Below are 57,414 nucleotides of genomic sequence, written 5' to 3'. Positions count from 1 at the left end.
ACGGAGAACGATTGCAATTTCAAACCAATGTACTCATAAATGGGTTGCTTGAATCCGGCCATGCGTGTAGCCATCACGGTTTCTTTGAGGCCTTGTTTCTGATTGAACTGCATTTCAGATACTTTTTCAGTCTGATACAAATGCTGTTTCTGAATGATTTTTTTGAGTTTGAAATCGGAAGAATCCAATTTTTGAAACCGGGCACCCAATTTTTCATAAATGAAAACCGAATCAATTTTTCCGCTGATGGAATCCGGGTTGGCCGTGATAATCAGTTTGTTGTAGACTTTAAACTGAAAACTGTTAAGCTTCTTTTGCGGATTGTTTCTGCTCTTAGAGGCAATCGTTTTTTGAATTACTTCAAGTGCCGGATTCTGACCGATAACAAGTTCGTCGAGTTGCTGAGGCTTCTCCTTTAGTTTTACGGGGTAGTATTTCTGATGGGATTTCAGGGTAACGGTTTCCGGTACAAATCCGGTATAGGAAACGGTGAAGCTGTCAACCTCAGAAGTGTTTTCAATGATGAATTTCCCGTCAACATCAACAATAATGGTTTTTCCGTTGCTTAAATGTATCGTGGCAAAGGGCAATGGCTTATTGCTACTGTTGCGGACAATTCCGGAAACAGGGTGCTGGGCATTACCCGAAATGCTGAAAAGGAGAAACAAAAAGAGAAAAAATCGCATCAAAGTGTAAACGAACTTTCGGAATTAATGTTGCAAAAGCGGGTAAAGGTATGAAATAAAAAATCCCGATTAAAAATCGGGACTCAAATTATACTTTCATGATTTCGGCTTCTTTAATTGCCAAATGCTCTTCAATTTTTTTGATATAAGCGTCAGTTAGTTTCTGAACATCGTCTTCTGCGGTTTTGCAGATGTCTTCGGAAGTTCCTTCTTTTTCCAATTTTTTAATATCGGTATTGGCATCTTTACGCGCATTTCGGATACTCACTTTGGCATCTTCCGCTTCGGCTTTTGCCTGTTTTACCAAGTCTTTACGACGTTCTTCCGTTAACGGCGGCACACTGATGATGATGTTTTCCCCGTTGTTCATCGGATTAAAACCTAAATTGGCAATCATGATGGCTTTTTCAATAGGGTGCAACATCGCTTTCTCCCACGGTGTAACGGTAATTGTTCTTGCATCGGGTGTATTAACGTTGGCTACCTGTGAAAGCGGTGTTTGCGAACCGTAGTAATCCACAAATACGCTTCCCAACATCTGCGGAGACGCTTTTCCGGCACGAATGTTCAAAAAAGATTTTTCAAGGTGCGCGATAGAACCGGTCATCGATTCTTTAGTGCTATCTAAAATAAAAATAATTTCTTCAGTCATTTTTTAGATTTTTAGACTTTTTAGATTTTCAGACTTTTCAGATTCTTAATGTTAACTAGGAATTCTTGTCGGACAATCTAAGTGGTTTGTTATATATTTACTGTTGTTCCAACGGATGCGCCTTCACAAACTTTCAATAAATTGCCTTGTTTGTTCATATCGAAAACGATAATCGGTAATTTATTTTCCTGACTTAACGTGAAAGCAGTCGTGTCCATAATGTTTAATCCTTTGCTCAATACGTCATCAAAAGTGATGTTTTCGTATTTAACGGCATCGGCATTTTTTTCCGGATCCGAATCATAAACGCCGTCCACACGGGTTCCTTTTAAAATTACGTCGCAATCTACTTCGATTCCTCTCAAAACGGCCGCGGTATCTGTCGTAAAATATGGATTTCCGGTTCCGGCACCAAAAATTACAATTCGGTTTTTCTCCAGATGACGTACGGCTCTTCTTTTAATATACGGCTCGGCAATGGCTTCGATTTTTAAAGCGGTCTGTAAACGCGTCTGCATTCCGGCATCTTCCAAAGCACCCTGTAAGGCCATTCCGTTGATAACCGTTGCCATCATTCCCATGTAATCGCCTTGTACACGATCCATTCCGTTACTTGCTCCGGCAACTCCTCTGAAAATATTTCCTCCACCGATCACAATGGCGATTTGTACACCTTTGTCGTGGATTTGTTTAATTTCAGCTGCATATTCCGCCAGGCGTTTTGGGTCGATTCCGTACTGACGGTCACCCATAAGCGCTTCGCCACTCAGTTTCAGAAGAATTCTGTTGTATTTCATTGCGATGTTTCGTTTAGTGATGCAAATATAGTTATAATCTGTTTTTTTGAAATAGGTTAACGGAAATTTATACGACAAGTTCTTCATAGGATTTTTTAGCGGCTTCATAACCAATGTTGAAAATCGCATCCATTTTGGTTTTACTGGTTTCAAACGTACTGAAAACGGCCAGTTCTTCGGGTTCGATAACCCAGTCGCAAATGTTGAATTTATGTGTATTGGAATTCGCCGAAAGTAGGTTGAAAGCCCTTGTGGTGACCGCTTTTATCGAAGACAAATCCTTTGCCTCAATTTTCTGGATCGGGCTTACATACACACCTATCAGTGTTTCGCATCTTCCCTGCAAAATATCGGAAGGGAAGTGATTTAAAATCCCCCCGTCACTGTACATGCTTCCGTTGATATGATAAGGGGAAAGTACGCCGGGAAAAGAGGAGGATGCCAGTACCGCATCGATTACTTTAGTTTCCGGTCCGAAAATTTTCAGTTTGCCTTTTACCAGATCAGTGGCTGTAATGTGGGTGTGAATTTTTAAATCTCCAATTCGTGTATCTCCGAAAATAGCATGGAAATACAGTTTGAAAGCATCGGAATCGATGATGCCCGCTTTCTTAAAAGTGAAATGTTTCCAGTTAAAGAAATAAATCGATTTGAAGAATTCCAGAATCTCATCAGGTGATTTTCCGTTGGCATACAAAGCGCCCACAATGGATCCCGCACTTGTTCCCGCGATGTGCGTGGGCAATATGTTTTTTTCCGCAAGAAATTTAAGCGCACCGGCATGCGCAAGTCCTTTGCTGCCACCGCCGGAAAGTATTAGTCCTAATGATTTTGTTTTTAAATCCATTTTAAATCTTTGCTATAAATTTACGCTTTTTGATCTTCAAAAGGTGACTTTTATCACATCTCAAGTGCGATTTTTGAATTAATTTTGTAGTTATAAATAAGAAAAATGAAAACAATCATAGCAAACAGCCTCAAAAACAGTTATAATTATGCTGAATACAGAACGAAAGTTACTGAATTGCTGGCGGAAGGGAAGTCGTCCGGAAACGAACAATCCGAAGATTTACTGCATTACAGCCAGCTCAATGAAGTTCGCATGAACCGTTTGGACAAAACTCTTGTGGTTCCGGAAGAGGTGAAAATACTGTTCGGTCAGCTGAAAACAAAATACATTTGGCTGGTTTTGGCCGAAGGCTGGTGTGGCGATGCGGCACAGTTACTGCCGATCATGCATAAAATGGACGAAGTTGCGGCCAATATCGATTTGCGCATAGTTTTCCGTGATGAAAACGAGTCTTTAATGCAGGAATTTTTAACCAACGGAGCACGGGCGGTTCCGAAATTAATCATCCTCAATGCGGATAATCACGAAGTACTTGCAGCCTGGGGACCAAGACCGGAAGGAGCCACGCGACTAATCAAGGAGTTCAAAGCGAAATTTGGTGTCGTAAACGAGGTGGCTAAAACCGAATTACAGAAATGGTACCTGCACGATAAAGGGTTGTCGACGATGGATGAAATTACGAAAATTATGCTTGCTTTGGAATAGCCGTATCTTCGAAATCGGTAACCAAAATGGCGTTTTTCACATCGAATTCACCAATTTTTGTACGGCGTAAAGCGGTTAAATGGGAGCCTGAACCTAATGCCTGGCCAAAATCAAAAGCCAAAGAACGGATATAAGTTCCCTTACTGCATACGACTCTGAAATCAATTTCTGGCAAAGCAATCCGGGTTAGTTCAAATTCGTGGATCGTGGTTTTTCGGTGTGCGATTTCCACTTCTTCTCCCGCTCTGGCGTGTTCATACAACCGTTTTCCGTCTTTTTTAATGGCCGAAAATACCGGTGGTTTCTGGTCGATTTCACCAATGAAACTTAAACGTGCCTGTTCAATCAATTCTGCGGTAATGTGTTCCGTAGGGAAAGTGGCATCGATTTCGGTTTCCAGATCATACGAAGGCGTTGTGGCTCCGATATGGAATGTTCCGGTGTATTCCTTCGGCATTCCCATCAGTTCCGTAATTCTTTTAGTGAATTTTCCGGTACAGACAATCAGCAGGCCGGAAGCCAACGGATCTAAAGTCCCCGCGTGTCCAATTTTGAATTTCTTCGGAAGTCCCAATTTGTTGATTAACGTGTATTTCAGCTTGTTAACCGCCTGAAAGGAGCTCCATTTCAAGGGTTTGTCAATCAGCAGGATTTGTCCGTTTATGTAATCTTCGGGAGTCAGCAAGGTAAATTATTTTAAATAGGTGAAGTAAACCAAAAGTCCGATTCCGGCAACAATGCGGTACCAGCCCCAGGGTTTGAAACCGTATTGTTTGATGATGCCGATGAAAAATTTGATAGCCAAAACCGCCACGATAAACGCGACTACATTTCCAATAAGGAACAGTTTTATGTTTTCGTCGGATTTTAAAATCAGTTCGTAGCCTTTCATCTGCGAATGCTCATACGTTTTAAGGAAAACCGAATAACATGTTACCGCCAACATGGTGGGAACCGCTAAGAAAAACGAAAACTCCGCAGCGGCGTGCCGGGTCAATCCCTGTTGCATTCCGCCAATAATCGAAGCCGCCGAACGACTAGTCCCCGGCATCATCGCCAGGCACTGCCAAAAGCCAATGGCCACGGCTTTCTTTATGGTGATGTCTTCCTCGCTGGCGACGGTTGGTGTCTGAAAACGGCTGTCAATGAAAAGGAGGATGATTCCGCCCACTATCAGTACAATCGCAATGGGAATCGGGTTGCCTAACACCGCTTCAATTTTATCGTCGAATAATTTTCCCAATACCAAGGCGGGAATAACGGCACAGGCTAATTTTATGAAGAAATTCAGCTTGGAGAAATCGAAAAATTTCTTCCAGTACAAAGCCACTACGGCCAAGATGGCACCAAATTGGATTGAAACCTGAAACAGTTTTACGAAATCGTCTTCCTGTATGCCGAAATAAGAACTTGCAAATACCATGTGCCCTGTTGAAGAAACCGGAAGGTATTCGGTTAAACCTTCAATAATGGCGATAATTAACGCTTGAAAAAAATCCATTGGAGAGCTGCTGAGTTGCTGAGTTACTGAGTTACTAAGTTTTTCTGAGGACTAAGTGACTAAGCTACTCAGTAACTATTATTTACTTTTTTTGAAAATCGAATAAATCGTGATCCCGAAACCGATCAGAACCACGGTCGGAGCCAATCGGATTCTGCGGAAATCAAAAATGGCATCGCTGAAAACTTTTGGGTCATCGCTGCCGCCTCCCGACATCAGGATAAAACCTAAGGCGATTACACCCAATCCGATTAAAAGAATTTTATAGTTGATGCTTTCAAAAAGAAAGTCCGGTTTTTGTTTGTTTTCCATATTGTTGTTGTTTTAAACGAGTCGCCAACCACTGACCACTGTTTACTAATAAAGATCGTCGGTTCTCAAATTCAAAAAGCGTTGCGTCGCAAAGAACGTGCTTATCCATGTGATTACGATACCTACAGCCAAAACACCTCCCAAAATTATGAACATGGACAGGTAATCTTTTGCGATGCCCAGATTCGGGAACAATCCGTCAACGTAAAACGTTAAAGCGATAAGCGCAATGATGGCCAAGCCCGAGCCGATTAATCCCAAACGAATGCTTCTCCAGATAAACGGTTTTCTGATGAACGACTTTGTGGCGCCCACCATCTGCATGGTTTTGATGATGAATCGGTTGGAGTATACCGAAAGGCGTAGTGAACTGTTGATTAACAACATCGAAATCAATGCAAAAACACTGCTGATTACCAAAATCCAGAAACTGATTTTCTTGATGTTCTCATTCGCCAGTTCCACTAATTTTTTATCGTAGATAACTTCGGAAACCATTTCGTTGGTTTTGATGTCACTCTCGATCTGTTTGATTTTTGCCGATTCCACATACTCGCTTTTTAAGTGAATATCAAAGGAATTCGGAAGTGGGTTCATTCCTAAAAACTCAAGGAAATCCTCACCAACAATGTCTTTATTGTTTTTAGCCGCATCTTCTTTGGATACGAAAACAAAATCCTTTACGAAAGCTGAACTTTTCAGTTTCGTTTCAAAAGCCTTTAAAATGGTATCATTCGCTTCGTCTTTAAAGTACACCGACATCGGAATGTCTTCCTTAAAACTGTTCGAAATTTTCTCAGAATGGATTACGAATAAACCCAATGCTCCCAAAAGGAACAACACTAAAAAAATACTTAAAACCACAGAAAAATAAGAAGAAATAAGTCGTCTTCTCTGAAAGTTCTCGAAGGATGGTGCCATATGCAATCTGAATTAAGCCGTAAAAATAATAAAGAAAATCGTTTTTAACCTTTATAACGCCCAAAGTTTTAACTTTCTTATAATATAATGTAAATTTGCCACACAATTTTTAGGTCAGGAGCGTCCCGATAGCTATCGGGAGGCTCGGGCTTTATCGGTTGTCCCTATTCCCGCTGTCCGTTGCAATCTGTCATTGCGAGTTTGCGAAGCAATCTCCCAATAACAGGATTTCCACTACCATCGGGGCTATTGGGAAAACTATAGGGATTTTTATAAACATATAACTCAGTAACTTAGTGCCTTAGTGCCTTAGTACCTTAGTAACTAAAAAATGAAATACTTTCACAACGAAATCGAAGCCAAATGGCAACAGTATTGGGCAAAAAATCAAACCTTTGCCGCACAAAACAATTCCGATAAACCAAAATATTATGTTTTGGACATGTTTCCTTATCCTTCGGGAGCAGGATTACACGTAGGGCATCCGCTGGGGTATATCGCTTCTGATATTGTGGCGCGTTACAAAAGACATCAGGGTTTCAATGTGTTACATCCGCAAGGCTATGATTCCTTCGGATTGCCGGCCGAGCAGTACGCAATTCAAACCGGACAACATCCCGATACGACTACCAAAGAAAATATTGCCCGTTACCGTGAGCAGTTGGATAAAATCGGTTTCTCTTTCGATTGGAGCCGTGAAGTGCGTACTTCCAATGCCGATTATTACAAACATACACAGTGGATTTTCATTCAGTTGTTCAATTCCTGGTACAATATAACTTCTGATAAAGCCGAAGACATTACCACTTTGACAGCCCTATTCGAAAAAGAAGGGAATGCCAATGTGAAAGCGGTTTGTGATGACAACATTGCGCCATTTTCCGCAGCGGAATGGAATGCATTCTCATCCGATGAACAACAAAAAATTCTATTACAATACAGATTAACCTATCTGGCGGAAACCGAAGTAAACTGGTGTCCGGCGTTGGGAACCGTTTTGGCGAACGACGAAATCGTGAACGGTGTTTCCGAGCGTGGCGGCCATCCGGTCATCCGTAAAAAAATGATGCAATGGTCGATGCGAATTTCGGCTTATGCAGAACGTTTGTTGCAAGGATTGGAAACCATCGACTGGACGGAATCGTTGAAAGAATCGCAAAGAAACTGGATCGGGAAATCAGTGGGAGCTTCCGTAGAATTCAGATTGCAGAATTCAGAAGGCAGTATAGAGGTTTTCACTACACGACCTGATACCATTTTTGGTGTGACGTTCATGACCTTGGCACCGGAACACGAATTGGTGGCGCAAATCACCACTCCGGAACAAAAAGCAGCAGTGGAAGCCTATGTGGAAGCTACGGCGAAACGTTCGGAAAGAGAAAGAATGGCTGATGTAAAACATATTTCCGGAGTTTTCACCGGAGCCTATGCCGAGCATCCGTTCACCAAAGAACCAATTCCGGTTTGGATAGGTGATTATGTGTTGGCGGGTTACGGAACAGGAGCGGTTATGGCAGTACCTTGCGGCGACGAAAGGGATTACGCGTTTGCGAATTTCTTCAAAGGAACCCACGGGATGCCGGCCATTAAAAATATTTTCAATCAGGATATTTCAGCAGAAGCTTTCGGAGCCAAAGAAGGATTCGAATTGATAAATTCTGATTTCCTAAACGGATTGGATTACATAACCGGAACGAAAAAAGTAATCGAAGAATTAGAGAAAATCGGTGCCGGAAAAGCAAAAGTAAACTACCGTTTGCGCGATGCGGTGTTCTCCCGTCAGCGTTATTGGGGTGAGCCGTTCCCGGTATATTACGTGAACGGAATGCCACAGATGATCGATGCGAAACATTTGCCAATCGCCTTACCGGAAGTGGAAAAATACCTTCCCACCGAAGACGGTCAGCCACCATTAGGGAATGCTACTCATTGGGCCTGGGATACTGTTAACAATGTAGTGGTTGCCAACGAAAAGATAGACAGCCAAACTGTATTTGCGTTGGAATTAAACACCATGCCGGGTTGGGCGGGAAGTTCTTGGTACTGGATGCGTTACATGGACGCGCACAACGAAAATGAATTTGCCGGTCAGGATGCCTTGAAATATTGGGAAAACGTGGATTTATACATCGGCGGAAGCGAGCACGCGACTGGTCACTTATTGTATTCCCGTTTCTGGAACAAATTCCTGAAAGACCGAGGTTTTGCGCCAACGGAAGAGCCGTTCAAAAAACTGATCAATCAGGGAATGATTTTGGGAATGAGTGCGTTTGTATACCGAACGGAAGATTCCAAATCATTAATTTCGAAAGGACTTATTGCCGATAAAAATGTGCATGCAATACACGTTGATTTGTCATTAATCAATGATGTAACGAACGAGTTGGATATCGAAGCCTTCAAAAACCATCCGTTATATTCCGATTATAAAGACGCCGAATTCGTTTTGGAAAACGGCAAATACATCGTAGGCCGCGAAGTAGAAAAAATGTCCAAATCCAAATACAACGTAGTAAATCCGGATGACATCTGCGAACAATATGGGGCCGATACCTTACGTTTATACGAAATGTTCTTAGGGCCATTGGAACAGGCAAAACCTTGGAACACCGCCGGAATTACCGGAGTGTCAGGTTTCCTTAAAAAACTGTGGCGTTTGTATTTCGACGATAACGGTCTGATCGTAACCAACGACGAACCAACGGCCGACATGTACAAATCGCTACACAAAACCATCAAAAAAGTAACCGAAGATATCGAGAATTTCTCGTTCAACACCTCGGTTTCCCAATTTATGATTTGCGTGAACGAGTTGGCACAGCAGAAATGCAACCACCGTGCGATTTTAGAACCGTTAGCGCTTTTAGTTTCACCATACGCACCACACATCGCCGAAGAATTATGGAGTGCTTTAGGTCACGAAGGTTCCATCGCAACCGTAGCCTTCCCGATTTTCGAGGCAAAATATTTAGTGGAATCTGAAAAAGAATATCCGGTTTCCTTTAACGGAAAAATGCGTTTCACGATTAAGCTACCGTTGGATTTATCCGCAGCCCAAATCGAGGAGATCGTAATGGCCGATGAAAGAACACAAACGCAATTGCAAGGCAGAACGCCAAATAAAGTGATTATCGTTCCGGGGAAAATTATCAACCTGGTAGGATAAATAAATTGGATAAATAAATTTAAGCCCTGAGTAATCATATTCAGGGCTTTTTTATAGGGTTGTCAGAAATCATCGCCCATTGTAACAGTTGACACAGATTCCGCAGATTAGCACAGATTTTAAATTGAGTGTAGTAAATCTGTGAAAATTTGTGAAATCTGTGTTGAATTAAAATTAATAAAACTTTAACCTGTCAAAATTGCATTTAACGACTGTCTGAACCTATTTTGGTCTACAATTTGCTGAACTTTCCGTAACTTTAACAGATTAAAAACAAATCAAAATGATAGGATATTATATTTTATTGGGCGGTATCGCTTTAGTGAGTTTTCTGGTAAGCTCAAAATTGAAAAGTAAGTTTGAAGAATATTCGAGGGTGCACCTGCGTAACGGTATGAGCGGTGCCGAAATCGCCGAGAAAATGCTGGCCGACAACGGAATTTACGACGTAAAAGTAATTTCCACACCCGGAAGACTAACCGATCATTACAATCCGGTTGACAAAACGGTAAACCTGAGTGAAGCAGTTTATAACGAGCGAAATGCGGCTTCGGCAGCAGTGGCAGCACACGAATGTGGTCACGCCGTACAACACGCCGCGGCCTACGATATGTTAACGTTGCGTTCCAAATTGGTTCCCATGGTAAACGTTTCGTCTCAATTGTCACAATGGCTGATTTTCGGCGGACTGATTCTTGGTGCCGGTGCTAAAATGGGCTTCGGATTTTATATTGCCATTGCCGGTTTGGTATTGATGGCGATTGCCACGGCATTCAGTTTTATAACCTTACCGGTGGAATACGATGCCAGTAACCGCGCATTGGCTTGGCTAAAAAACAAAAACATGTTAAGTCAGCAGGAATATGCCGGTGCCGAAGATGCCTTAAAATGGGCCGCAAGAACCTACGTGGTGGCAGCCATAGGAGCCTTGGCATCGCTCTTGTACTGGGCCTTTCAGGTTTTTGGCAGAAGGGATTAAGAAAATAGTTTATAAAAGCAAGATCCGTTACAAGTGTAGCGGATTTTTTATTTCCATTCGGGAGAATTGGGAGCGAATGGTTCGGGATTTATCGGGATACCTTATTCCTGTCATCCGTTACAATCTGTTATTGCGAAAAGAATCGCAATAACAGGATTTCCACTTCTGTCAGGGCTGGGAAGGGAACTGATGGTCCATCTGTGATCTAACCGCAAACTGAGACTGCAAACTACAACTGTATCTGTCGGTCAATCTGCTGATCCAGCGAAATAAAGGTTTCTGTTCTGGAAACGCCGTCAATCGCCTGAATTTTTTTGTTGAGCAACTGCATCAGATGTTCGTTATCGCGACAGAGAATTTTAATCAGGATGCTCCAATTTCCGGTGGTATAATGGCATTCCAATACTTCCGGAATTTTTTTCAGTTCTTTTACCGCTTCCGGATTTCGGGCGGCCTTGTCCAGATAAATCCCCACAAAGGCCATGGTGCTGTACCCTAAAACCTTAGTGTTAACCACAAATTTCGATCCCGAAATAACGCCTGCCTGCTCCAGTTTCCGTAAGCGTTGGTGGATCGCGGCACCGGAAATCCCTATTTTGTTGGCAATCTGTAAAATGGGTTTTCGGGCATCTTCCATCAGATCACGCAGGATTTGTTTGTCGATACCGTCGATTTCTGTCTGAAGGTGATTTGGCTTCATGATTAAAAATATGTAAGTTATTTTAAGTTTTTTGTTTCAAAAATAATAAAAAATATGAGTTTTGATTTATTTTTTATAAAATTGTAAAAATTTACGCATCTAAATAAGGAAGTATGTTTCGTTATAAGTGAAACAATTTCCCCAAAATTGTCAATTTACTACTAACCCCCAAATCTAGTAAAATGAAAAAACTAACTTTTAAATCAGGTTTTACAGTGATGGCATCGCTGTTAACCGTCTTTGTGTCAACGGCTCAGGAAATAGAAGCCGTTCCCGAAAAACCAATCACCAAAAAGGTGGTGGAAAGTCAGATGAATCAGATTATGGTGAATTCGTCTGAACAACATGGTGTAAAAATGGTTACGAAATCCGCGTTGGAAGAATTAAACGCCGATATGATGACCCTGCTTTCCAGAAACGAAAGCGATCTGGCGAATTCAAAAGCAATTATTGAAAGCAAGAATTCAGAAATCAAAAAACTGCAGAATGAAGTGGCTAAAGCCAATACCCGGATGTCGACTTCAGATACAGGCAATGAAACCTTTGTGTTTTTTGGAATGCAGCTAAGTAAGAGTCTTTATCATGCCATTATGTGGACGTTGGTCCTGACCTTGTCGATATTCGTTGTTTTTTTGGTTACAAGATTTAAGAGCGCGAATGGTATTACACGCCAGTCCAAAGAAAAACTAACCGAAGTGGAAGACGAATTTGAGTTGTTTAAACGCAATGCTATAGAAAGAGAACAAAAACTGCGACGCCAGTTGCAGGACGAAATTAACAGGCAGAAAAAAATGCTTGTTGATGTTTCATAAAAAAAAAGCCCCTCCATAGCGGGGCTTTTTGCTATTTGTATCCGTTGTATGCTACTTCTTTTTCTTTAAAAATAACACCGTATTCTTCAAGTTCTTTTAAAATCGGCAGGTATACTTCTTTGTTTAAGGGTAATTGAACACCAGGTGTTTTAATATTGCCGTTCAGAATTTGTAATGTTGCCATGGCTACAGGTAAACCAACCGTTTTTGCCATTGCGGTATAGGTTTGGTCGTCGCCAAGGCATACCATGGTAGCATCAATTTGTTTTCTTTGGCCGTTTAATTCATAACCAAATTTGTGATACATGACAATCATGTCTTTGTCGTCGGGCTGCAGTGTCCAGCTGTCTGTTAGAATTTTTTCCAGAATTTGTGCCGGAGTCGCATTTTTGATGCCAACAATTTTATTCGGGTTGAATAAGTCCAATTCCAGTAACTTATCCCACATCACATCATCCTGATCAATTTTTAATTGGTGACGCAATTTAATTTCTATAGAATCGGTTGTATGATAAGGTAAGAATAAATTAACGAATTCACGGTAGCTCATTGTTTCGGAGTTGTCAATGGCATACGAATCGTCTGTCATGCCTAATTGTACAAACATGTCCCAGGCTTTTGAATATCCCACACGACGGATGGTGCCCCTGAAAACGGTAAGGGCATCATTTAATCCGTACACGCTTCGGTATTTTAAAGAATCCCGGTTGGCATAACCTTCAAATTTTCCGTAACCTTCCACTTCCAGAAATTCGGTCCTGCGGAATAATTTGTGATATGGAATGTATTTGTAAGTGCCTTCCTGAATGAATTTTGCGGCACCGCCCTGACCTGCCAGAACAACGTTTCTCGGCGCCCAGGTAAACTTGTAATTCCAAAGATTGTTGTCGGATTCCGGAGCGACCAAGCCGCCACAGAAGGATTCGAACAGGATGGTTTTTCCTCCTTTTTCGCGGATTTCATCCAGAACTTTCATGGCACTCAAATGGTCAATTCCCGGATCCAGGCCGATTTCGTTCATGAAAATCAGGTTGTTTTCTTTTGCAGCTGCATCAAGGCTTTGCATCGCATCGGAAATATAGGAGGCGGTAACCATGTGTTTTTTGTAGGTGATACAGTCTTTGGCTACTTCAATGTGCAGATGGGCCGGAAGCATTGATATTACAATGTCTGCCTTTTGGATTTCTTCCCTGCGTTGGTTTTCGTTGAAGATGTCCAGTGCAATTGCCGAGGCATTTTTATGGTTTTGTGTTTTTTTCTGAGCCAATTCCAAAGACAAATCGCCAATGGTGATATGCAGCTTTTCGCTTTCCGATTTTTCCAAAAGATATTTGATAAGCGACGACGCCGAACGACCCGCTCCTATAATCAGAATGTTTCTCATAAGGAGTTTTGTTTTAAAAAGTCCACGAAAATAAGAATTTGTTATATTCTTTCATACAGAAACGGGATAAGTTTCATTATTTAACTTTTAATTGTGCTAACTTTGGGCACAATTTTAATTTTATGGATAAGAAAGTTATTGCTGTTGCAGCTTTTATGGGTGCTGTGGCTATTGTTTTAGGGGCCTTCGGTGCGCACAGTCTTAAGGCACATTTGGGCGAAACCGAGTTGGCAACCTTTGAGACCGGGGTGCGTTATCAGATGTACCACGCTTTATTTCTTCTTTTTGTCGGAACAACCAATCTTATTTCCGTGAAAACGAAAAAAAATATCTTATGGCTGGTTTCCGCTGGTGTTGTTTTCTTTTCCGGCTCAATCTATTTGTTGTCAACGGCTTCGATAACTTTGATGAATACAAAAATCATTGGTCCGATAACCCCGTTGGGCGGATTGTTAATGATTTCCGGCTGGATTGTGCTTTTTGCTAAAATTCGGGGAGGAAAGGCAGAATAATTGGTTAAAAAAACCTATCTGAAATTAAATTTTTTTATTTTTGCAATCTTAAAAACAAACAAACAACACATTTTAATTATGAATGTTACCAAAACAATTTCATTAGAGAAATACGGAATTAAAAACACTGTTGAGGTTGTCTATAATCCGTCTTATGATTTCTTATATAATGAAGAACTGAATCCTGCATTGGAAGGTTTTGAAAAAGGGCAATTGTCAGAACTTGGTGCGGTTAATGTAATGACAGGTGTATTCACGGGAAGATCTCCAAAAGATAAATATATTGTAAATGATGATGTGACTAAAGATACAATCTGGTGGACATCAGACAAAGCGGTAAACGATAATAAGCCAATCACTCAAGATACCTGGAATGCCTTAAAGGAAACTACGGTTAACCAGCTTTCTTCAAAAAGATTGTTTGTGGTGGATGCTTTTTGCGGTGCCAACGAAGATACACGTCTGAAAGTGCGTTTCATTATGGAAGTGGCATGGCAGGCGCATTTTGTGAAAAACATGTTCATCCGTCCTACGGAAGCGGAATTGGAAAACTTCGGTGAGCCGGATTTCGTTGTAATGAACGGATCGAAAACAAGTTTTAAAGATTATGCTGCTCACGGATTAAATTCTGAAGTATATGTTGCCTTCAATCTTACCGAGAAAATTCAGTTGATCGGAGGAACCTGGTATGGTGGTGAGATGAAAAAAGGGTTGTTCTCTATGATGAACTATTATCTTCCGTTAAGAGGGATTGCGTCAATGCACTGTTCTGCCAATAAAGGAAAAGGCGGTGATGTTGCTGTTTTCTTCGGATTGTCAGGTACAGGAAAAACAACGTTATCAACAGATCCGAAACGTGAATTAATCGGTGACGATGAGCACGGATGGGACAATGACGGTGTTTTCAACTTCGAAGGGGGTTGTTACGCAAAGACAATCGATTTAAGTAAAGAAAACGAACCGGATATTTATGGTGCTATTCGTCGTGATGCCTTGTTGGAAAACGTTACGCTTGATGCGAATGGAGTAATTGATTTTAAAGACGGTTCGGTAACACAAAATACACGTGTTTCGTATCCGATCGATCATATTGAAAATATCGTTAAGCCGGTTTCTAAAGCAGGACACGCTTCAAAAGTAATCTTCTTAACAGCAGATGCTTTCGGTGTAATGCCGCCGGTTTCTAAATTAACTCCGGAGCAAACAAAATACTATTTCCTTTCCGGATTTACGGCTAAATTAGCAGGTACGGAAAGAGGTGTTACGCAGCCGGAGCCAACGTTCTCAGCGTGTTTCGGAAAAGCATTCTTATGTTTACATCCAACAAAATACGGAGAAGAACTGGTTAAGAAAATGGAAGAGCACAACGCAACAGCTTATATGGTAAATACAGGCTGGAATGGAACAGGAAAACGTATTTCCATTAAAGATACGCGTGCTATTATCGATAGAATCCTTGATGGTTCGTTGGAAAAAGCGGATACGCAAATCGTTCCGATCTTCAATTTGGAAGTGCCAACGGCTTTAGAAGGTGTGAATGCCGAAATTCTTGATCCGAGAAATACGTATGCCGATGCTTCTGATTGGGCTGAAAAAGCTACAGATTTGGCGGGAAGATTTGTTAAAAACTTCGTACAGTATACGGATAACGAAGAAGGTAAAAACCTTGTTAAGGCTGGGCCTCAATTGTAATCTGATAAGAGTTTTATATAGAAAAAACCACTTCGTAAGAAGTGGTTTTTTTTTGTTTTTCGTTAATTTAAAGCTTCCGGTTTTTTAAAGGTTGGAAGCTTTATGTTTTTAAAATGGGAATAAAAAAAAGCAGCCAATCGGCTGCTTTAGTATATTGTATAGGTAATGTTATTTTTCCTTAGATTCCTTATTGGCTTTAACAATGTATTTTTCCAGAGCCATCGTCATGGAAGGAGTTTCCGGCGTTGGCGCCATAATATCCACTCTTAAACCGTGATCTAAAGCTTCTTTCTGGGTAGTGCTACCGAATACGGCAATTCGCGTATTGTTCTGCACGAAATCAGGGAAGTTTTTGAATAACGATTTAATTCCTGTCGGGCTAAAGAAAGCCAATACATCATAATAAACGTCTTTTAAGTCTGAAAGATCGCTCATTACGGTTCTGTAGAATGTTCCCGGTACCCAGTTTACTTTTAAACCGTTCAGTGTTTGCGGTACGTCCGCATTCAATTGATCGGATGACGGTAAAAGGAATTTTTCGTCTTTGTATTTTTTGATAAGCGGTGACAAATCGACAAAGTCTTTCTGACCCACATAAATTTTACGTTTGCGATACACCACGTACTTCTGTAAATAGAAAGCTATGGCTTCCGATTGGCAGAAATATTTCAGGTCTTCCGGTACTTTGTAGCGCATCTCTTCGGCAACTCTGAAGAAATGATCCACCGAGTTTTTGCTGGTTAAGATAATCGCTGTAAAGTTGTTTAAGTCGATTTTTTGTGCTCGAACTTCTTTGGCCGGAACGCCCTCTACGTGAATAAAAGGTCTGAAGTCAACTTTGATCTTCAGTTTTTGCTGTAGTTCAAAGTACGGTGAATTCTCCACTTTAGGCTCTGGTTGAGAAACCAAGATAGTTTTCACTTTCATATTTTAAATAAAATCAATTATTCTAACTTTTTGTAAACCAATAGTACATGAAATAATAGGGCGCTATTTCAAGTGCGCAAAGATACAAAATAAAATAAAAGAACTTGCTAAGGATTAAGTTTTGATAATTCTTTAATGAAAAGAAGTATGTTATCATGTTAATTATCAAAATGATTGAAATTATGACAAGAAGCAGTGTTTTTGACAAAAAATCGTTGTAGAAAAGCAGAATGTTAACTGGTAAAATTAAAAGACCGATGTAGGTTCGATAGTTAACTTTCTGTAAATTAAACTGTTCGTTAAACTCTTCAATATTGAAGGTTGTGGCAATAATTTTTTCGATAAGGTACTTGGAAAGTATGAAAACGCCCAATAAGGTAACTATCTGAATATAGCTTATCCAGTTGGTTTTAGTGGTCATTTCGAAGTAACTCAGTGTGATTTGAATTAAAAAGGCAAACGAAATCAACTGTATCAGAAACATGGAGATGGTAAACCAACTGTTCATATTTCCGCTGTCTTTGTATATTTTTAAATATTTGTCCGAAATGGCAATTTTAACAAATTCGGAAAATCGAACTTCAAAAACAGAGCGGTTAATGGCAAGCACGGCAAAACATAGGACAAACAGCACAGTAGCCCAGTCTTTGCTTTCAACAACCCGTTCGGTAAATAGTAAATCCATCATAGCGGATGTAAAAATACTAAATTTTGCTATGAAATACACAGGTTGCAATTTCGGTTTCGGAAATAAAAAGTGCATGCTGCTTGCTTATTAACCTAGGTGCGTAATGGAATCATAACAAAAAGGTAATTTATTATAATTTTATTATGAATACAGCGATAGAAATAATGTATTTTTGCAGGTAAATTTAGATTAAATGAGCACCGGCGTAGTCATTATTCCTACTTATAACGAAATTGAAAACATTGAACCCATCGTTCGCGCGGTGTTTTCTCTTACTACACCTTTTCACGTTTTAATTGTGGATGACAACTCGCCCGACGGCACCGCTGCCAAAGTGGAGGAACTTCAGGAGGAATTTCCGGAGCGTCTTCATATTGAAAAACGCGCCAAAAAAGCAGGTTTGGGTACGGCATACGTTCACGGATTCAAATGGGCGTTGGAAAATGGTTTTGACTATATTTTCGAGATGGATGCCGATTTCTCACATAACCCCAAAGATTTGGAACGATTACATGAAGCTTGTGTCAACGGAGCGGATATGTCCATCGGATCGCGTTATGTGACCGGAGTGAATGTAGTGAACTGGCCGCTTAACCGTGTTTTGATGTCGTATTTCGCATCGGTATATGTTGATTTTATCATGGGGATGCGGATTCACGATGCAACGGCAGGTTTCGTTTGTTATAAAAGAAAGGTGCTTGAAACTATTAATCTAGATAAAATAAAGTTTATTGGGTATGCGTTTCAGATAGAGATGAAGTACCGAACGTTCATCAATAAATTCAAAATTGTCGAAGTCCCCATCATTTTTACGGACCGGACCAAAGGCCACTCCAAAATGAGTAACGCCATTATTAAGGAAGCCATATTCGGAGTTATTTCCTTACGAATCAGAAAAATATTCAACAGATTATAAAAGCATGAATTCTACATTAATTAAAAACGCGAAGATTGTAAATGAAGGAGTAATTTTTGAAGGCGATGTGCTTATTGAAGGCGAATTCATTAAAGAAATCGGAACCGACATCAGTCACAAGTCTTCTTTTTCCCAGGTTATTGACGCGGAAGGAAATTATTTGATTCCGGGCGCTATCGATGATCAGGTGCATTTTCGTGAACCCGGACTGACACACAAAGGTACCATTGCTTCCGAATCCCGTGCTGCGGTTGCCGGAGGGGTGACATCGTTTATTGAACAGCCAAATACGGTTCCAAACGCTGTGACGCAGGAATTACTGGAGCAGAAATACCAAATCGCTTCACAAAGTTCCTATGCCAATTACTCGTTCATGATGGGTGGAACCAATGATAATCTGGAAGAAGTTTTAAAAACCAATCCGCGTAATGTGGCCGGAATTAAACTTTTCTTAGGTTCTTCCACCGGAAACATGTTGGTGGATAACGAAGAAGTGCTGGAGAAGATTTTTTCAAGTACGCCCATGTTAATCGCGGTACATTGCGAAGATGAAGCTACCATAAAAGCCAATTTGGAGCGTTATAAAGCAGAATACGGCGATAATATTCCAATGAAGTTCCATCACTTGATCCGAAGTGAGGAGGCTTGTTACCTGTCGTCTTCCAAAGCGGTTGCATTAGCGCAGAAAACAGGGGCTCGTTTGCATATTTTCCATGTTTCGACGGCAAAAGAAACGGACTTGTTTACCAATAAAATTCCACTGGAAGATAAAAAGATAACGGCAGAAGTTTGTGTGCACCATCTTTGGTTTACCGATGCCGACTACGATACCAAAGGAACCCTGATCAAATGGAATCCTGCCGTAAAAACACAAGCCGATAAGGACGGATTATGGAAAGCGTTACTAGACGACCGGATCGACGTAATCGCAACCGATCATGCTCCTCATACCTGGGAAGAAAAACAGCAACCGTACACCAGCGCGCCTTCGGGTGGTCCATTGGTACAGCATTCGGTGGTGGCTATGTTTGAAGCTCATTTGCAAGGGAAAATTTCGGTAGAGAAAATCGTTGAAAAAATGGCCCACAACCCGGCTAAAATTTTCAAAATCGAAAAAAGAGGCTTTATCCGTGAAGGATATTATGCGGATTTGGCTATTGTTAACACCGCATTGCCTTGGAACGTAAATAAGGATAATGTTCTGTATAAATGCGGTTGGTCTCCTTTTGAAGGGGTTAACTTTAAATCAAGAATTTCGCATACGTTTGTTAACGGGCAATTGGTTTATGCCAACGCAAAAGTTAAAGAAGCTTGTTTCGGACAACGTTTATTATTCGACAGATAAACAGATAATATGAAGAAAATAGCATTGTTTTTTGTTTTGTTTGCTGCTCTGAGTTGCGGTAACGGCGCGATTGAAAAACCGGAAAATCTTTTGAGTGAAGAAATGATGGTTGATATTTTGTATGATCTGACCGTGTTACAGTCGGCAGAAAATTTAAATCCGGTGGAGTTCTCTCAGAATAATGTCAAAGTGAACGAAATGATTTATAAGAAATATAATATCGACAGTATATCGTTTGCGCAAAGTAACCGTTATTATGCAGCTGATCCTCACCATTATCAGAAAATGTTTAAGAAAGTGGTAGAAAAAATAGAAGCAAATAAGAAGGGACTTGACGAACAGACGGTAAAAGAAACCGGTAAAGAATTAGCGCCTACTTATACGCCAGCGATACAGTAGAAACATAGGTTTTCATCGGTTGAAATGTGTAATTCAGATGATTGATTACCTTGGAGTTGTTGTAGATTTCAGTAGAATGTGAGGCTTTTGCTGTAGCTCGTGTAAAACGTCTTTTTCTGCAGAATAGTTTCGAAAACAACCAATCCGCCCGCCAATAAAGAGAAGTCATATAAGGTCTTGCATAAATGTAAGGCCTTTTTTTCTGCATGCTGTCGGCTATGTCGTTTAAGAGATTTTGCAGAATGACATTTTCGGATACAATCGTAAAACGTTCACCGCTAATGTCGCTTTTCATTAACTGCATCATTACATTTACCACATCTTCTACGGCGGTAATTCCGGTGGAACCTTTGGTGTAAAAAGGGAAACCGTTATGAATCTTTTGGAGTAACTCACCACTTCCGGCAGCGCCAAATCCTTTTCCGAAAATCACCCCCGGATTAACAACCACAACGTCAAGACCTTCCTGAGCACCTCTCCAAACCTCAGTTTCGGCTCCGAATTTTGTCAGGGCATAATCGCCGTGATTTTTTTCCGGATTCCATTCGGTTTCTTCGGTTATTATTTTTTCGCCTTCTTTTGCGTCACCCAAAGCGGCAATGGAGCTGACATGGCAAAGTTTTTTCACCTTGAAGTCGATGCAGCAATTCACCACATTGGCGGTTCCTTCGATGTTGATTTTGCGGAGTTGGTCTTCGTCACGGGAATCAAAAGAAATCAGGGCGGCACAATGATAGACCTGACTGATGTTTTCAAAAGCCTTTTCCAAGGCAGGAATATCGGTGATGTCGGCCGGAACCCATTCGATTTTATCAAACAGATACGCCTTGTTTTCGGTTTGAAAAAGACGTTTTGTTTTTTCTGTGGAAGCGGTACTTCGATATATGGCACGAACCGCTTCATTTTCCTGAAGCAAATGCAGTAGGAGATGTGCACCTACCAATCCTGTTCCGCCTGTGACTAATATCATATGGCGAAATTACGAATAATGAATTCATGAAACGTAATTTTTTTTCGGATAACCAAACGCCCAAATATCCGTACAAACGAATATCCAAATCAACAATAAATTTTATCTTTGCGAACACGGAGCCTAAATGGCGGAACTGACGAAAGTAAATTGAATACAGACATGAAGAATTTTATTGAAGAAGTGACTTGGAGAGGAATGCTCCACGACGTAATGCCAGGCACGGAAGAACATTTGTTGGAGCAGATGCGTGTGGCGTATGTGGGCATTGATCCAACTGCCGATTCATTGCATATAGGACACCTGGTAGGCGTGATGCTGCTGAAGCATTTTCAGTTAAGCGGACACAAACCATTGGCGCTTGTTGGCGGAGCAACTGGTATGATTGGGGATCCGTCTGGGAAGTCCAATGAAAGAAATTTATTGGATGAGGCTACCTTGCGTCACAATCAGGACGCCATTAAGGGGCAATTGTCGCGATTTTTGGATTTTACATCCGATGCGTCAAATGCGGCCGAATTGGTGAATAATTACGACTGGATGAAAGAGTTCTCGTTTTTGGACTTCATTCGCGATGTCGGGAAACACATCACCGTGAATTACATGATGGCAAAAGATTCGGTGAAGAAACGATTAACCGGTGAAACGGCTGAAGGAATGTCCTTTACGGAATTTACGTATCAGTTGGTTCAGGGATATGACTTTTTACATTTGTACAGAGCAAAAAAATGTACGTTGCAAATGGGGGGAAGCGATCAGTGGGGAAATATCACCACGGGAACGGAATTGGTGCGTCGTATTGAAAGCGGAAAAGCGTATGCATTAACTTGTCCGTTAATTACAAAAGCGGATGGTACGAAATTCGGAAAGTCGGAAGGCGGAAATATCTGGTTGGATGCCGAAAGAACTTCTCCGTACAAATTTTACCAATATTGGTTAAATACTTCGGATGTTGATGCGGAAAAATACATCAAAATTTTCACGTTTTTAGATAAGGAAACCATTGAAAAATTAATAGCGGAACACAATGAGGCGCCACATTTAAGAGTGTTGCAGAAACGTTTGGCGGAAGAAATCACTGTGATGGTTCATTCTCAGGAAGATTTGAATAATGCCATTGCGGCTTCCCAAGCTTTCTTCAGTCCGTCAATGGATGAGCTAAAGAAATTGGATGAAAAAACATTCTTGGAAGTTTTTGAAGGAGTGCCGCAAGCGGAATTGTCGATGACGGATATTGAAACCGGTTTGGATATGATTGCCGCCCTTGCTGCCAAAACCAATTTTCTGGCTTCCAATAGTGATGCCCGCAGAGAGCTGAAACAAAACGCCATTTCTCTGAATAAGGAAAAAGTGGCGGAAGACTACATGATTTCCTCGAAAGATCTGATCAATAATCAGTTCCTGCTTTTGCAAAAAGGGAAGAAGAATTATTATGTAATTAAAGTGAAATAAATAGTAGAATAATATTATTTTTTTATTCGTGAATTCGTGGTACATAAAATTTTAACGCCACGAATTCACGAATTTTTCTTTTTATGAAATCGGTGCGTTGTTTTGCGAAAAATCAAATCGCCGAATAAACTTTATAATACCATCAGATTGCAACCCCGAATATCGGAATTATCAAAACGTCCCAATACTTCAAAAGAATGGTTGGGATATTTTTTACCCAAATCTTGTGTAGCGATGAATGAACACGAATTCAGATTGGCCAGGTCAATTACGTTGATGCCTCCGGTTTTTCCTTCAGCGACGTAACTTAAAGCGTCTTCGGTATCGCGAATGAGGATTTCCATCCAGGGCGGACATTCGAAAACCCCGTCACCTAGGGAATAGGCCTGCGATAGCAGTTCGGTCATCCCGTATTCGGAATGGATTTTGGAAACACCGAAACCATTGCAGAGAATGTCATGCAGTTCTTCGCGGATAATTTCCTTGCGTTTGCCTTTCATGCCGCCGGTTTCCATGATGATGGTGTTCTTTAGTTGGAAGTTTTGTTTCTCAATCAAATCCAGTAAAGCGTAAGTTACACCAATCAGAATCACATTTTGACCTGATTCATCGAGAGCGATGAGTTTTTCTGTAAGTTCGCTGTAATTGTGCAGGTAAAAACCGCTGTCCGGTTGGTTGGAGCATTCAATCAGGTCTTTTGCCATATAGATTAAAGACGAACCTTCGCGTTCCAGATAAGAAGGGAGCAGGGCCAAAACCACATAATCTTCTATGTTTCCGTAGAATTGCGAAAATCCCAGTCGGAAACTTTCCTCGTAGAAATTCAAATCGGTTACCAAATGACGGCTGGTGGTCATGCCGGTGGTTCCACTACTGGTAAAAGTGATTTGTATGGGTTCGGTGGAACTTACAACATCGTGTGTTTTGAAAAACTGTATCGGTAAAAACGGAATTTCAGCAATGGATTTTACGTTCGTTTTGTTTTTCTTCAGTAAGTCGCAAAATTTTTGATACACCAAATTGTTGTCGTATTGGTAACGAAATACCTTAAGAGTGATTTTTTCAAACTCTTTTTTGGAGGCGATATGAAAGATGTCGGACGTTGATAACATGAGGCAAATGTACAAAAATAAAAAAGCACCAACTTTCGCTGATGCTTTCTTTATGCGGGTAAAAAGAATTATTTTACTACTAATTTTCTTGTAGCAGTTTTTCCTTCTTCAGTGATTTTAACCATGTAAACACCTTTGTTTAAACTTGAAACGTTGATTACTTCGTTTGAAGTGGTAGTGTTTAAAACCTGTTTTCCAACAACATCATAAATAGCAATAGTTTTAACGCTGTTTGCTGTTGTAGCGATGTGTAAGATGTCGTTAGTAGGGTTAGGGTAGATGTTTAGTCCTAAAATGTTGTCAAAGCTTGTTGTCGATAACGTAAAGTTAGGAGTAGTGGCAATTCTCAACTCGTCTATGATAAGGTTTGGCGTAGCGTTCGTTGAATCCTGACGAAGAGCAAAACCACCGATAGATGAAATTGGAGCGGCTAAAGTTGCATAAACAGAAGGAACTGCTGAGCCTCCAATGGTTGGGTTTTCAGTTAAAGTTACGATCTGTGTTGCGAAATCATATCCAAATGATAGGTATACTGGAGTTCCGGGAGTGTGCAAGTTTGGAGACCATATTACTGATGCAGTGGTGTTACTTGTGGATACACCAAATTGAGATTGTGTCCCGTTTCTTCTATGCCATAATCTTGCGTCGGTGAAATTGGAGGTGCTTTGGTCAAATAATGCAAAATAAGTAACGTCTGTTAAGTCGTTTACAACAGTTGAAACGTCTGTTATGTTTACTATAAATGAAGCATAAATGGTTCCAGTAGACACAGTTGTTAAAGGTGTTCTTGCGTCTCTGCCTGTGCCAATAAAAGTTACAGAATTTCCGGATGAAGTGATGCCGGGATATGATAGGTTACCTGAAGTCACTACGATATCGTCACCTGTAGAAAACGGACTCCACATTTGTGTAGAACTTAAAACCGTAGCAGGAGTATAGTTGAAAGACTCGTTGTAAGGTAAAGAATTGGCCGTTATACAGTGTGGTGATGTTATCGGTACTACTATGTTACAAGTCCCGCCTGTAATAGTAACGGTAATGTCGGTGTCTTCCGGAATCCCGTTAATAATTATATTTCCGGCTGCAACAGAGGTTGGGTTGTCTCCTCCAACGGTTCCTGTTGATGTGTTTATGGTATAAGTTGCATTTCCTGCTCCTACGTATGGGATTGTGGCGGTATAAGTGTCTAAAGTCAGGGTGTTGGCATCGCAAACCGCTGTAGGTGTTCCTGGGGCTAAACTACATGATGAGGAAACGTTTGTTAATTTCACATCATCAAGACGCATTTGAGCAGAAGTGGTTGAAGGATTTGTAAATCGTAATGATAATGTTGCTGATGAAGGGATTTGTCCTCCGGTTACCGTAACTAAATTCCATGAAGTAGTAGTGTTCTGGGTGTATGTAATCGGGGTCCAGTTTGTTCCGCCATTCGTACTTTGTTCCACTACAAGGTGTGTGGATGTAGCGTTCGTCAGGTATCCGAAAGACAACTGAATGTCTGCTGCATTGTGGCTGGAAGTGTTTAATCCGTCGATTTGAAAAAAATTACCTACAGAAGAGGTTACGGTTAAGAATATGTTTCCACCACCCGAAGCACCGGTATATGATGAAGATGATGTAGCTCTTGCAGTTCCTGTTCCGGAATATACAATTGGTGTGGAATTTTGGAAAGTAGCAGGCGCTGTTTGAGCTGCATAGGCTGCTATAGCTGTAGTTCCAGTCGGTACTCCCATATTCTCAGAATAGAACGTTTGTCCAAAGGAAAGCGTGCTAACTACTAAAGTTAACAATAAAGTGTAAATTTGTTTCATTTTTGATTGAAATTAAAAATTGGACGACAAATATAACAAGTATTTACAGATTGTAAAACTTTTCTATATGAAATAAAGATTAAAATAAAGATTAAAATAAAGATTAATTGCGTTGCAATTATTTAACAATCAGCTTTCTTGTTGCTGAAGCATCACCCTCTTTTATTTTGATGATGTAAACACCGGCGTTGAGGTTGCCGATATTAAGTTCTTTAGAACTGATTGTAGTCTGAAGGATTCGTTTACCAAGTACATCAAAAATTTCAACTTCCTTATCGAGAGATAATTTGGAAACAATGTAAATCTTATCCCCGCTGGTTGGGTTGGGGTAGATGCTTAAACCTTCAATGGTGTTTTCTTGGGTTTTGTTCACAGACGATGCCGTCTTGCCTTCCTGAGCAGCAACGCTCATGGAGAACAGGAAAACGGCGATAAGAATAATATTAAAGTAATTTTTCTTCATGTGAACTAATATTGCGTAAAGATATAAAAATATTTTCAAAATATGTGCCAAAAATAGTTGTAAAAAAAGCGTCCTCAAATTAAGGACGCTTTTCTTGTTTTTTTAGAGTATTTTCAGATTAGAAACCTACTGTCCATTGTGCTGTCCATGAAGGAGCAGCTGCACCGTTTCCTGCACCTGTAGCTGTGTCTGAAAGGGTAGCAATACCACTAACGTCTGATGATGACGCATCGGTTTTCTTTCCTTTAGTGTTTGTTGCGATACCGTCAAATTTAGCGGCTGTTGCTTTTAATGTCTGGTTAGCAACATAGGCAATTGTCTGGTCGTGTTCCACATCGAATCCAACTTTAAAATCTTTAATAAAGATGTTGCTAAAGATTCCTTTAGTTCCTCTTCTTAATTTGAATGCCTGATTTTCTGTGTAAATATTAGCATCTGCAGTACTTCCAGGGCCTATTAGGGTAATGTTTGAAATGGTAGGGTTCGAGGTAGGAGAAGCGTCAAAGTTAAACTCATAGTTGTCTGCTTCGATTCCTCTGTTTCCTTTTCCGAAATCTAATTTCCCGTACCAGTTAGAATTCGTACCGTTCCATCCTTCTGTCCAGTCAAACTGATCGTCTTCGTTACCGATAGAAACCAGTTTTGTTGTGTTTACCGTTCCACCGAAGAATTCGAAACCATCATCAGCACCATGATATGCTTCTACGTTTTCTACAACTGTTCCGGAACCTACTCCAAAGAACGAAATACCGTTAAATTCTTTTGTTGCGTTAAAAGCAGCACCGGCATATTCAATTCTTAAATATTGAAGTACTCCTGAATTGTCGTTTGAAATTGTGCCTCCGTAAGTTAAATCGGCAACTTCTGATTGTGCGGTTGTGGAACCGATATTGATTGGCGCTTTTCCACAGATTACCAATCCGCCCCAGTCACCAGGCGCTTTGTTTGTTTTTCCGCTGGTAAAGACAACCGGACTGGAAGCTGTTCCCAACACATTTATTTTTCCGCCTTGAGCTACTGCAATATAAGAGCTTGTTCCGTTCATGCCTTCAATTTTTGTTCCGGCAGGAATGATTAAAGTGGCTCCGGAATTTACTTGGATTTTACCAGTTAATTTGTAAACTAAAGTTGAGTTTAAAGTAACTGTTCCGTCGTTAATTGTTCCTTGGAAGTTAGTGGCATCGGCAACGAAAGAGGAAGACGGTGGTGTTGGTTCGTCATCTTCTTTTGAACAACTTGTTAATACGGCAGCCGACATGGCCAAAAGTCCGAATAATTTTAAGAATGATTTTTTCATTTTCTTGTTTGATTTTAATAGTTATGTTTCTGAGGCAAAATTGCTTTATGTTTGTTTAATGAGCGTTAAGCGATTATGAACTTTGTTTTAACTTCTGCCCTGTTTTGTATTAAGTGAATGTTACGCATGTAAACAAAAGTTTTCGGTAAATAAAAAGAGCGACAATTGCCGCTCTTTGGTTGTTTTTAAAACTGATAATTAAGTCCGATACCAAAATTAATTCCTTTAGTATATGATAACAGGGTTACATCGCCGTTCGCATTTTCCTGAACTCTTTCTATTTTAGGATTCAGAAGGTTTTTGGCGGATAATCCCAATCCAAGATTTTTGTTGATTTTAGATTTGAAAATAAAATCCAGTGCTCCGACAGCCTTATCCACCTGATCTCCTTTCATGTTTGTTCCGATAGCATACAGTCGATCCGAGAAATAGGAATAAGCAAGTGTTGCCGAAATGTTACTGTCTTTATTGTTCCATTCCTTTAAGAAAGAAACGTCGGTATTGAGCAGTAATGGTGATGCTCCCGTGAATGCCGCTTTACTGTTGGTAAAAATGGCCTGGTAAATTGTTTCGTCTTCCACCTTTTTGCTGTCCAGTTCCTGAGTGGTATACATATAGGAAGCGTTTAGGCCAGCGGTTAATTTTTGGGTGTCGTTCTCGCCGAAGCCCAATATTGTTTTTCTTATTTCGGCCTCAATTCCCGCTACATATCCGTTATTTCCGGTGTTTACGAAAGAGATATCATTGGTTGATGACGCGATGGTGATTTCATTTATCGGATTCAGAATGTATTTACCGAAAGCGCCCACCGAAATCACTTCTTCAGCCTTAGGGAAATATTCCCATTTCACATCCACATTGTAATTATCGGAAGGGTATAAATCCTTGTTACCGATTTTAACTTCCGTGATATCTTCATATACGAACATGGCTCTTTCCTTAAATTGCGGTAATGTATATGTCTTACTTGCGCCAAAGCGTAAATTTTGTTTGTCGTTTACCTCATATTTTACGATCAGACTCGGTAAGAATGTGGTTTTGTTAAAGTCGTCCTCATCACCAATAGGATCCAGCTGCGTTTTCCATTTTACTTTCTGATAGATGTTTTCTCCTCTCAATCCTAATGAAGCCGTGAATTTATTGCTGAATTTGTATTCGGTGTTTAAATATCCTCCATGAATAGATTGGTCACCGGTATATTTTTGCGGATCCAAAGCATTTGCATCGTCAGGCCCACCGGAATAGGTGGAAATTTCGAAAACACCGGCAGCATAATTTTCCTGATTGTAGAACGTATCCAGATTGTTGATATCTACAATGGTGGTTAAATAAGAACTGGCTGTTTTAAAGTTAAACTGAGTGGCTTCAAAAGTTCTGTTTTTTGAACGGCCATTGTATCCCAAGGTTATTCTTCCTTTGAAATCGTTGTTTTCGTCTTTTTTGAATTTATAGTCGATGGCGGCATTGGCTACATTTTCGGTTTCCTCCAGTCTTTGGAAATAACGGTTGTTGTCTGGAGCGGATTGTGAAATGATCTGATAACCGGCGTCGGTGCTTCTGAAACTGTTGGTAGCCCTGTCCGGCATGTCTCCGTCAATTGAATTTCGGGCAATACCCCAAGTGGCTTTGATTCGTTCGCTGAAAGTATGTTCACCCAATAATTGGTTTACGAAAAGCGTGTTTTTTTCATATTGTAAACGACGTATCAGTCCGTTACCGTCATTGGCCAAATCGGCTACATAACCGTAATACTCGTCTTTGGTTTGTTTGGATGAGTTAATGAAAACCGAGTTGAAACTGATTTTGTTGTTTCTGTTTATTTTGTATCCGATGTTTGCCAATCCGGTAGTGTTCGTGTTGTATCCGATCGAAGAATACGTCTCAAAATCTTTATTGATTAAACTAGCATCACCGTTCACACCGCCTTTGGCATATCCGTCTCTTTTTGAGGTGTATTCGTTTCCGAAAGATCCTGTTCCGAACAAGCTCAGTTTTCCTTCCGATCCGATATTGAAAGCTTTTCCTCCCGAAAGTCCTAACGAACCCGAAAAAGGGGCATTTCCTTCAAGTTGTAACGTGTTAAAATCATACGTGTTGATGGTTGACGGATTTGCAGGATTACTGAATCCGGAAGCGCGGTATCCTTTCAAAAGCAAAAAGTTGTCTTCCTTAACGGCATTTGAATTGGCACCGGCACCGATGTCTAATTTTAAAAGGTCTTTTCCTTTGATGTTTTTAGAAGTGATGTCCACATTCCCGCCGGCAAAGTCACCGAATATTTTCCCGTTGTAAACTTTGTCGATGGAAACCGATTCAACAATGTCGGTAGGAAAGATTTCAAGTTTAATGTTTTTCTTCTCCGGATCGTTGGAGGGAATAGGCAAACCGTTCATGGTTGTTGAATTGTAGCGGTCTCCCAAACCACGTACATAAATATTTCCTGAGCCTTCTTGTTTTGTGATTCCTGTTGTTTTGGTAACAGCTGTAGCTACATCGGTAACCCCTTTTCGGGAAAGTTCCTGTGCTCCGATGGTCTGTTTGATTTCTACCGCTTTTTTCTGTTCCACCAAAAGGGCGGTTTCTTTTTCGCGGTTTTGTTCCACCTTAATAACCACATCCTGAAGTTCCACTCCTTTAGAGCCCAAAGCCTGGTTTATTGTTTTTGTTTCTCCGCTTTTAATGGTAAAAGGGATTTCCGCACTTTCGTATCCTAAAAAGGAAATTAGTAAAACGTGATTTCCCTCGGAAACGGAAAGCGTATAGTTGCCTTGTTCGTCTGTGTTAATGCCATTAGTGGTTCCTTTGATCATTACGGTGGCAAAAGGAAGCGCTTCATTGTTCATGTCCTTGTCCGTAATGGTACCTGTAACCGTTCCCTTTTGTGCAAAAGAAATAAGTGTAAATAAAAGAGTAGTTACTAAAAAGTTAAGTTTCATTTTCGTGTTGTTTAATTTTCCGCAAAGGAACTTCCAACACGTTAATTCGAGGTTATTCGCCTGTTATGCTTTTGTTTAAATTTTATTATCAAATTGTTACCATATTAAATAATCGTTAACACAAGGAATGCAATGTTAATGGTTTTGTATTATCTTTACCTTTACATCCCGAAAACACATAACAGTGTCCATTTATGAAAAAGAAAGACATTAAGATTTTACTGGTAGATGACGAACCGGATATTCTAGAAATAGTAGGTTATAATCTGACTCAGGAAGGTTATCAGGTTGTAACGGCAAACAATGGCAGGGAAGCCATTTCCAAAGCAAAAAAAGAAATGCCTCAACTCATTATTATGGATGTGATGATGCCTGAAATGGATGGCATGGAAGCTTGTGAAAACATTCGTAAAATTCCCGAATTGGCCAATGTTATCATAACGTTTCTTACGGCGCGAAGTGAAGATTATTCGCAAGTGGCCGGTTTTGACGCCGGTGCCGATGATTACATCGCCAAGCCTATTAAGCCGAAATTACTGGTAAGTAAAGTGAAAGCCTTACTTCGAAGACTTAAGGAAGAGGAGGCTAAAAGTGATGTGCTTCGGGTAGGAGAGATTGAAATCAATCGCGAAGAATACAAGATTATCAACAGCGGAAAAGAAATTGTTCTGCCGCGAAAAGAATTCGAATTGTTTTACCTTTTGGCATCCAAACCCGGAAAAGTATTCAAACGGGAAGAAATTCTGGACAAAGTCTGGGGTAACGAAGTGGTCGTGGGCGGAAGAACCATCGATGTTCACATCCGAAAACTGAGAGAAAAAATCGGAGACGATTTGTTTAAAACCATAAAAGGAGTAGGCTACAAACTGGAGCTGTAAATGAGTATCAATTTTAAGAAATCCTATAAATTTGCCGTAAAATCTGCGTTCTATATTGCCTTGTTTGCAGCGGGGTTGGTCGCGATTTTACTGCATTTTTTTTTTGAAATCAATTACGCCTTTTTGACGGCGTTTACCATAGCTATATTTCTGTTTTCTTTTTTTGTTTTGCAATTCCGCGTCGAGAAATTCATCTACAAACGCGTTAAGAAAATCTATGACGATGTATCGCTTCTGGATGCCACAACACTGCGCAATAAGCCCATCACAACCGATATGGCGACGTTAACCCATGACGTTCAGAAATTTGCCAAAGAGAAAAAAATCGAAATTGAAATGCTGAAAGTCCGTGAGGAATACCGCAGGGAATTTCTCGGGAATGTTTCCCATGAGCTGAAAACGCCTTTGTTTACCGTGCAAGGCTACTTGTCCACCTTGTTGGATGGCGCCATGAACGATAAAAGCATCCGTAAAAAGTACCTGGAGCGTGCAGAGAAAGGGGTGGAGCGATTGATCAGTATCGTGAAGGATCTGGATATGATTTCCAAACTGGAAACCGGTGACCTGAACCTGAATTTTACCCGATTCAATATAGTCGATGTGATCCAGAATGTTTTTGATCTGTTGGAAATGAAAGCCGATCAGAAAAACATCATGCTGATGTTCGACATGAAATACACCAAGCCGATTTATGTCTATGCCGATCAGGAAAAAATAGAGCAGGTGCTGACCAATCTGATTATGAATTCGATTAAATACGGAAGAGAGAAAGGTACAACCGAAGTCAGTATCGAGAATTTAACCAATCAGAAGGTGATTGTCCGGATTACCGATAACGGAGAAGGGATCAAAAGTCAGCATGTGCCGCGACTGTTTGAGCGTTTTTTCAGGGTGGACAAAAGCGGTTCGCGCGCGGAAGGCGGTTCCGGACTGGGACTATCCATCGTGAAACACATCATCGAAGCACATAATGAGAAAATTTACGTGGAAAGCAAATACGGCTTCGGTTCCGAATTTTCGTTTACCTTAGAAAAAGCAAAATAACTGATGAAGGGATTCGGAAGAAATAAAGTTGGGTTCCAAAGCGTTTTAGGATTGCAGCGAATCGTATTCCTGTTTTTCTTTTGCGGTTTGTTTCTTTGTTGTAAACCTAAAAAAGCGATGGTTGGAAGCGATAGATGGGATGTTGAACAACTGAAACTTAAATCGGAATCCCATTCGGATACTGCAAAATGGGATTTGAAATTGTATAAACAGGACATTGCTACTTTTGAAAAATACGCCGAAGCTCTTTCGATTTACCCGCTGAACAAAACACCTTTTCCGGTAGCCGAATACGATTATGCCGTAGCCAGCACTCCGATTACGGTTAAAGTGAAAAATTATCTTTTTAAAGGTGTCAGAATCGGGGAATATGAGAACCCTGAATCGGAAGTTGTGAAAGATGCCCTCACTTTGCTGGTCTTAACCAATGATGCAAACGCGGAAGAATCCACACTCGTAGAATCGAGAAATTTTCCTTATTTGACCGCTCAGGGATTTTTTAAAACGGCCGACAATAAATTCGACTGGGTTTTCTCGAAGAGTCCCGATGGTTTCAGTACGCTTTTATTCAATATGAAGTTATTTGACCTGCGATTCGGCCAGACCATTGTTATAGTGCCTCAAAAAGACAAGTCCTTTGTGTATTGCCAGATAAATGATTCGCCTGAAAACTATAAAAATCAGGAAGAATTCAATTTGTCGATTTCGGAAAACAGTAAAATACGGGATTTGTTGTCGAGGAAAAATACGATTGGCAATTAGATGTTTCAGGCTTTCAACTGAAAATAGAGAGGAGTTCATTCAAACTTACCTCATTTTTTCCAACGTCTTTCAGCCCTTTGTATATGCTAACCTGAAGCAAATGTTCGGCTTTGAAACTGTCTTGCTTTGATGAGGGTACCACTCCTTTCTTTGTAAGCTTTTTGGCCAGGTATTCCTGTTCGTATTGCCCGGGCGTCGGAATGAAAAATGCTTTTTTGTCCAATTTCGCCAAATCCATAATTGTAGTATAACCCGATCGGCACAAAATCATTTTACTCTGATTGAAAGCTATCTCCAGTTCAGCGGTATTCATGAAATTATAATAGGTACAGTTGAAACGTTTACTGATCTTTTGTTCCTCTTCAACCACACCGCGGACAAAAAGAATCGTCCCGTCATAGTTTTTTAATTCAAGATTCAGTTTTTCCTCCAATAGGGTGCGTTGCGGTTCCGGACCCGATAAGATCACCATAAGATCGTAGATTTCTTCCGTCTCTTTTTTGTTGAACCGGCTAAGCGGACCAATGTATTTCAGGTTGAGGTTTGAATTGTTCAAATGGCCCAGTTTACCTGATAAATTCGGTTTTCCTGCCACATCGGGAATCCAGCAGATGTCGAACTTTCTGATGAAATGATGATGGATTTTTGTAGTCAGCCAAGAGGTGTTTCCCGTTAGGACATTCAGTTGGTGGGTGATAAAGACAGTCGGAACCTTTTTGGAATGCACCCCCAGACGGTTATCGGAAATAATACCGTCAATATTGTACTGTTCGATCCAGTTTTCGGCTGTTTTTCGCTCATTACGGACTGCGTGAAACATATTCGGAATTTGTCGGAACAGTTTCCATTTGAAATTGGCGCCGTTCTGGGCATACTGAATTTTATACGAAGGAAGTTCCAGTGCCGTCAGTTGTGGGAATTCTTTTTTCAGTAACGCTAAGGCAATTCCGTCCGATGCGAGTACGGGTTCAAAGCCATTTTTTTGCAATGCTTCAATGATGGGAATGCATCGCGTGGCGTGGCCCAAACCCCAGTTTAAAGGCGCTACTAAAATTCTTTTTTTGTTCATTTTATCTGAGGGTTCACAATAAAACCGCTTAACTGTTTAGTAACCAATTCTTTTAAAAGATTGTTTATCTTTGGCGAAAAATAATACTGCAAAGTAAAACTATTTTTATTGCGGTATATTTCCTTAATTTTACCAAAATTTTAAATTAAGTCGTGGGAAGTAAAAATAAGTTAAAAAGATTTAAGGAAAACGCTACATTTGATAATGTTTTCCAGCCAACAAGAGAAGAAGTGGTGAATGATACATTTCCGTTGAAAGGCAAGTGGAACAAGGAGTTTTTTAAGAATGACCATCCGCTGGTTCTGGAATTGGGTTGTGGAAAAGGAGAATATTCGGTTGGTTTGGCAAATCGCTATCCCGAGAAGAATTTTATCGGTATCGATATAAAAGGAGCGCGATTCTGGAGAGGAGCCAAAACGGCTGTCGAAAACGGAATGCACAACGTAGCCTTTTTGCGTACCCAAATCGAGTTAATCGAGCATTGTTTTGCCGAAGGGGAAGTAGACGAAATCTGGATTACGTTCCCGGATCCGCAGATAAAATACAAACGCACGAAACACAGAATGACCAATTCCGAGTTTTTACAGCGTTACAAAAAAATATTAAAGGCTGACGGGGTGATGAATCTGAAAACGGATAGTGAATTCATGCACGGATATACGCTTGGCCTGCTTCACGGAGAAGGACACGAAGTGATTTATGCGAATCACAATGTATATAAAAACGAAGGCGCTCCGGAAGTGGTAACCGCAATTCAGACGTTTTACGAAAGTCAGTATTTAGAGCAGGATAAAGCCATTACCTACATACAATTCAGGATAAAGTAATGAATTATTTTTTGCCGCTCATATTAGGTTTTACGGCTGCTTCGATAGGGGTTGCCCCACCGGGACTGCTCAACATGACGGCGGCAAAAGTCAGTGCTGTCGACGGAAGGAACCGTGCCATAATTTTTGCGCTGGGCGCCAGTGTCACAGTCTTTTTTCAAACCTATATTGCTGTTTTATTCGCCAAATTCATAGATAGAAATCCCGATATAGTTGTTCTTTTGCAGGAAATCGGGGTTTTTATTTTTTCAGCATTGACCGTCTACTTCTTTTGGGCAGGTAAAAAGAAAAAAAGGAAAGAGGAAGAGATTAGAATGCGAAGCAAAACCAGTCGTTTCTTTTTAGGAATGCTGCTTGCGTTTCTCAATTTGCTGCCTATTCCGTACCATGTTGTGATAAGCATATGGTGTTCGCGTAAAGGGTGGTTTTTCTTCAATCAGTCGCATATCTCCCTTTTTGTTTTGGGATCGGTAACAGGTTCTTTTTTAATGTTCTACCTCTATATTCTGTTTTTTAAGAAGAAAGATGTCGACAAACCTTCTTTTCTGATGACCAACGGAAATTACATCATCGGAACCGTAACCGGAATCATTTCCCTGTTTACCCTTTTTAAAATCATAACCAGTTAATGGCCGTTGATACCGATAATTTTTTCGAAAGAGTCTATGCGGTGGCGCGTCAAATTCCTTACGGAAAGGTTACCTCTTATGGCGCCATAGCCAAAGCGTTAGGCGCTGCCCGTTCCGCAAGAATGGTGGGTTGGGCAATGAATGCTTCTCATTTAAAAGAAGATATTCCCGCGCACAGGGTAGTTAACCGTAAAGGCATGCTTACTGGGAAACACCATTTTGACGGAACCAACCTGATGCAGCAATTATTGGAAAGTGAAGGGATTAAAGTGAAGGATAGTCAGATTGTTGATTTTGAAAAGCATTTCTGGCAACCGGAAGTCCAACAATAATCTTAAAAATTCACAAAACTTTTGCGTTTAGCTTTTCTCTATTAAACTTTTCAGACTATCTTTGCAATCTAAAATCAGTCTTAATAAAAGACTGAAAAAGAAAGATTTAAAGTATTCTCAAATAAAGATTTAAAGGATTCTCATTTAATATGAAATTAGACAGAAAAGAAATTCTTAGTGCTTTGGAAACCATTTCTATTGCCGGAGAAGGAAAGAATATGGTGGAAAGCGGTGCGGTTCAAAACGTAATCACTTTCGGAGATGAAGTAGTGGTGGATTTGTTATTGACAACACCGGCCATGCACATTAAAAAACGTGCTGAGGTGGACATCATCAAAGTAATCCACGAAAAAATATACGACAAGGCGAAAGTTAAAGTTAATATCAAGGTAGAAGCACCGGAAAAACCGGAAATCAAAGGAAAATCCATTCCTGGAATCAGCAACATTATTGCCGTTTCTTCCGGAAAAGGAGGTGTCGGGAAATCTACCATTACTGCCAATTTAGCCGTAACGTTAGCCAATATGGGCTTTAAAGTAGGTGTTTTGGATGCCGATATTTACGGGCCTTCGATGCCTATCATGTTTGATGTTGAAAAATCAAAACCAATTTCGGTTGAGGTGGACGGTAAATCGAAAATGAAACCAATCACCAGCTATGGTGTGGAATTACTTTCCATCGGATTCTTCACCAGTCCGGATCAGGCAGTAATATGGAGAGGTCCTATGGCGTCTAAAGCCTTAAACCAAATGATTTTCGATGCCGATTGGGGCGAATTGGATTTCATGTTAGTCGATTTGCCACCGGGAACCGGAGACATTCACTTGTCGATCATGCAGTCGTTGCCTATTACCGGAGCGGTTGTCGTGAGTACCCCTCAGGCAGTGGCTTTGGCCGATGCTAAAAAAGGAGTGGCGATGTTCCAAAACGAAAGCATCAACGTGCCGGTTTTGGGAATCATAGAGAATATGGCCTATTTCACACCGGAAGAATTACCAAACAATAAATATTACATCTTCGGAAAAGAAGGTGCTAAAAATCTTGCAGAAGATTTAAATGTTCCTTTCCTTGGCGAGGTGCCTATTGTTCAAAGCATCCGTGAAGCGGGAGATTACGGTCGTCCGGCGGCGTTGCAAACGGCTACGGCGGTACAGGCAGCTTTCGAAGAACTGGCACGAAGCGTGGTGTCGGAAACGGTAAAAAGAAATGATAATCTTCCGCCAACCGAAGCAATTAAAATAACAACGATGGCAGGATGTTCTGCTGTTAAAAAATAAATTGATGGGGAAATGGGATAACTTGGGAACCGACTTTGTTTGCTTTTCAAATTATCTCATTTTCAAATTATCTCATTTTCAAATTAGAAAAAATGAATACAGAAGAACTTACGTCAACCATACAAAAAGCACTGGATGAAATCCGTCCGTTTTTAAATTCCGATGGTGGCGACATTACGCTGGTCGAAATTGAAGACGGGAAACACGTAAAAGTACGCTTGGAAGGTGCCTGTACGTCCTGTAAAATCAACCAGATGACATTGAAAGCGGGTGTGGAAACTACCATAAAAAAATACGCGCCACAAATCGAAACGGTTGTAAATATTGCCTGATTATTTGGGCGTGCCCCAAGGGTCGGGCTGTACGCTATATCTTTTATTCTGCTGCGCGCCATAAAAGGATGCCGCTCCCATCCCTCACGCAAACCTGACATAAATCATGTTTGGTGACTTTGCAACTTTGTAACTTTGCTACGCTGACTCGAACCATAGGGCGGGCAGATGCAATAAACTTAAAGAAATGATTGAAACAGATATAATAATTATCGGAGCCGGCCCAACGGGTCTTTTTGCCGTTTTTGAAGCCGGTCTTTTAAAATTGAAATGTCACCTCATAGACGGCTTGCCGCAACCGGGCGGACAGTTGACGGAGTTGTATCCCAAAAAACCCATTTTCGACATTCCCGGATACCCAACCGTTGGGGCCGGAGAACTTATCGACAACCTGATGGAACAGATCAAACAGTTCCAACCCGGATTTACCTTGGGTGAAGTTGCGGAGACAGTGGATAAACTAGAAGACGGAACCTTTATCGTTACGACCAATAAAGGAACAAAACATAAAGGGAAAGCAGTGGCTATTGCAGGAGGTTTGGGAAGTTTTGAGCCAAGAAAACCTATTTTGAAAGATTTGGAGTTTTATGAGCAGAAAGGCAGAGGTGTCAAGTATTTCATAAAAGATCCGGAGAAATTCAGAAATAAAAAAGTAGTGATTTCCGGTGGAGGTGACTCGGCATTAGATTGGAGTATTTTTCTTTCCAATGTGGCTTCGGAAGTGACTTTGGTGCACAGAAGAAACGAATTCCGCGGGGCTTTGGATTCGGTTGAAAAAGTGCAGGAACTGAAACATGCCGGAAAAATCAAACTGATTACACCGGGCGAAGTGGTTGGTTTTAAAGGATCGGAACGTATTGAATCGGTGGATATTGAGGTTAACGGAGCCCGTATGAATGTAGAAACGGATTACTTTATTCCGCTTTTCGGTTTAACGCCAAAATTGGGTCCGATTGCGCACTGGGGACTGGAAATTGAAAAAAATGCCATCAAAGTAAATAACGCTTTGGATTATCAGACCAATATCGAAGGGATTTACGCCATCGGTGATGTGAATACCTATCCGGGAAAACTGAAACTGATTTTGTGCGGTTTCCACGAAGCGACTTTAATGTGCCAAAGCGTGTACAACCGAATCAATCCGGGGAAAAAATACGTATTGAAATACACCACGGTTTCCGGAGTGGACGGTTTTGACGGAACAAGAAAAGAAGCGGAAAAAGCTGTCGTTAAATCCATTGATTAAGTATGTCACAAGATGTAACTATAAAAATTATTGACAGAGAAGGAGTCGCTCACGAAGTGCAAGCGCCAACAGACATGAACATGAACATCATGGAACTGGTTCGTGCTTACGAATTGGCTCCGGAAGGAACCATAGGGATCTGTGGCGGAATGGCCATGTGTGCTTCCTGTCAGTGCTACGTTTTAAATGATGTGGAACTTCCGGAGAAATCACCCGATGAGGATGCCATGCTCTGGGAAGCCTTCAATGTAAAAGACAACAGCCGACTGGGTTGTCAGATTCACATAACGGAAGCCATTGACGGACTGGAAGTTGAATTGGCACCGGAATCCTAATAAACACAAGCGAAGATTTTTCTTCGCTTTTTTTGTAACAAAATTTTAACAGCTGCGTATAATCACAATATTCCGCAGAAAAAAGGAATTAGGTATTATCCAGATGAATTTAACTTCCTATTCGCCAGGTTTACACAAACTGGTAACGCTTCAGGTTGACGAAATGAAAAAGCTTACAGACAGTCAGCAGTTTGTAGCTGTCACCGAATTAATTCTTGAAAAATTCGCTCTGGAAAAAGTGGGCCTTGTGGTTCATGATTTCGAAAATGACAGTTTTACAATTGCAGTATGTCTGAAAGAATCTCATATTTGTATACACACCTGGCCGGAATATAATCAACTGACTTTGGATGTTTATTTGTGCAATTATTTGCAGGATAATTCTGCAAAAGTAAAAGCGGTAACTCAGGAATATATAGATTATTTTGGCGCGACGATTATTAAAGATTTCGAAATTAACAGATAAAATATGAAGGTTCCTTGTTATCATTGTGATGTCACTACTGATGTAGAGGTTAATTTTGATGTGAAAACGTTCGTCTGTCCCAATTGTCAAAATCTTTATCTTATGGCTGACGACGGACTTCGTTCCCAAAAAGGATTCAGTCACAGAAGGCCTTTGGCAGGGTTGAATGTGGGGCAGAAGGGAAGGCTGCGTGGGGAAGATTGCACCGTAACCGGAATTCTGACCAAAAAAGCTTACGGTAGTTATTATTGGGATGAATATATTCTGGAAAGCAAAAAAGGTGATTTTATCTACCTTTCAGAAGCCAGTGGTCATTGGATTTTACTCAAGGAAGTTGAAGACAGCTATGATGTAAAAAATCATCCCAGATTTCTGACCCATAATGAAATCCGTATGAATCTCTACGATTATACCGATACCGAAATTGTAGCAGCGCAAGGCTATTTCGATTTTGTTATTCCGGTCAAAAAGGTGCACATGGTTGAGTATATTCAGCCACCTTATATCATTTCAATTGAAACGTTGGGAGATCAGGAAGCTACTTTTTTCGGGGAACATATTTCGGTTAAGGAAATAAAAAAAGGATTCTCGATGCCTAAAACGCCAATAAAGACGGGAGTAGGAATGGTACAGCCGTTTTTAATTAATGTTCGGAATTTAGCCATAATCATGTGTTCGGCAGCGGTACTGATTTTATCCTCTCACCTGTTTATTTATAGTGACAAAACAGAACAGGTGGTTTTGAGCGAATCCTTAACTTTTGATCAGCATAAAGACAAGTCATTTGTAAGTCCTTCCTTTGTTTTGAAAGGCGGTTCGGCGCCATTAACTATTTCTACCCGCTCGGACGTTGATAATTCCTGGGCGAATCTTCAGGTGGCTTTGGTGAATGAAAAAACAAATGAAGAGGTTTATGCCAACAAAGACATTGAATACTATCACGGTTATACGGATGGCGAAAATTGGACAGAAGGCGATACTTCAGAGGAATTCAATATTTGCGGTGTCAATGAAGGGAAATACCATATCGTGGTTACTCCGATGAAAGCTCCGGAAGACATAACAAATAATTTTATTAAGGTGAATGCAGTTTGGAATCAGCCTTCCATGTGGAATGTTTGGATGCCTATTTTGTTTATGGGCATTTTAACGGTCGGATTGTATTATCTTTCAATTTATTTCGAACAAAAAAGGTGGGCGGAAAGCAGTTATTCACCCTATGACAACTAATCATGGACACTATTTATAAACTAATAAAGAGTAATTTAATCGCCATCGTCATCGGATTGTTTTTCTATCTGATGTTTTTGCATTTTACGTATTCCGGAAACAGAATATGTGATTGCGAATCAACCGAAAATTACAGCCCGAATCGAACGGGAAGCCACGTGGCAGTAAATCGTTTTTATCATAAATAATATTTAAAAAACATCACTATGGATATTTTAGCAGCCAAACCAATTTTAAATTCCGTTATTTTTTCACTTTTAGGTATCGCCATTTTGCTGGTTACCTACTTTATTATTGAGAAACTGACACCGGAGAATACCTGGAAAGAAATTGTACAGAAAAATAATGTTGCCATTGCCATCGTTTTTGGGGCATTCATCATTGGAATTTCAATGATTATCAGTGCCGCTATCCATGGGTAAACGATTTTTAAAATTTGAGTTTTTACTTCTTTTAGCGGTATTTACCATTGCTACTTGCGGATTGGTGTACGAACTGGTCGCGGGAACCTTGGCCAGCTATCTGCTAGGCGATTCTGTAAAACAGTTCTCTTTCATTATCGGAGTGTATCTCTTTTCGATGGGGGTGGGTTCTTATTTTTCGAAGTTTCTCCAACGCAATATGCTGAATACTTTCATTGAAATCGAAATCCTCGTGGGATTAATCGGCGGATTGAGTTCTGTTATTCTTTTCCTGCTGTTTGAAAGTGTTCATTATTTTCAGTTTATCCTTTATTTTTTGGTATTCATCACCGGATGCCTTGTAGGATTAGAGATTCCGCTCTTGATGAACATTCTGAAAGACAGGGTAAAGTTCCGTGATTTGGTGTCAAATGTTTTTACGTTTGATTACATCGGTGCTTTATTAGCATCCATTCTTTTTCCGTTGGTTTTGGTGCCGCAATTGGGTGTGATGCGGACCTCGTTGTTCTTCGGAATGATTAATGTCAGCATCGCCATCGTTCTGTGCTTTTTGCTGAAATCGGAACTTAAAAAAGTGTATCTGCTAAAGGCAAAAGCCATCGGATCCTTCGTATTGCTCCTTGTGGTTTTTATCTTTTCCGATTCCATATTGTCTTTTTCTGAAGGAAAGCTGTACGGCGAAAATATCGTTTATTCAAGTTCAACACCTTACCAGCGCATTGTTCTGACGCACAATAAAAGTGATTACCGCTTATACCTCAATAATAATTTACAGTTTAGTTCTGCTGACGAATACCGTTATCATGAAGCCTTGGTGCACCCGGTAATGGCAATGGCCCCAAAAGCCGAAAATGTGTTGGTTTTGGGAGGCGGTGATGGCTTGGCGGTTCGCGAAATTTTGAAATACAAAGAAGTGAAAACCATTACGTTAGTAGATTTGGATGAAGGGATGACAAAGCTGTTCAAAACCAATACAATCCTGACCGATTTAAACAAACAATCATTAGTAAATCCGAAGGTAAAAGTGCTTAATCAGGATGCTTATATCTGGGCAAAGGATTGCATACAGAAATTCGATGTTGTGATTGTTGATTTTCCCGATCCTTCCAATTACAGCTTGGGGAAACTCTATTCTCTGAATTTCTACAAAACACTTCATCAGGTTCTTTCCAAGGATGCGGTTGTGGTAGTGCAAACGACATCGCCTTATTTTGCACCAAAATCATTCTGGTGTATCAATAAAACCATGATGGAAGTTTTTCCGCAGGTGGATGCGTATCATGCTTATGTGCCGTCTTTCGGAGAATGGGGATTTACCATTGCAGCTAAGAGTTTTGCAACCAATTTTAATACCGTAAACAGGGAAGTTAAAGGATTACGATTTTACAATTATCAGTTTGAAAAGCTGAATTATTTCTCAAAAGACATGATTTCAAAAGATATCGAAATCAACCGATTGGACAACCAGGTTTTAGTACGCTACTTCGATGAGGAATGGGGAAAATTATAATTCGAGACGAACGTTCCTGAAAGGGATTGCAGCTTCGTTATTGCTTCTTCCGATGTTGCAGTCGTGTAAAGAGAGAGTGATTGCCTTACTTATTCGTCTTTCGGGAACCAATCATATTCTCGGACATCGGTTGTGGGTAAAAAATTTCCCAAAGCCGACACGTCAGATTCATATTCCCTATCTGATTATTGGTGGTGGAATTTCCGGTTTAAGTGCTGCCCGTCAGTTTAGAAAAAAAGGAATTTCCGATTTTTTAGTTTTGGAACTGGAAAACCATTTGGGAGGGAATTCTTCCAACGGTGAAAACCAATTTTCCAAATTTCCTTTAGGGGCACATTACCTGCCATTGCCTAATTTTCATGATAAAGCATTGCTACAGTTTTTGGAAGAAGAAAAAGTAATACTTGGTTATGATACTAAAGGTTTTCCGGAATTCGATGAAGCCCAACTTACATTCACACCTCAGGAAAGGTTGTTTTACAAAAATGACTGGCAGGAAGGCTTGGTTCCGAAATACGGGAATTCAATTACTGATGAAAGAGAGTTTCAGGTTTTCTTCTCAAAAATGGATTATTTCCGTGAAACGAAAGGAGCTGATGGTAAGTATCTTTTCGATATTCCGTTGGCGAATTCCTCAAGAGATGTTGAAACCATAAAGTTGGACAGTATCACAATGAAGCAATGGCTTGATGAAAATCAGCTTACATCGGGGCCGTTGATTGCTTATGTAGATTATTGTTGCCGTGACGATTTTGGTTTGGGCGTTGATTACGTTTCTGCCTGGGCGGGAATTCATTATTTCGCAGGAAGAAAACATAATGTAACTTCCGACGGAAAAGAAAATGTTCTTACCTGGCCGGAAGGCAATGCAAGATTAGCCACGCATCTGAAAAAATATTCCAATGGGAAAACACTGAAAAGTCATTTGGCTTATGAAGTAAAGATTGAAGGGGATAAAACTGTTGTTCATGCTTTTGATGATATGAAGAAAGAATCGGTGGAAATAATTGCGGATAAGGTCGTTTTGGCCACTCCACAGTTCATCAATCAGCATTTGTTGGAAAACAGAAAACATATCGCCCGTGAATTCCATTATGCACCGTGGCTTTTGGCGACATTAACCGTTTCCGATTTAACCGATAATTACAGTTACCCTTTGTGTTGGGATAATGTGATTCACGGATCGAAAGGTTTGGGGTATATTTACGACCAGCATCAGTCGGTACGACAAGTGCAATCTAAAAAAGTGATAACCTATTATTACAGTTTTTCTTCTTCTGATATCAGAAAGAGCCGAAGGACGCTGTATAAGCAGAAAAAGGAACATTGGAAGCAAATGGTTTTTGACGATTTAAAAATGGCACATCCGGATATTGAGGGTAAAACAGAAGAAATTTCCATTCACTTATTGGGACATGGAATGATAAGTCCTGTTCCGGGATTTCTGTTTGGTGCCGCTAAGAAAGAGGCCGCAAAAAGTATTGAAAATAAGATTTTCTTCGCCCATTCGGATTTGGCAGGGATTTCCATTTTCGAGGAAGCCTTTCATCAGGGAATAAATGTCGTAAATACAATCTTGGATGGAACAACCTTGGATTCATAAAGCGAAAACCGACAGTGTTTTTATTCTCGCACCTTCTTTTGTTGTGGTGGCGATCGTGTTTTTATGTCAAAATTGGCTACAGTCGGTTGAAGAGAATCACTCGTTTTATACTTGGCTGTTCCTGATTGTTTTTATTGACGTGGCACACGTTTATGCAACCTTATTCAAAACATATTTTGTGCCTTCGGAATACCGGAAAAGAAAAAAGATGTTGATTGCATTGCCCATACTCTGTTTTAGTATCGGATTATTGCTTTTTTCTTTCGGAAGTAAGGTTTTCTGGTCTGTGCTGGCTTATGTGGCAGTGTTTCATTTTATCCGTCAACAATATGGCTTTATGAGACTTTATGCAAGGAAGGAAGAAAAAACAAAGGTGAACAGATGGTTTGATGCTTTTGTGATTTATACGGCAACCGGTTTTCCGATGTTGTATTGGTTTTTTTCTTCCCCACGTGCATTCAACTGGTTTGTGGAAGAGGAATTCTTCCGGTTTGAAAATGAAATGCTAATCGAAGTGCTGACTTGGATTTATGCTGCTGTAATGGTTTTTTATATTTTGAGAACAAGTTATAAATCGATAAAAGAAAACTATTTTAATATTCCAAAAAACACAATCATTACAGGGACCGCTTTGTCTTGGTATTTTGGGATTGTGTATTTTAACAATGATTTGGTCTTTACGTTGCTGAATGTTGTTTCACACGGAATTCCGTATATGGCATTGATTTATTTGAAGGAAATTGATCAGAAAGAGGTTTCTGAATTAGGTGTTTTACACCATCTGAAAGAATTTAAAGGTATTTTGCTTTATGTAGGCATTTTGCTTTTAATTGCATTTTCCGAAGAATATTTATGGGAAATATTGGTTTGGAAGGAGCAGTTTTTCCTGCATGTTGACAGTTTTTCCAATTGGCAATTTTTGGTTGTTCCGCTGCTCACAGTGCCGCAGTTTACACATTATCTTCTCGACGGGTTTATTTGGAAATCAAAATAAAAAGGCCCGATATCAAATCGGGACTTTTTATTAGACAGCTAAATGTGTTTCGTTAATGTGCTCTTCAATCGCATCCCATAAACCGATGCGTTTTTCCAGTGCCTGAATCGAAATGGTTTCCACTTCTTTCCATTTTTGATTGTCTTCCCCGCACAGTTCGGTTATCATCTGCATCGCCATCGGTCCGTGGTCGTCCGCATCCAGTTCAATATGTCGTTCGAAATAATAAATCAGTTTGGACAAATCGGTTTCCGGGAAATTCGCCTGGAAGTTTTTCAGGATTTCAGAAAACATGTCCGGAATCAGGTCTTCTCTTCCGAAAGTAAATGCCGCTGCAATTTCATGCGGTTTCCCGTGTTCGATTACCTGAAACGTAAAATCAAGAAAGTCCTTAATCTTCGGGTGCAAATCACTGATTTTTATCGAAACGAAAATATTCTGCATCGAGATTACGCTTTCTAGAAAACTTTCAATGGTTACCGTGTTGGCGCCACTTGCTTTCATCGCATCCAGATACATTTCGAAATGGCTCTGTCTTTTTCCGTCCAACGCTAGGTCGGATTCTTCGGCCAAAACGATTTCGTTGATCAGATAACGCATTTCGGCATTTGGCGAGGCGAACCAAGGTGTGGTGGTACACGTCAGTTTTTGCTGAAGGGCTTTTAATAATGACATAAAATCCCAAACCGCATATACATGTCCTTCCAGAAAATGGCGTAAATCATCAACGGTTTGGATTTGCTTGTATAGCGAATGATTTAATAAAAGATCCCTCTGGGTTTGGATGCTCTTATTGATGGTCTGTATGTTCATAGCATTAGTTTATAGTGCAAAATTAAAAAAGCTCCCCGTTTCAGGGAAGCTTTTAATATTGTTTTTATCAATAGATGAATTGAAAAATATTATTTGAAGGCAGAGAAACCGGTAACGTCCATACCTGTGATTAACAGGTGAATATCGTGAGTTCCCTCATAAGTGATTACCGATTCCAAATTCATCATGTGACGCATGATCGAATATTCTCCGGTAATACCCATTCCGCCTAACATCTGACGTGCTTCACGAGCGATTTCAATAGCCATGTTCACGTTGTTTCTTTTCGCCATGGAGATTTGTGCCGAAGTGGCTCTTCCTTCATTTCTTAAAACACCTAATCTCCAGGTCAGCAATTGTGCTTTGGTGATTTCGGTAATCATTTCGGCTAATTTCTTTTGCTGTAATTGTGTGGCCCCAATCGGTTTGTCAAACTGGATACGCTCTTTTGAATATCTCAAAGCGGTATCGTAACAATCCATTGCGGCTCCGATAGCACCCCAGGCAATTCCGTAACGCGCTGAATCCAAGCAGCCAAGCGGTGCGCCAAGACCTGATTTGTTAGGTAGAAGGTTTTCTTTCGGTACTTTTACGTTGTCGAAAATCAATTCTCCGGTAGCCGAAGCTCGTAAAGACCATTTATTGTGGGTTTCCGGAGTGGTAAATCCTTCCATGCCTCTTTCTACGATTAAACCGTGAATTCTTCCGGTTTCATCTTTTGCCCAAACTACGGCGATATCAGCAAACGGAGCATTGGAAATCCACATTTTGGCACCGTTCAGTAAATAATGGTCGCCCATGTCTTTAAAGTTGGTAGTCATTCCGCCCGGGTTAGAACCATGATCCGGTTCTGTTAATCCGAAACAACCGATCCATTCTCCTGTAGCCAGTTTTGGTAAATATTTCATGCGTTGTTCCTCGTTTCCGTATTTCCAGATCGGATACATTACTAAGGAAGATTGAACCGATGAAGTGGAACGTACACCGGAATCACCACGCTCGATTTCCTGCATGATTAAACCGTATGAGATCTGATCCAAACCGGCTCCACCATATTCTACAGGGATATAAGGTCCAAAACCGCCAATTTCACCTAAACCTTTTACAATCTGTTTAGGGAATTCTGCTTTTTGGGCGTATTCTTCAATAATCGGGGATACTTCTTTCTTTACCCATGCGCGGGCCGAATCACGTACTAATTTATGTTCGTCTGTTAATAAATCGTCTAACAGATAATAATCAGGAGCTTGAAATAAATCTGGTTTCATATGTAGCTTTTTATTTTTTTGTAAAATGTAACTCGCAAACAAACAGTGTTTTTTTAATGGACATCTGATTCAGTGCTCGTTTCAATCTGAATGAAATTTTGGTTCACAAAAGTAAACAAAGAAATTTAACTATTCAATTTGAGGGTGTTATAATTTGCTAGTTTTTTGATGAAATATGCTAAAATGAATCGGAAGATTAGCAAAAAACAAGGTGCTGTTATTGATGGTTTGTCTGCATTTTTTGAATGGATTTGCTTTTTTACTGCTTTTTTAATATTTACCAGGTTGAAAATTTGGCATTTGCTCCTTTTTTTTACAAATAGGCTAAAAAAAGATTGGGAAGTCTTGTCGATTAAGCTATATTGCAGTAAATTCCTATTCTGCATAGTCGTGTTACGATTACCGTGCGACAGGATGGGACGGATTTACTGTCTTAAGGAGTGTTGTTGATGAGAATTTTTAAAGCTGAGGCATAAAATGAGCGTGACTTTGTTTGTGTTAAGTGTATTTTTTCCCTTTTGAGTTGTAAAAAAAGACGGGAAATGATGTTGTGGAGTCAGGCATAAGTAAGATTGCCAAAGATTTCGATCAGGTGATGATTTGTAATCTGAATAATTTAGAGCAAATAAAAACGTTTGCCAAAAGAAAACTTTAGACTTTTATATTTTTGTTTGATGAACATCTTTTGGTTTCCTTGTGATTATTTATATTTACATTGATTGTGATGAATAGGTTTCTAAAAGGAAGTTTTGATACGATTTTTTTTATGATGAACAAGCGAAAACCAATAAATTGCACAGCTCAATTTGTTAGTGTTATAATTTCAATTTACTAAAGCATGATGAAGCGGAATTTAATTCATAATGGTTACTTTTGTCAAAATTTTTGAAATGAGACTGTTTTTATACTTTTCAATTTTCGTGTTAACCAATTCACTTTTTGCTCAAGACAAATCCGTTTTGAGCAACGAGGAATATCAAAATTTGCAGGCAAAAGCACGGGGATTTATAAATTCTGACGTTGACAGTTCTTTCATCTATGCAAACAGAATAGCGAAATCCAAAGATAACCTCCACCAGTCCTTTGCTGTAGGATTAAAATCATACCTGTACCAGATTAAAGGAGACAGTATTAAATCCCGTAAACTTTACAAAGAAGCCTTTGAACTGTTCAATAAGGTCCCGTCGGGAGCTGAAAAGGATAAGTTGAATGCCTATCTTTTGAATTATGGAGGTTTGGCTGAATGGAAAAGAGGGAATTTCAGTAAAGCACTTGGATATTATCAGGAGGGCAAAAAGTTTGCTGAAAAAGCCAACGATCTGATGCAGGTGGTTAAATTAAATAACAACATATCAATAATAAACCTGGAAGTGGGTAATTGCAGATTGGCAATTGAAGCTGCAAAAGAATCGGACCGATTCACAAATAAGATTGAATATTTGTACAGCGAGGAACAATTTGCCAATGGAAAATGCAGTATTTACTCCAATTTGGGAATTTTTTACAAGAAATTTTATTCGGAGAACAGGGCTAATACGTTTATGCTGGATTCTGCGGAATATTATTTTAAAAAAGCCATAATGTTTTCCAAAAATTCGGAAATCAACAGGATTAATTCGGAAATGAATTTAGCAAATGTGTATTTGCTGAAAAAAGACTTCAACAACGCAGAAAAACTTCATCACAAATTGTTTGTCCGCACCAAAAACGGGAATTATGTAAATGAATTCAGTTTGACAAACCGAAATCTTGGGGAGTTATACTTCGCGTTAAAAGAATATGACAAAGCTTTGGTTTATTTTAAAAAGGTGGATTCGATCTACGATATAAATGAAGGCAACGCTTCTGATTATATTTATTCAAACTATTATCAGGCGAAAATCTGGTCTTTTAAGAAGGATTATGATAAGGCGTTGAGTCATTCAAAGGAGTATTTGGAAAACTTCGAAAAGAAAGAAATCAAATTAAACGAGGAAATTATTGGGGTAAATTACAACCTGAGCAGTAATGATCTGAAAAAAGAGATGGATGATTTGCAACAGGATCTTAAAAACAGAACTTTGTTGAAAAAATCAGGATATATTTTTCTAATGGGTTTGTTTGTTATTCTTGTTGTTAGTTTAATAAAAAACCGTAGGGACAAACGTAAAACAGATCAAAAGTTAAACGAACTTATTGTTCAGTATAAAGAGAATATCGAAAAAAAGAATGCAGTTGTCGAAATGATTCCGGACCTGCAGCCTGAGATAATGGAAGCGGAAAATCAAATTAAGAAGGAAAGTCCGATATTCAGTATTGATGAAGAGAAGGAGGAAGAAATTGTTGAAAAGCTAAAAAATCTTGAGGATAAATTATTATATCTGAACCCCGATTTTACACAGCAGTTTGTCGCCAAAAAGATTAAGACCAATACCACTTACCTGTCATATGTGGTGAATAAAAGATTTGGAAAATCATTCAGTGAGTACTCAAATGAGCTGAAGATTAATTACGTGATTAATGAAATGATTTCAAATCCTACTTACAGAAAATACTCCACACAAGCCATTGCCGAAAGCGTAGGGTTTAAAAACGCGGTTTCATTCACGAAATCTTTCAGCAAAAGAACAGGGGTGACCCCTGTTCAGTTTGCTAAAAAATTAGATAGTACGGTATAAATTTATCTGGCTTTTCTACCTTCACCATTACCAATTCCTGTTCCGTCACCCGGTCCCGGAAGTGGTGTAGTAGTAGTTACTATAACTTCGGTTGTCGTTAAAATAATGGTTGCATCAACCGGCGTCAGAATCGCTGTCGGATCCCCTTTGCCCAGAACTGTTATTTTCTGATTTCTTGATAATTCATTCGAAGCGAAATTGTCCAGGTTAAATTTTTTTGATTTCATAGTGAGTGAGGTTTTATTGTTAACATTCCAAATTTAAAGAGAAACAAATTAGTAAACTCAGGATTTGTTCAATTGGAAGCTGTTCTTTTATTGTTTATTCATAATAAGTTGTAAATCAAATTATTATATAAATTGTTTGCATTCATAATTTATAAATTATGCATGTTATAATTTGCAAATTGTAAAAACAACACCTTTTTTTATTGCTGAAATAGCTAAATATTTGTACAAGTATTAAAGTATCTCACTGCGTATAAAATAAAAAAAGTGTCATGATAAACATTGTCAAAAGGTATTTAGAGAAAAGTAATTACACTTATCAAAAAGATGACTTTGAATCTTATTTCTTATCTCATCCCAATTATCCGAGTGTGTTTGCGATTACCGATTCATTAGATTCGTTGTCTATACCTAATGTAGCAATTAAAGTCCCGAAAGAACAGTTTGTGGAACTTCCTGAATCTTTCCTTGCCATTGTTAATCAAGATATGGTTTTGGTTCAGAAAAGGGATTCTTATGTGAAAATCGAATTCGAAAATGGAAAGAAAAGAAAACTGTCCTTTAATGAATTCCTTACGGATTGGGATCAGGTCGTTATTGCTGTTGAACCTAATGAAGTAATCGATATCAAGAAGGATCGGTTTACTGTTAAAGGAATCGGTTATTCGCTTCCGGTACTTGTGTTAATCTTGCTTTCACTTATTTATAATGATTACAACGCAGGAAGCATGATGCTGTTGGCAACTTCACTTGTGGGTTTGATTGCAGGTGTTTTAATCCTTCAGGAAAAATTCGGATATGCTAATGCGATGGTTTCTAAAATCTGCGCCATAACGCCAAAGACTTCCTGTAATTCAGTAATTACATCCGATTACGGTAAAAAAGGGATTCCGTTTTCGGATCTTCCTTTCCTTTTTTTCGGTATCAGTGTGATGGCGATAGCAATTCAACCTAAAGATTCAGCAATAATTGTTGGGTTTCTTAGTGTGTTTTCGCTTCCGATACTGCTGTATTCGGTTTGGATACAAAAGGTAGAATTGAAAAGATGGTGCGTTTTATGCCTGGCAGTATCTTTTATAGTGGTAGTTCAGGTGCTGATTTTCGGATTGGAAACCGAATCTTTTCCCGCTGTTTTTTCAATCCAGTTTTTTGAGTTTTTGTTTTCCGTTTTCTTTTTCACTTCCACATGGTTGTTGGTAAAACCGGTTTTCGAAGCCAAAAGCAGTTCAGACAAAGAGGTGCTTCAAGCGATAAAATTCAAAAGGAATTATGCACTTTTTAATTTCCTGACCAAAGACGTACCTTCAAAACGCGGTTTTAACCAACTGGAAGGATTGTTTTTCGGGAATAAAAATGCCGATGTCAAATTAACGGTAATTATCAGTCCGAGTTGTGGGCATTGTCATACAGTATTCGCGGAAGCCTTTAATCTTGTTACAAAATTTCCGGAACGTGTGTTTTTAAACGTGTTGTTTAATATCAATACCGAAAACAATGACAATCCTTATAAGGTGGTTGTGGAACAACTGATGGCCATACACAATTCATTTCCGGAAAAAACGGTTGAAGCAGTCAGCGATTGGCACATCAGAAATATGGAACTTGACCAGTGGAGAGCAAAATGGGCAAGCAACATTGTGGATATGAAGACCAGCCATCAGATCCGTCAGCAGTATAACTGGAGCCAGAAAAACGGATTCAATTATACTCCCGTTAAAATCATAAACGGACGAATGTTTCCGGAGGGATATGAAATCACTGATCTGAAATATTTCCTTAATGACTTTTCAGAGGAAAGGGAAGCGGTTGGAAGCGGCCGTTTAGCCCAGGCATAAGAATCCATTTAAATTCATACATAAACGGACAGAAGTCTCAGATGTCCTAAAATGACTGGGATAATAATCCAATACCAAAAAAACTTTAATTATGCTGAAAAACATTTTAAGTATCACGGGGGTTGAAAAATTATCCAAAAATCTGCAAAAAAGTATTAAAAACGAAAAGACACTTTGCAAACAAGACAGAATGTGTGCTCAATACGGAAATCAGTGTGAGGAACTTGCTTGTAAAGAAGTGCCCCTTTTTGATATTAATTTGGTTTAAACCGTTTGGGACGTTTTCCTTATTGATAAAAATCTTCGGAAACCCCAAACTATCAACAGGCTGATTTAAAAGAGTTAGGAATTAGCCTTGTGAAATAATTTCGATAGCCAACAGCTATAGATTACTAAACATTGAGAAGTAATCTATGGCTGTTTTTTTTAAATTGGACTGAACCAACTGTAGCTTGGTAATAGATAGGTTTTTGTACGTTTTAATAGCGCAAAAAAAACACTATTCGATTTTAGATTGTTATAATTTTATGAGGTAAAAATTTTACTTTGTGTGATTCGTTTGGTTATGCGTGAGGTAAAGATTACTTTTGCGGGGTAATATAATAGAAATGAGTCGAATTATTTTTTTTATTTGTTTTCTGAATTCACTGATAGTGCTTTCTCAAGATAAAAGTGTGTTGTCGAATGAGGAGTATCTTACCTTACAGGATAAAACAAGGGCATATTTTAATTCTAATAAGGACAGCTCTTTTTTTTATGCCACTAAAATTGAAAAATCGGATAATGCCATCCATAAAGCATTTTCTTCCGGGGCGAAAGGCTATCTGTATGCTATGAAAGGAGATTTTACAAATGCTGAAAAGTATTATAAAAACGCCGTAAAATTTATCAAAAACGCTCCGAAATCGTATTCAAAAACCCAAAACGAATCGTATATCTACAATTACGGCGGTCTTATCGATTGGTTGAATGGAAAATTTCCCAATGCATTGGATAACTATTTTGCAGCTAAAAAATTATCGGAAAGCATAAATGATATCGTTCAGATTGTTAAGATAAATAATAACATTGCGCTTATTGACGGTGATGCGGGGAATTACAGCAAAGCCATTGCCACTACCAAAGAATCCGACAGAATTATTGAAGCAAACAGTCACTTGTTTTCGGAAAGTCAATACAATATTAACAAGAGTAATGTAAATATTAATCTAGGAGTTTATTATGAGAGTTTATTTTTAAAAAATATAACAAAAACTCATTTGTGTGATTCGGCATTTTATTATTTCAATAAAACACTGAAGTATTCTGATGATATAATGGAAAATAAATTAAAAGCCCAAAAAGAGATGGGTATTATTTATTTTTTAAAAAACAGGATTGTTGAAGCAGAGAAAGCATATGTCAGTGTTCTTACCCAGGCGAAAAGTGCCAATTTTGAAAAGGAATATTGCAATGCCAACTATAATCTGGGGTTTTTGAAGTATAGGGCTAAACAATTTGAAGCTGCCCTGGTTTATTTTCAAAAAGTCGATTCGATTTATAAATCATCTGGCTCGAATTATATTGAATATATTCATTCGAACTATTATCTGGCTAAGATTTATGACACCCTTGGAGAACCGGAAAAAGCTCTGGAGTATTCGAGGATTTATTTGGATAATTTCGAGAAAAATGAATTCAAAAATTATCAGAATGTATTGGATGTCAATTATAAGATTGGGAATCAGGATTTGGAAAAGGAAATGAATACCATACAGAAAGAGCATAAAAATGAAGTTTTTTTTAAAAACAGTATGATCGGATTTTTCACGTTTCTTTTCATAACACTTTCCGTTCTTTTTATCATAAATTATAAAAGACGAAAGGCAGCCGAACAAAAAATAACAACCATACTCAAGGAGCACGAATTAAATGATGCGGCTCAGAATCATAAATCTTTGATTTCCAGTATAGCCGTCCTTAATGAAGCGGATAAAGTTACGAGAGAAGTCTCTTCAATAAGTCTTGACAATGAAAAAGAGTTGTTGCAAAAGTTGAAATCTCTGGAGGAGAAAATGTTTTACCTCAGGCCAGAGTTTACCCAACAGGAAGTGGCTAAGAAAATAAAAACAAACACCACCTATTTATCTTATGTAGTGAATAAAAATTACAACAAATCGTTTAGTGTTTATTATAACGAATTAAGGATTAATTATGCTGTGAATGAAATCATTAATAATCTGAAATACAGAGAATATACTACACAAGCCATTGCGGAAAGCGTAGGGTTTAAAAACGCCGATTCTTTCGCCAGCTCCTTTAAGAAAAAAACAGGGGTTACGCCTTACCAGTTTATTAATGAAATAAAAAAGAGGGAATTGTGTTAATTCCCTCTTTTGTTTTTTTAAACTCCCGCTGTCGGATCAAAGTGTATAGGATTTGGATCTGTCGGTCCCGATCCTGTTCCGCCACTTGAAATTGTACCGGTACCTTTTGGAGGGTGGGATAGTATAAAATCCTCACCTCCTCCTAACACATTTAGAGTTTGTTTTGTATTAAGCGAATCACTTAAGAAATCTTCAATTTTCAATTTGGAGTTTTTCATATTTATTATTGTTTATTTTTATTTTCCAAATTTATCCAAATTACGATGTCTTATAAGGGTTTTCCGAATATTGAATTAAGTGATTTTGTTTTCTGTTTTTAAGTAGTTGTAATTCAAAAAGTTGAATGGTTCAATTATAGGCTATAATTTATAAATTATAGTCCGATTTTTTATAAATTCTATTTGGATGGGCTTTTTTAAGGTCTTTTTTTGACACACTTTTGCTCCAGAATTATTTGTTGAATGAAATTATTCACGATGATTTTTTAAAGAAAAAAGTGATTATGATAAACGTAGTTAAGAAGTATTTAGAAAAAAGCCAATACGCCAACCAGACAGCAGATTTTGAAGATCTCTTTTTATCCCATCCCAATTATCCGAGTGTATTTGCCATTACAGATTCATTGAATATGTTGTCTGTAGAAAACATAGCCATAAAAATTCCAAAAGAGCAGTTTGTGGAATTGCCGGATTTCTTTTTGGCCATTTTCAGACGCGACTTGGTGTTGGTTTCAAAAAATGAAAATTCCATAAGCATTGAAACGGAGGCGGGAAAGAAAGAAAAGTTAACGTTTGATGAGTTTCTAACAGATTGGGATGAAATTATCATAGCGGTTGAACCCAATAATGCGATTATTGCAAAGAATGAAACTGCAAGTGTAAAATGGATGCTGTACAGTCTGCCGATTATCGCGATAATCATAATGTCTTTGCTTTACAATAACTACAATTTAAATACTATTGTATTACTGTTGACATCATTAACCGGATTATTTATCAGTGTTTTTATTGTTCGTGAAGAGCTGGGGTTGAAGAACGAAATAGTTTCGAAATTCTGTAATGCCAACAGTAACACTTCATGTTCTTCGGTGATTAATTCCGGAAAAAGCGCAATTACCAAATGGATGCATTTTTCAGATTTACCGCTCCTTTTTTTTAGCATAAGTACTTTGTCACTACTACTGCAGCCAAAAGATTCCGGTTTAATAGTGGGATTGCTGTGTTTGCTTTCGATTCCGGTAATTCTATATTCTTTTTGGTTGCAAAAGTTCAGTTTGAAAAAATGGTGCGTGTTGTGTTTGGCCGTATCCTTTGTGGTTATTCTGCAGGCTTTTCTTTTTGGTTTTGCAAATGAAACAGTATCAGATATTTTATCGGTTAACTTTTACGGATTCCTATTTTCTTTTTTACTGTGTACATTCGTATGGTTGTTTGGCAAGCCAATTTTGCAAGGAAAAATTAAAGCAGAGAAGGATGTACTCGATTTGAAAAAACTTAAAAGAAATTACAGTGTTTTTAATTCTTTAACAAAAGAAATTCCGGTGTTGAGCGGTTTTGATCAGTTAGAAGGTTTGTCTTTCGGGAACAAAGAGGCAGACGCTCAACTCACAATAATCATCAGTCCGAGTTGCGGACATTGCCACAAAGCATTCGAAGAGGCATTTGAAATGGTCTCAAAATTTCCTAAAAAAATGTTTTTAAATGTTTTGTTTAATATCAATCCCGACAATGAAAAGAATCCTTATAGAATAGTAGCTGAAAGTTTGTTGGCCATTGATAAACTTATTCCGGAAAAGACGGAAGAAGCAATCATCGACTGGCATATTAAAAAAATGGAACTGGAAACTTGGAAGAAAAAATGGATTGTGGAATTCATAGACATGAAAACGACCCATCAGTTATACCAACAATACGATTGGTGTCTGGAAAACGGATTCAATTATACCCCCGTAAAAATCATTAACAACAAGCAGTTTCCAAACGAATACGAGATAAGTGATTTAAAATATTTTCTCAATGACTTTTCAGAAGAAAAAAGAGCAATGGAGAACATTATTTTAATTCAGGCATAAAAAGCTATAAAATATTCTTGCGCAAGAAGGGACAGAAATCTCAAATGTCCTAAAATGATTGAGATAATAAACAATTTTATAAATTTTAAATCATGTTAAAAAACATTTTAAACCTAGAAGGTACTCAGGAATTAACTAAAAATGAGCAAAAAGAAATCAATGGGGGATTAAAACATTATTGTAATGGTGGTCTTTGGTGTAGGGTTGATGCTGACTGTCTTGGAGGTGTTTGTTTTCAGCAATGCTGTGAAATAATTTAATAAAGGCTAAAGAATGCATTTTTGATTTTGTCGTTAAGTTGAACATCTTAAATAACGTTGAAATTTTTTTTGGCAAATGCATTTCATGTGAATGTATTTTCACATAACTGCCTGAGAATTATTTTTCAGGCAGTTTTTAAATAATCAACTTAAAATAGTAAGTATGTTAAAAAATATTTTAGACTTATTTGGAGTCCAAACAATATCAGCAGAAGAGCAAAAAACAATTAAAGGGGGTGAGGTTTTCTGTAAAGAAAACGGAATGTGCGCCCAATATGGAGGGCAATGCGTCGAAATGGCCTGTCAGGAAATGCCTGCTTTTGAAATGTAAATTGAAAAGTGGGAGGAAAGCATGTTTTCCTTACTTTTGCTACTATTAAATAAATGTCCTTGAAAAATTTCCCCAACTACATACAAGCGGATTCCAAAGACTGCGGCCCCACCTGTTTAAAAATCGTATCCAAACATTACGGCAAAACCATTAATATCCAAGAGTTACGCAACTTAAGCGAAACCACACGGGAGGGTAGTAATCTTTTGTTTTTAAGTGATGCTGCGGAAAAAATAGGTTTCCGGACCTTGGGTGTAAAATTAAATCTGGAACGGTTGGAGGAGGCCCCTTTGCCATGTGTTTTGCATTGGAATAAGGAGCATTATGTTGTACTGTACGATATTAAAAAAGGGAAGTATTGCATTTCCGATCCGGCTTTCGGATTGATTGAATACAATCAACAGGATTTCATCAAATTCTGGATAGGAAACAATGCTGACGAAACTACTAAGGAAGGCATTGCTTTATTATTGGAACCCACACCCAAATTCCACCAGTCGGATTTTGATAAGGAGGAGAAAAAAGGTTTGGGATTCGGAATGTTGTACCAATACCTGTGGCGCTACAAATCCTTTTTGATGCAGTTAAGCATCGGTTTATTGGCCAGCAGTTTGTTGCAACTGATTTTTCCGTTTCTTACCCAAA

Annotated in this window: 57 protein-coding genes (2 of these 57 cut by a window edge); 34 read left to right on the top strand and 23 right to left on the bottom strand. The window is 39.3% G+C overall.

Annotated features, from left to right (window positions below):
• The 4 genes from FLJC2902T_RS01060 to FLJC2902T_RS01045 form a co-directional block, all read right to left on the bottom strand.
• Positions 1-686: the beginning of a DUF5686 family protein gene (locus tag FLJC2902T_RS01060; protein WP_035676609.1), read on the bottom strand. 1,813 nt of this gene lie to the left of the window's left edge; only the first 686 of its 2,499 coding nucleotides appear in the window; the start codon lies at positions 684-686; its stop codon lies beyond the left edge, outside the window.
• Between the two features lie 88 nt (positions 687-774).
• On the bottom strand, positions 775-1,338 hold the full coding sequence (gene frr, locus FLJC2902T_RS01055; protein WP_023577927.1) for a ribosome recycling factor: 564 nt from the start codon (positions 1,336-1,338) through the stop codon (positions 775-777).
• A gap of 89 nt (positions 1,339-1,427) precedes the next feature.
• The gene (gene pyrH / locus FLJC2902T_RS01050; protein WP_023577926.1) at positions 1,428-2,135 is read right to left on the bottom strand and encodes a UMP kinase; all 708 of its coding nucleotides are present in this window, start codon (positions 2,133-2,135) and stop codon (positions 1,428-1,430) included.
• Between the two features lie 67 nt (positions 2,136-2,202).
• On the bottom strand, positions 2,203-2,982 hold the full coding sequence (locus FLJC2902T_RS01045) for a patatin-like phospholipase family protein (RefSeq protein ID WP_023577925.1): 780 nt from the start codon (positions 2,980-2,982) through the stop codon (positions 2,203-2,205).
• Positions 2,983-3,087: 105 nt separating this feature from the next.
• On the opposite strand from FLJC2902T_RS01045, the gene FLJC2902T_RS01040 reads away from it, so the two are divergent.
• Complete coding sequence (locus FLJC2902T_RS01040) at positions 3,088-3,690, top strand: thioredoxin family protein (RefSeq protein ID WP_023577924.1); 603 nt, start codon at positions 3,088-3,090, stop codon at positions 3,688-3,690.
• On the opposite strand, the gene truB is transcribed toward FLJC2902T_RS01040, so the two are convergent.
• The 4 genes from truB to FLJC2902T_RS01020 all read right to left on the bottom strand — a co-directional run bounded on the left by truB (position 3,671) and on the right by FLJC2902T_RS01020 (position 6,424).
• Entirely contained in the window at positions 3,671-4,372 is a 702-nt protein-coding gene (truB, locus tag FLJC2902T_RS01035) for a tRNA pseudouridine(55) synthase TruB (RefSeq protein ID WP_035676837.1), read from the bottom strand. The two genes, FLJC2902T_RS01040 and truB, sit on opposite strands and share 20 nt — an antisense overlap.
• Before the next feature lie 9 nt (positions 4,373-4,381).
• Complete coding sequence (locus tag FLJC2902T_RS01030) at positions 4,382-5,191, bottom strand: undecaprenyl-diphosphate phosphatase (RefSeq protein ID WP_023577922.1); 810 nt, start codon at positions 5,189-5,191, stop codon at positions 4,382-4,384.
• A 78-nt stretch (positions 5,192-5,269) separates the two neighbouring features.
• On the bottom strand, positions 5,270-5,503 hold the full coding sequence (locus tag FLJC2902T_RS01025; protein ID WP_023577921.1) for a DUF3098 domain-containing protein: 234 nt from the start codon (positions 5,501-5,503) through the stop codon (positions 5,270-5,272).
• Positions 5,504-5,548: 45 nt separating this feature from the next.
• A complete protein-coding gene (locus tag FLJC2902T_RS01020; protein ID WP_023577920.1) occupies positions 5,549-6,424 on the bottom strand; it encodes a cell division protein FtsX in 876 nt (291 codons plus the stop codon).
• A gap of 331 nt (positions 6,425-6,755) precedes the next feature.
• Here FLJC2902T_RS01020 and leuS point away from each other — a divergent pair, with 331 nt between their 5' ends.
• Both leuS and FLJC2902T_RS01010 read left to right on the top strand, forming a co-directional pair.
• Positions 6,756-9,590, top strand: coding sequence for a leucine--tRNA ligase (gene leuS / locus FLJC2902T_RS01015; protein ID WP_023577919.1), 2,835 nt, complete (start codon positions 6,756-6,758; stop codon positions 9,588-9,590).
• Positions 9,591-9,873: 283 nt separating this feature from the next.
• Positions 9,874-10,569, top strand: a complete 696-nt coding sequence (locus tag FLJC2902T_RS01010) for a zinc metallopeptidase (RefSeq protein ID WP_023577918.1) — start codon at positions 9,874-9,876, stop codon at positions 10,567-10,569.
• Between the two features lie 229 nt (positions 10,570-10,798).
• Here the strand turns inward: FLJC2902T_RS01010 and FLJC2902T_RS01005 are convergent, their stop codons facing one another.
• On the bottom strand, positions 10,799-11,269 hold the full coding sequence (locus tag FLJC2902T_RS01005) for an Lrp/AsnC ligand binding domain-containing protein (protein ID WP_023577917.1): 471 nt from the start codon (positions 11,267-11,269) through the stop codon (positions 10,799-10,801).
• A 182-nt stretch (positions 11,270-11,451) separates the two neighbouring features.
• Between FLJC2902T_RS01005 and FLJC2902T_RS15675 the strand changes: the two genes are divergently transcribed.
• Entirely contained in the window at positions 11,452-12,081 is a 630-nt protein-coding gene (locus tag FLJC2902T_RS15675; protein ID WP_023577916.1) for a cytochrome b family protein, read from the top strand.
• Positions 12,082-12,112: 31 nt separating this feature from the next.
• Here FLJC2902T_RS15675 and FLJC2902T_RS00995 read toward each other — a convergent pair whose 3' ends face one another.
• Complete coding sequence (locus tag FLJC2902T_RS00995) at positions 12,113-13,465, bottom strand: saccharopine dehydrogenase family protein (protein ID WP_023577915.1); 1,353 nt, start codon at positions 13,463-13,465, stop codon at positions 12,113-12,115.
• A 122-nt stretch (positions 13,466-13,587) separates the two neighbouring features.
• Between FLJC2902T_RS00995 and FLJC2902T_RS00990 the strand changes: the two genes are divergently transcribed.
• Both FLJC2902T_RS00990 and pckA read left to right on the top strand, forming a co-directional pair.
• Complete coding sequence (locus FLJC2902T_RS00990; protein WP_023577914.1) at positions 13,588-13,977, top strand: DUF423 domain-containing protein; 390 nt, start codon at positions 13,588-13,590, stop codon at positions 13,975-13,977.
• 78 nt (positions 13,978-14,055) lie between these two features.
• On the top strand, positions 14,056-15,669 hold the full coding sequence (gene pckA, locus FLJC2902T_RS00985; RefSeq protein WP_035676834.1) for a phosphoenolpyruvate carboxykinase (ATP): 1,614 nt from the start codon (positions 14,056-14,058) through the stop codon (positions 15,667-15,669).
• Positions 15,670-15,837: 168 nt separating this feature from the next.
• On the opposite strand, the gene FLJC2902T_RS00980 is transcribed toward pckA, so the two are convergent.
• Both FLJC2902T_RS00980 and FLJC2902T_RS00975 read right to left on the bottom strand, forming a co-directional pair.
• The gene (locus FLJC2902T_RS00980; protein WP_035676604.1) at positions 15,838-16,596 is read right to left on the bottom strand and encodes a uroporphyrinogen-III synthase; all 759 of its coding nucleotides are present in this window, start codon (positions 16,594-16,596) and stop codon (positions 15,838-15,840) included.
• Between the two features lie 22 nt (positions 16,597-16,618).
• Positions 16,619-17,284, bottom strand: a complete 666-nt coding sequence (locus FLJC2902T_RS00975) for a DUF4271 domain-containing protein (RefSeq protein ID WP_035676832.1) — start codon at positions 17,282-17,284, stop codon at positions 16,619-16,621.
• Positions 17,285-17,477: 193 nt separating this feature from the next.
• Between FLJC2902T_RS00975 and FLJC2902T_RS00970 the strand changes: the two genes are divergently transcribed.
• The 3 genes from FLJC2902T_RS00970 to FLJC2902T_RS00960 are packed head-to-tail and all read left to right on the top strand — an operon-like array spanning position 17,478 to position 19,944.
• A complete protein-coding gene (locus FLJC2902T_RS00970; RefSeq protein WP_023577910.1) occupies positions 17,478-18,200 on the top strand; it encodes a polyprenol monophosphomannose synthase in 723 nt (240 codons plus the stop codon).
• 4 nt (positions 18,201-18,204) lie between these two features.
• Positions 18,205-19,545, top strand: coding sequence for a dihydroorotase (locus FLJC2902T_RS00965; protein ID WP_023577909.1), 1,341 nt, complete (start codon positions 18,205-18,207; stop codon positions 19,543-19,545).
• 9 nt (positions 19,546-19,554) lie between these two features.
• Positions 19,555-19,944: a DUF4296 domain-containing protein gene (locus tag FLJC2902T_RS00960; RefSeq protein ID WP_023577908.1), complete on the top strand. Its 390-nt coding sequence runs from the start codon at positions 19,555-19,557 to the stop codon at positions 19,942-19,944.
• On the opposite strand, the gene FLJC2902T_RS00955 is transcribed toward FLJC2902T_RS00960, so the two are convergent.
• Entirely contained in the window at positions 19,919-20,914 is a 996-nt protein-coding gene (locus tag FLJC2902T_RS00955; protein ID WP_023577907.1) for an NAD-dependent epimerase/dehydratase family protein, read from the bottom strand. The two genes, FLJC2902T_RS00960 and FLJC2902T_RS00955, sit on opposite strands and share 26 nt — an antisense overlap.
• A 162-nt stretch (positions 20,915-21,076) precedes the next feature.
• Here FLJC2902T_RS00955 and tyrS point away from each other — a divergent pair, with 162 nt between their 5' ends.
• Positions 21,077-22,366 (top strand): tyrosine--tRNA ligase, encoded by a 1,290-nt coding sequence (tyrS, locus tag FLJC2902T_RS00950; RefSeq protein ID WP_023577906.1) that lies wholly within the window; start codon positions 21,077-21,079, stop codon positions 22,364-22,366.
• 131 nt (positions 22,367-22,497) lie between these two features.
• On the opposite strand, the gene FLJC2902T_RS00945 is transcribed toward tyrS, so the two are convergent.
• The 5 genes from FLJC2902T_RS00945 to FLJC2902T_RS00925 all read right to left on the bottom strand — a co-directional run bounded on the left by FLJC2902T_RS00945 (position 22,498) and on the right by FLJC2902T_RS00925 (position 29,985).
• On the bottom strand, positions 22,498-23,478 hold the full coding sequence (locus FLJC2902T_RS00945; protein WP_023577904.1) for a LuxE/PaaK family acyltransferase: 981 nt from the start codon (positions 23,476-23,478) through the stop codon (positions 22,498-22,500).
• A gap of 68 nt (positions 23,479-23,546) precedes the next feature.
• A complete protein-coding gene (locus tag FLJC2902T_RS15670; RefSeq protein WP_023577903.1) occupies positions 23,547-25,289 on the bottom strand; it encodes a T9SS type A sorting domain-containing protein in 1,743 nt (580 codons plus the stop codon).
• A gap of 118 nt (positions 25,290-25,407) precedes the next feature.
• Entirely contained in the window at positions 25,408-25,752 is a 345-nt protein-coding gene (locus FLJC2902T_RS00935; RefSeq protein ID WP_023577902.1) for a T9SS type A sorting domain-containing protein, read from the bottom strand.
• A gap of 118 nt (positions 25,753-25,870) precedes the next feature.
• Entirely contained in the window at positions 25,871-27,049 is a 1,179-nt protein-coding gene (locus FLJC2902T_RS00930) for a hypothetical protein (protein WP_023577901.1), read from the bottom strand.
• Positions 27,050-27,234: 185 nt separating this feature from the next.
• A complete protein-coding gene (locus FLJC2902T_RS00925; protein ID WP_023577900.1) occupies positions 27,235-29,985 on the bottom strand; it encodes a TonB-dependent receptor in 2,751 nt (916 codons plus the stop codon).
• Positions 29,986-30,179: 194 nt separating this feature from the next.
• Here FLJC2902T_RS00925 and FLJC2902T_RS00920 point away from each other — a divergent pair, with 194 nt between their 5' ends.
• From FLJC2902T_RS00920 to FLJC2902T_RS00910, 3 genes are read left to right on the top strand one after another with little or no spacing between them, the layout of a single operon-like run.
• Positions 30,180-30,863, top strand: a complete 684-nt coding sequence (locus tag FLJC2902T_RS00920; RefSeq protein ID WP_023577899.1) for a response regulator transcription factor — start codon at positions 30,180-30,182, stop codon at positions 30,861-30,863.
• A complete protein-coding gene (locus tag FLJC2902T_RS00915) occupies positions 30,864-31,907 on the top strand; it encodes a sensor histidine kinase (protein WP_023577898.1) in 1,044 nt (347 codons plus the stop codon).
• Positions 31,908-31,910: 3 nt separating this feature from the next.
• The gene (locus FLJC2902T_RS00910; RefSeq protein ID WP_023577897.1) at positions 31,911-32,669 is read left to right on the top strand and encodes a hypothetical protein; all 759 of its coding nucleotides are present in this window, start codon (positions 31,911-31,913) and stop codon (positions 32,667-32,669) included.
• Between the two features lie 13 nt (positions 32,670-32,682).
• On the opposite strand, the gene FLJC2902T_RS00905 is transcribed toward FLJC2902T_RS00910, so the two are convergent.
• On the bottom strand, positions 32,683-33,738 hold the full coding sequence (locus tag FLJC2902T_RS00905; protein ID WP_023577896.1) for a glycosyltransferase: 1,056 nt from the start codon (positions 33,736-33,738) through the stop codon (positions 32,683-32,685).
• Positions 33,739-33,890: 152 nt separating this feature from the next.
• Between FLJC2902T_RS00905 and trmB the strand changes: the two genes are divergently transcribed.
• From trmB to FLJC2902T_RS00835, 14 genes are all read left to right on the top strand, one after another.
• On the top strand, positions 33,891-34,565 hold the full coding sequence (gene trmB, locus FLJC2902T_RS00900; RefSeq protein WP_023577895.1) for a tRNA (guanosine(46)-N7)-methyltransferase TrmB: 675 nt from the start codon (positions 33,891-33,893) through the stop codon (positions 34,563-34,565).
• A complete protein-coding gene (locus FLJC2902T_RS00895; RefSeq protein ID WP_035676601.1) occupies positions 34,565-35,194 on the top strand; it encodes a hypothetical protein in 630 nt (209 codons plus the stop codon). Before trmB ends, FLJC2902T_RS00895 begins: the two co-directional genes overlap by 1 nt.
• Entirely contained in the window at positions 35,194-35,526 is a 333-nt protein-coding gene (locus tag FLJC2902T_RS00890) for an MGMT family protein (RefSeq protein WP_035676598.1), read from the top strand. Before FLJC2902T_RS00895 ends, FLJC2902T_RS00890 begins: the two co-directional genes overlap by 1 nt.
• A 149-nt stretch (positions 35,527-35,675) precedes the next feature.
• A complete protein-coding gene (locus FLJC2902T_RS00885; protein WP_023577892.1) occupies positions 35,676-36,803 on the top strand; it encodes an Mrp/NBP35 family ATP-binding protein in 1,128 nt (375 codons plus the stop codon).
• A 92-nt stretch (positions 36,804-36,895) separates the two neighbouring features.
• The gene (locus tag FLJC2902T_RS00880; RefSeq protein WP_023577891.1) at positions 36,896-37,135 is read left to right on the top strand and encodes a NifU family protein; all 240 of its coding nucleotides are present in this window, start codon (positions 36,896-36,898) and stop codon (positions 37,133-37,135) included.
• Between the two features lie 187 nt (positions 37,136-37,322).
• Entirely contained in the window at positions 37,323-38,381 is a 1,059-nt protein-coding gene (locus FLJC2902T_RS00875) for an NAD(P)/FAD-dependent oxidoreductase (RefSeq protein ID WP_023577890.1), read from the top strand.
• A gap of 2 nt (positions 38,382-38,383) precedes the next feature.
• Positions 38,384-38,716 carry a 2Fe-2S iron-sulfur cluster-binding family protein gene (locus FLJC2902T_RS00870; RefSeq protein WP_023577889.1) on the top strand — a complete coding sequence of 111 codons (333 nt, stop codon included), beginning with the start codon at positions 38,384-38,386 and terminating at the stop codon, positions 38,714-38,716.
• A 103-nt stretch (positions 38,717-38,819) separates the two neighbouring features.
• Entirely contained in the window at positions 38,820-39,182 is a 363-nt protein-coding gene (locus tag FLJC2902T_RS00865) for an S-adenosylmethionine decarboxylase family protein (RefSeq protein WP_023577888.1), read from the top strand.
• 3 nt (positions 39,183-39,185) lie between these two features.
• Positions 39,186-40,412, top strand: a complete 1,227-nt coding sequence (locus FLJC2902T_RS00860) for a DUF4178 domain-containing protein (protein ID WP_081712520.1) — start codon at positions 39,186-39,188, stop codon at positions 40,410-40,412.
• A 2-nt stretch (positions 40,413-40,414) separates the two neighbouring features.
• Positions 40,415-40,600 carry a hypothetical protein gene (locus tag FLJC2902T_RS00855; RefSeq protein ID WP_023577886.1) on the top strand — a complete coding sequence of 62 codons (186 nt, stop codon included), beginning with the start codon at positions 40,415-40,417 and terminating at the stop codon, positions 40,598-40,600.
• An 18-nt stretch (positions 40,601-40,618) separates the two neighbouring features.
• On the top strand, positions 40,619-40,834 hold the full coding sequence (locus FLJC2902T_RS00850; protein WP_023577885.1) for a DUF350 domain-containing protein: 216 nt from the start codon (positions 40,619-40,621) through the stop codon (positions 40,832-40,834).
• Positions 40,827-42,344, top strand: a complete 1,518-nt coding sequence (locus tag FLJC2902T_RS00845) for a polyamine aminopropyltransferase (RefSeq protein WP_035676595.1) — start codon at positions 40,827-40,829, stop codon at positions 42,342-42,344. The genes FLJC2902T_RS00850 and FLJC2902T_RS00845 overlap by 8 nt, the downstream gene beginning before the upstream one ends.
• Positions 42,322-43,947: a flavin monoamine oxidase family protein gene (locus FLJC2902T_RS00840; RefSeq protein WP_035676592.1), complete on the top strand. Its 1,626-nt coding sequence runs from the start codon at positions 42,322-42,324 to the stop codon at positions 43,945-43,947. The genes FLJC2902T_RS00845 and FLJC2902T_RS00840 overlap by 23 nt, the downstream gene beginning before the upstream one ends.
• Entirely contained in the window at positions 43,925-44,941 is a 1,017-nt protein-coding gene (locus FLJC2902T_RS00835) for a hypothetical protein (protein WP_035676590.1), read from the top strand. Before FLJC2902T_RS00840 ends, FLJC2902T_RS00835 begins: the two co-directional genes overlap by 23 nt.
• 30 nt (positions 44,942-44,971) lie before the next feature.
• Here the strand turns inward: FLJC2902T_RS00835 and FLJC2902T_RS00830 are convergent, their stop codons facing one another.
• Complete coding sequence (locus FLJC2902T_RS00830; RefSeq protein WP_023577882.1) at positions 44,972-45,754, bottom strand: DUF3050 domain-containing protein; 783 nt, start codon at positions 45,752-45,754, stop codon at positions 44,972-44,974.
• Positions 45,755-45,843: 89 nt separating this feature from the next.
• A complete protein-coding gene (locus FLJC2902T_RS00825) occupies positions 45,844-47,022 on the bottom strand; it encodes an acyl-CoA dehydrogenase family protein (protein ID WP_023577881.1) in 1,179 nt (392 codons plus the stop codon).
• An 890-nt stretch (positions 47,023-47,912) separates the two neighbouring features.
• Here FLJC2902T_RS00825 and FLJC2902T_RS00815 point away from each other — a divergent pair.
• Entirely contained in the window at positions 47,913-49,679 is a 1,767-nt protein-coding gene (locus FLJC2902T_RS00815) for an AraC family transcriptional regulator (RefSeq protein WP_023577880.1), read from the top strand.
• 2 nt (positions 49,680-49,681) lie between these two features.
• Here the strand turns inward: FLJC2902T_RS00815 and FLJC2902T_RS00810 are convergent, their stop codons facing one another.
• A complete protein-coding gene (locus FLJC2902T_RS00810) occupies positions 49,682-49,906 on the bottom strand; it encodes a hypothetical protein (protein WP_023577879.1) in 225 nt (74 codons plus the stop codon).
• A gap of 272 nt (positions 49,907-50,178) precedes the next feature.
• Between FLJC2902T_RS00810 and FLJC2902T_RS00805 the strand changes: the two genes are divergently transcribed.
• Both FLJC2902T_RS00805 and FLJC2902T_RS00800 read left to right on the top strand, forming a co-directional pair.
• Positions 50,179-51,741, top strand: coding sequence for a vitamin K epoxide reductase family protein (locus tag FLJC2902T_RS00805; RefSeq protein ID WP_023577878.1), 1,563 nt, complete (start codon positions 50,179-50,181; stop codon positions 51,739-51,741).
• A gap of 608 nt (positions 51,742-52,349) precedes the next feature.
• Positions 52,350-54,107: a tetratricopeptide repeat protein gene (locus FLJC2902T_RS00800; protein ID WP_035676585.1), complete on the top strand. Its 1,758-nt coding sequence runs from the start codon at positions 52,350-52,352 to the stop codon at positions 54,105-54,107.
• Between the two features lie 17 nt (positions 54,108-54,124).
• On the opposite strand, the gene FLJC2902T_RS00795 is transcribed toward FLJC2902T_RS00800, so the two are convergent.
• Entirely contained in the window at positions 54,125-54,325 is a 201-nt protein-coding gene (locus FLJC2902T_RS00795; RefSeq protein WP_023577875.1) for a hypothetical protein, read from the bottom strand.
• Positions 54,326-54,609: 284 nt separating this feature from the next.
• Between FLJC2902T_RS00795 and FLJC2902T_RS00790 the strand changes: the two genes are divergently transcribed.
• From FLJC2902T_RS00790 to FLJC2902T_RS00785, 4 genes are all read left to right on the top strand, one after another.
• Positions 54,610-56,178, top strand: coding sequence for a vitamin K epoxide reductase family protein (locus FLJC2902T_RS00790; RefSeq protein WP_035676822.1), 1,569 nt, complete (start codon positions 54,610-54,612; stop codon positions 56,176-56,178).
• A 92-nt stretch (positions 56,179-56,270) separates the two neighbouring features.
• On the top strand, positions 56,271-56,438 hold the full coding sequence (locus FLJC2902T_RS16175; RefSeq protein WP_023577873.1) for a hypothetical protein: 168 nt from the start codon (positions 56,271-56,273) through the stop codon (positions 56,436-56,438).
• Positions 56,439-56,601: 163 nt separating this feature from the next.
• Entirely contained in the window at positions 56,602-56,769 is a 168-nt protein-coding gene (locus FLJC2902T_RS16170; protein ID WP_023577872.1) for a hypothetical protein, read from the top strand.
• A 59-nt stretch (positions 56,770-56,828) separates the two neighbouring features.
• Positions 56,829-57,414, top strand: the beginning of a protein-coding gene (locus tag FLJC2902T_RS00785; RefSeq protein ID WP_023577871.1) for a peptidase domain-containing ABC transporter. It continues 1,607 nt past the right edge of the window; the window shows 586 of its 2,193 coding nt (coding positions 1-586); it begins with the start codon at positions 56,829-56,831; the stop codon falls past the right edge of the window.

The sequence above is a fragment of the Flavobacterium limnosediminis JC2902 genome (assembly GCF_000498535.1).
Lineage (GTDB): Bacteria > Bacteroidota > Bacteroidia > Flavobacteriales > Flavobacteriaceae > Flavobacterium > Flavobacterium limnosediminis.
The sequence above is the reverse complement of the archived record's forward strand: the minus strand, read 5'-3'. Positions and strand labels throughout refer to the sequence as shown.

Coding starts and splice junctions, on each gene's coding strand:
- FLJC2902T_RS00890 (WP_035676598.1), top strand. CDS start 35,194: ATGGCCGTTGATACCGATAATTTTTTCGAAAGAGTCTATGCGGTGGCG.
- FLJC2902T_RS01005 (WP_023577917.1), bottom strand. CDS start 11,269: ATGAAGCCAAATCACCTTCAGACAGAAATCGACGGTATCGACAAACAA.
- FLJC2902T_RS01030 (WP_023577922.1), bottom strand. CDS start 5,191: ATGGATTTTTTTCAAGCGTTAATTATCGCCATTATTGAAGGTTTAACC.
- FLJC2902T_RS00915 (WP_023577898.1), top strand. CDS start 30,864: ATGAGTATCAATTTTAAGAAATCCTATAAATTTGCCGTAAAATCTGCG.
- frr (WP_023577927.1), bottom strand. CDS start 1,338: ATGACTGAAGAAATTATTTTTATTTTAGATAGCACTAAAGAATCGATG.
- FLJC2902T_RS00835 (WP_035676590.1), top strand. CDS start 43,925: ATGGAACAACCTTGGATTCATAAAGCGAAAACCGACAGTGTTTTTATT.
- FLJC2902T_RS00975 (WP_035676832.1), bottom strand. CDS start 17,284: ATGATGGATTTACTATTTACCGAACGGGTTGTTGAAAGCAAAGACTGG.
- FLJC2902T_RS00830 (WP_023577882.1), bottom strand. CDS start 45,754: ATGAACATACAGACCATCAATAAGAGCATCCAAACCCAGAGGGATCTT.
- FLJC2902T_RS00875 (WP_023577890.1), top strand. CDS start 37,323: ATGATTGAAACAGATATAATAATTATCGGAGCCGGCCCAACGGGTCTT.
- FLJC2902T_RS00855 (WP_023577886.1), top strand. CDS start 40,415: ATGGACACTATTTATAAACTAATAAAGAGTAATTTAATCGCCATCGTC.
- FLJC2902T_RS00800 (WP_035676585.1), top strand. CDS start 52,350: ATGAGTCGAATTATTTTTTTTATTTGTTTTCTGAATTCACTGATAGTG.
- FLJC2902T_RS00970 (WP_023577910.1), top strand. CDS start 17,478: ATGAGCACCGGCGTAGTCATTATTCCTACTTATAACGAAATTGAAAAC.
- FLJC2902T_RS00920 (WP_023577899.1), top strand. CDS start 30,180: ATGAAAAAGAAAGACATTAAGATTTTACTGGTAGATGACGAACCGGAT.
- FLJC2902T_RS16175 (WP_023577873.1), top strand. CDS start 56,271: ATGTTAAAAAACATTTTAAACCTAGAAGGTACTCAGGAATTAACTAAA.
- FLJC2902T_RS16170 (WP_023577872.1), top strand. CDS start 56,602: ATGTTAAAAAATATTTTAGACTTATTTGGAGTCCAAACAATATCAGCA.
- pyrH (WP_023577926.1), bottom strand. CDS start 2,135: ATGAAATACAACAGAATTCTTCTGAAACTGAGTGGCGAAGCGCTTATG.
- FLJC2902T_RS01045 (WP_023577925.1), bottom strand. CDS start 2,982: ATGGATTTAAAAACAAAATCATTAGGACTAATACTTTCCGGCGGTGGC.
- FLJC2902T_RS00845 (WP_035676595.1), top strand. CDS start 40,827: ATGGGTAAACGATTTTTAAAATTTGAGTTTTTACTTCTTTTAGCGGTA.
- FLJC2902T_RS00945 (WP_023577904.1), bottom strand. CDS start 23,478: ATGTTATCAACGTCCGACATCTTTCATATCGCCTCCAAAAAAGAGTTT.
- FLJC2902T_RS00815 (WP_023577880.1), top strand. CDS start 47,913: ATGAGACTGTTTTTATACTTTTCAATTTTCGTGTTAACCAATTCACTT.
- FLJC2902T_RS00930 (WP_023577901.1), bottom strand. CDS start 27,049: ATGAAAAAATCATTCTTAAAATTATTCGGACTTTTGGCCATGTCGGCT.
- FLJC2902T_RS00980 (WP_035676604.1), bottom strand. CDS start 16,596: ATGAAAGTGAAAACTATCTTGGTTTCTCAACCAGAGCCTAAAGTGGAG.
- tyrS (WP_023577906.1), top strand. CDS start 21,077: ATGAAGAATTTTATTGAAGAAGTGACTTGGAGAGGAATGCTCCACGAC.
- FLJC2902T_RS00910 (WP_023577897.1), top strand. CDS start 31,911: ATGAAGGGATTCGGAAGAAATAAAGTTGGGTTCCAAAGCGTTTTAGGA.
- pckA (WP_035676834.1), top strand. CDS start 14,056: ATGAATGTTACCAAAACAATTTCATTAGAGAAATACGGAATTAAAAAC.
- FLJC2902T_RS00895 (WP_035676601.1), top strand. CDS start 34,565: ATGAATTATTTTTTGCCGCTCATATTAGGTTTTACGGCTGCTTCGATA.
- FLJC2902T_RS00995 (WP_023577915.1), bottom strand. CDS start 13,465: ATGAGAAACATTCTGATTATAGGAGCGGGTCGTTCGGCGTCGTCGCTT.
- FLJC2902T_RS01010 (WP_023577918.1), top strand. CDS start 9,874: ATGATAGGATATTATATTTTATTGGGCGGTATCGCTTTAGTGAGTTTT.
- FLJC2902T_RS15670 (WP_023577903.1), bottom strand. CDS start 25,289: ATGAAACAAATTTACACTTTATTGTTAACTTTAGTAGTTAGCACGCTT.
- FLJC2902T_RS00825 (WP_023577881.1), bottom strand. CDS start 47,022: ATGAAACCAGATTTATTTCAAGCTCCTGATTATTATCTGTTAGACGAT.
- FLJC2902T_RS00880 (WP_023577891.1), top strand. CDS start 36,896: ATGAATACAGAAGAACTTACGTCAACCATACAAAAAGCACTGGATGAA.
- FLJC2902T_RS00805 (WP_023577878.1), top strand. CDS start 50,179: ATGATAAACATTGTCAAAAGGTATTTAGAGAAAAGTAATTACACTTAT.
- FLJC2902T_RS00960 (WP_023577908.1), top strand. CDS start 19,555: ATGAAGAAAATAGCATTGTTTTTTGTTTTGTTTGCTGCTCTGAGTTGC.
- FLJC2902T_RS00790 (WP_035676822.1), top strand. CDS start 54,610: ATGATAAACGTAGTTAAGAAGTATTTAGAAAAAAGCCAATACGCCAAC.
- FLJC2902T_RS01025 (WP_023577921.1), bottom strand. CDS start 5,503: ATGGAAAACAAACAAAAACCGGACTTTCTTTTTGAAAGCATCAACTAT.
- FLJC2902T_RS00935 (WP_023577902.1), bottom strand. CDS start 25,752: ATGAAGAAAAATTACTTTAATATTATTCTTATCGCCGTTTTCCTGTTC.
- FLJC2902T_RS01020 (WP_023577920.1), bottom strand. CDS start 6,424: ATGGCACCATCCTTCGAGAACTTTCAGAGAAGACGACTTATTTCTTCT.
- FLJC2902T_RS15675 (WP_023577916.1), top strand. CDS start 11,452: ATGAAAAAACTAACTTTTAAATCAGGTTTTACAGTGATGGCATCGCTG.
- leuS (WP_023577919.1), top strand. CDS start 6,756: ATGAAATACTTTCACAACGAAATCGAAGCCAAATGGCAACAGTATTGG.
- FLJC2902T_RS00810 (WP_023577879.1), bottom strand. CDS start 49,906: ATGAAATCAAAAAAATTTAACCTGGACAATTTCGCTTCGAATGAATTA.
- FLJC2902T_RS00955 (WP_023577907.1), bottom strand. CDS start 20,914: ATGATATTAGTCACAGGCGGAACAGGATTGGTAGGTGCACATCTCCTA.
- FLJC2902T_RS00795 (WP_023577875.1), bottom strand. CDS start 54,325: ATGAAAAACTCCAAATTGAAAATTGAAGATTTCTTAAGTGATTCGCTT.
- FLJC2902T_RS00905 (WP_023577896.1), bottom strand. CDS start 33,738: ATGAACAAAAAAAGAATTTTAGTAGCGCCTTTAAACTGGGGTTTGGGC.
- FLJC2902T_RS00850 (WP_023577885.1), top strand. CDS start 40,619: ATGGATATTTTAGCAGCCAAACCAATTTTAAATTCCGTTATTTTTTCA.
- FLJC2902T_RS00990 (WP_023577914.1), top strand. CDS start 13,588: ATGGATAAGAAAGTTATTGCTGTTGCAGCTTTTATGGGTGCTGTGGCT.
- FLJC2902T_RS01040 (WP_023577924.1), top strand. CDS start 3,088: ATGAAAACAATCATAGCAAACAGCCTCAAAAACAGTTATAATTATGCT.
- FLJC2902T_RS00865 (WP_023577888.1), top strand. CDS start 38,820: ATGAATTTAACTTCCTATTCGCCAGGTTTACACAAACTGGTAACGCTT.
- FLJC2902T_RS00965 (WP_023577909.1), top strand. CDS start 18,205: ATGAATTCTACATTAATTAAAAACGCGAAGATTGTAAATGAAGGAGTA.
- FLJC2902T_RS00885 (WP_023577892.1), top strand. CDS start 35,676: ATGAAATTAGACAGAAAAGAAATTCTTAGTGCTTTGGAAACCATTTCT.
- FLJC2902T_RS00925 (WP_023577900.1), bottom strand. CDS start 29,985: ATGAAACTTAACTTTTTAGTAACTACTCTTTTATTTACACTTATTTCT.
- FLJC2902T_RS00840 (WP_035676592.1), top strand. CDS start 42,322: ATGAGGAATGGGGAAAATTATAATTCGAGACGAACGTTCCTGAAAGGG.
- FLJC2902T_RS00860 (WP_081712520.1), top strand. CDS start 39,186: ATGAAGGTTCCTTGTTATCATTGTGATGTCACTACTGATGTAGAGGTT.
- FLJC2902T_RS00870 (WP_023577889.1), top strand. CDS start 38,384: ATGTCACAAGATGTAACTATAAAAATTATTGACAGAGAAGGAGTCGCT.